Below are 52,408 nucleotides of genomic sequence, written 5' to 3' on the forward strand. Positions count from 1 at the left end.
TTGCGTTGGTACTTCTGTCTGGATTTCTTCATATACTTCCATATCGTTTGGAACTTCTTCTAGTGGTATTTCTTGTTCTGGTACCTCTGTTTGGATTTCTTCATATGCTTCCATATCAGTTGGAACCTCTTCTAATGGCATTTCTTGTTCTGGTATCTCTGTTTGGATTTCTTCATGTACTTCTATATCAGTCGGAATTTCTTCATATGCCTCTATATCAGCTGGCATTTCTTCTCCTGTTGGGATTTCCTCATCTTGTAAAGATACAAGCTCTGGTTGAACGTCTATTTCTGATTCTTCTACCTCTGTTCCTTCTTGTTGTCCTTCCATTTCTTGTTCTAATGCTTCTTTATCTAAGCTGATAAGGTCTTGTTGCACTGGCGCCTCTTCCTCACCTGGTAACGTTTGTTCTTTTCCTTCCTCTCCTTGCTGTGGTAAATTCCCGTCTTTATCACGATCCTGTAAGGAAATAAGGTTTCCTTTCTTTTGATTCTCTTCTTTTTCATGTTCCATTTGATTATTTGGTAAATCATTCGGTATATTCGCTTGCACTAATGGGTTGGCTTTTGTCTTTTCGTCGTCTGTCCCTGCATTTTCTAACTGGCCGCCTGCCGCCGCTAATTCAGCCGCGCTGTTAAAATGTGCTCCCATTTTGTCTCCAATATAAGACATTGTATTTCCAGCGTACTCTTTTCCTTTATCTACAAAGTTTTCAGTCATAAGAGATATATTTGTGACTGTCTCATACACGCCACGTGCTCGACTAAAGGCCGCAACAATATTTCCTCTAAACAGGTAGCAAAGAACAAAAACAAGAATTTGGAAAATCATTGTAGATACATACCCTGCAACGCCCGCTTCTGGTAATACGTATAGTAGTTCTGCTATCGTAAAGATGATGACAAGCATAACAGACATAAAGATTTTTAATGCCAATGGTCGAATCCATTGTGAAGCCCAGCTTTCAATTACTCTGCGGTGTCCTGGCAATAAAGCCACCGCCATGACGATTGGTGAGATAATACTCATGACAAGGAACCATAATTGAAATGCTACAATCAGTAAACAAAACGCGATTACTGGAACACCTGCGAATGTATTCACGACATAATACATGATTGTAAATACAAGGCGCTCTCCTACAGAAGAGATAACCATCATTTGGTTTCCATTCTTCACTTCATCTTGAACTTTATTTTCTCTATCTTTTCCAGGTGCCTGTGCTAACAGTTCATCCACCCTTTTAGCACCCAACTTTTCTTTTGAATCTTCCCCGTACTGTAAAAATAAATATGGTCGTTCAACTAACAAATCCCAAATTTGCTTTTTCACTGAAAAGATTGCGTCTGCTTTAGAACGTCCTGGATCACCCGCAACTGTTCCCGTTGCTTTCGCTAATACTGTTACACTAATTTCAGAACTAATCGTATTCGCACTCTTTAAAATTGTACTTGCGTTCCCGATGTAAGTAACAATAAAAGCAATGACTAATACTGTTTTTACTAACTCACTTAAACCTTTTGAGGGCTGGCGTTTAATAAAGAAGATATACCCTGCATAACAAGCCGATAATACACAAGCAATGCCAATAATTGCTGGGAATAGTCCAGAAGATAAAAATCCGCCTTTTCCAATACCAGCAATATTTTGCATAGCCGCTCCTAATTTATCCGCTACCGCATCTACAATATCTAGGTTCAACGCTTGATCTACTAAAAAGATGGTCAATTGACCAAGAATCACATTTAACTGAAAGGCCATATTCGCAAACCATTGACAAGTTGTATACAACATCCTTTGTAAGTCTTTACCTACACTATCATCACCAAATAAGTACCCACCAACTTTTTCAAATACGTTTTTTTCATCTTCTTTTGGTTGATACGTATCAATCTCATAATATTTACCTTTGTAAATTCCATCTGTGTACCCACTAAATAGATTTTCAGAGATTCGCGCCCCTTTTTGTTCCTGTTTTTCTTCCTTTTTTGTATCTTCCGCTAGGGCCACATGGGACCCTAACGGTAGTAAGAAGAATACAAGAATCATACAAATAGAGAAAAGTTTTTTCATTCCTTTTGCCCCCATTTATGAATATGAACTGGCTTTATACTCCCCACAATAGACTCTAAATTATTATGTCTATCCCAGTTCCATTCGTAATTTTTCCATTTCTCGTCCTTTTTATCTTTTACCATTTTCAACTTCATTCCCATTTGAGCATTTTCTACAGGATCAAAGTATTTCACACGATAGTAATATTCATTTTCGTTTTCCTTTAAATCATATCGATATAAGTCGTATCGTTCCTTCATACCTTGACTTTTATTTGGATTTCTAACTTCATTATTCATAAAATCATATTTTTCATATTGAAGTTCATTTAATTTTTTTGAATCCATTTCAATATAAGCCTTTACATAATCCATAGCGGCCTTATCTGCTTCTTTCATATCTCGTTCTTTTTGAATCTCTTGTTGATTTGCATTGCTTTTCGTTTCATTCGAGCAACCCGCAACACCCGTTACCATTAACATTCCTGCTACACATAATCCAGATAACATACGTAATTTTTTCATTGTTCCATCCTCCATATACAGATAATTTAGAATACTCTTATCTGTATTGTAATACGAATTACGCCAATTGTTGTGCGCGTTCTTCGTCTGTTTTCGTAGAGGAATCAAATGCAGTCTTTAATTCTTGGAAAACAGGATCAATTTCTACAACCGCTGTGCGGCCGAAAATATCCTGGAACAACGCTTCGCCGCGTCTAAGTTGGCGTAGCATTAAGATATTTTCTTCTGTGACCGGTAAGTTATAGTAACGCAACATTTCTTCCGCTTCCTTATCGTATTTCAGTGCAAAACAGAACTTCATACCTACATTTGCAACCTCTTTGTTTTCAGATTGATAATCGGATGCGTTTTGTGTTCCTAAATACAATCCGATATTGTGATAACGTCCTTCTCGAATGATTTTGTCAGAAGACGCCGCACCCTCTTTATTTTTCAAAATACTTGATGCCTCATCTTGTAGGTATACTTTGAAAATACTACGGTCGGAATGCATTAAGGATTTACCAAATGCCGCTAATGCAATTAAGATACTACGAGATAATTTGTCTGTAACACTTTCATTCTTTTCCTCTGATTTCGGAATGCGTAAATGTTGAATTTGTAATACTTGTAATGGGCGTTCTAGGCTTAATACGCGGTAATCTTGACCTGGTCTACCAAACAATAAATCTCCTAGCTGGATGCCTTCTAAGGTTGCTAAACGATTTGTAAGAGCGTTTAACCGTTCTAATTCAGTTGGCAATAAGTTAGGTTCTTTCTTCATTTCCACTAGCTCTTTACGAACCAAAGTTAAACATGCATCTTCTTTTTCCGCCACTCGTTCAATAGCTTTATATAAATAGTCATATCTGATATCCTCTAAACCTACATCCGATAGGAACGTCAAAATTTCAAGTGCTAAACTCTTCGCATCTTCTATCGTTGCACTGATTCGAAATGGGTCTAAACAGCCCGCATCTTCTTTATTCTTCCCAAGCGTCCATACTTGCAAGGTATCCTCATTGAACCCTGGTAATAATTCGGGCCACCTTGTTCTGTCGCCCTTAGGATCAATGATAAATGCTCTTCCGCCACTCATAACAATCCAGAAAGCGAGTAAGTTCATCAAGAAGGATTTTCCTTTCCCTGTTTGCCCCGCAAACATAACCGATAAACTCTCAAATGCTGTCACAATGTTATCTAATGCTTTCGCGGCTAGTTCGGGACGAACAAAAACAGGACGATTTAATTTCTTTGTCTTTCCAATGTAAAACCCTTGATTGTCGCCAATTTGTGTTGTGGCCCCGAACATTCCCATTGCAAGTACACCTGGCTCCACAAACAATTTGAAGTCGGTATTATAACGTTTAGAACCTGGTAAGAACTCATAGAAGTATGCTAACTGTTCTCCAAATGGATTGACCAATTCAATTTTCATTTTGCGATATTCTGTAATGAGCGTATTTACACGTGATTTTAATGTTTTTTCATCTTCGGCATACACGCAAAACAGTACACTTAATTCATATCCAGGTGCTCCCGTTGTTTCAAATCGATCTTTTACAATTTTGACGCCTCTTGCTTTACGATCAATTGTTAAATCTGTTGTGCGACCACCTACCATCGCTTGTTGGCGTTGATCGTTTAATTCCAGTTCACTGTTCGAAAGTTTTTGGGTAACCATCTGGTTTTCTAAATGATACGCTCGAATACTCATTTCAACAGGAAACTTTAATGAATGAGATTGAATGCGATAAATCCACTCTCCACCAGGAAAAGCCGATATTTCGGGCATATCTTTCACCGCAAGAAAAGCAACATGAGAGGTTTCCATTTCCCCTTCTTCATTTTGTCTTTCGAGTATCAGAGAGCGCCCTGGGCTTTCATCAATCACCGTATCCGTTAAGTGCACCATTTCTTGTAAATCTGGCCGACGTACTTTTACCGCCTTTCCTTCTTCATTTTTCAAGGTAACTGTAGAACCTACTTTCCAGTTTTGATCCCGATTCAGTTCTTTCATGCCACGTTTGAAGTTATGATGGAATAAAAAGCGCGTTGTTGACGGTTTCGCACGTCTTGTATTATGAAAGGCCCCTCTAACCTGGCTAAATAACACGTCTTCTACTTCTAAATAATTTTCAATTTCCTCTTCTAAAATATCCGTCACATTCATACCCGATATGTTTTGGGCTGTCTCTGCAAATCCTTCTCTAACCTTCTTCATAAACTTCCATGTTTCTACGACAGGATTACGAATTTGTCTTTCTTTCTGTTCCATATTCAGTTGTACTAAAACGAAAAAGCGATATTCCATGTTCTCTTTCGCAATGGCCGCATTTCGTAAGTATTCTTTTACCTTTTTAAAAAGAAAGCGTCCTGTTGGGGCCATTGGCCCTTTTAAAGTGGAAATATGTTCATCCAGAATTTCATCTGAATTTGTTGTACGAGGAATCACAAGCAAGTGGATATCATATTCTTGATGGGTAAATAGAGCGAGTTGATTGCGATAATATACTTTTTTTGTACTTTCGTCTTGATGATCGTATTCAAATCCGTCTACTTCATACACTGCGGATACTTTTCCGTCTGTACTAAACGCTAAATTCTTTTCAACGTGCTTTAATGGTGGTCTGTTCATCTTTTTCAACATATTCAACTTCCTCCTTTTGGGGTAAAAATGTTACATCATAAGCGTGTATGTCGTTCTCTTCTTCACTGAATGAATGTACGATTGGTAAATCTTTGACGTCATGTTGTACACATACATGACCATAAAACACATGTTTTTTAAGTTTGGGTACATTCACCAAGCGACTACTTTGATGCTTCCGTAAACGAAATGTGATCCAGGACCGAACAAAAGAGAAAAGTGATTTTCCATCCGTTTTATATTTATCTGCTCCCCATACGAGGAAAAGAGGAATCACACCATAATACATGAGCCAAACTTGATCGATCATATCCCCAAATATCCATTTAAAGGGAGGAAGGAAGCGGAAGGCTACAAGCCCCGCTTCTACCGCCGCAAAATAACCAAGTGCCCTCCATGTAACCGCACGCGGAAGACGATACCCCATAATTTCGTACTGTCTTCGCATATAGTTCATATAGCTTCCGAAACAATAGACAATGATAGATTTTGATTCTTTTTCTTTCATGTAGCCCTCTTCCTTTCCATCCCTTACTTAGACGCCAAACAATCCGCCTAACCACGTTCCGATTGTTTTTAATGCATCTGGTTTGTTAATGAAGAATACAACAATCCCGCCGCCAACAATTAACGTAATCGCTTTTCCCCATGCGCGCTTTGCCGCTACGATCAAGATAACAATGATAAACGCACAATATAACGCGTATGTTCCTTGTGTCTTCATCATTTCGAAAAATCCTTCTAACCCGATTCCTAACACAAAATGATTTATATTGAACATATACATGCCCCTCTCCTATTTTGTTTTTAAGTCTGTTACGATCCATTGCTTTCCATCTTGTTTTACAAACAACGTATAACTTGTTTTCATTTTCGATTCAGAATGTGGATCAATCATAGACACCTCTGTTTGTACCTCATATGTGCCTTTTGTTTTTCCTGGATAAATCTTCGAGGAAAGTACATTTTCAAATTTCATGGCTCCTTCTAACCCTTTAATATCTGTATTGGCCAAAACATACGCGAGCTCTTTTTGTGTTGCGGTCGTATAGGATTTAAAAAAGGTTGGCAAAAATTCTCGAATGTCTTCTTTTACAGTGATTTCATGAATTTCCTCTCGTTCTTTTCCTTCTTTTTCTTCTGGTACTTCTGCTTTTTCATTCACCTTGACAATTTGAGGGAATCCACTAATCACAAAAGCCTTTCCATCTGATTGAACAGGAACTGACACTTGCTGGGTCACCTCCTTATCCTCTGGTCCGCTATTATCTGCTTTCATGCGACTTAATTTGTATTTCACTTTAAAAATTACGTTTGCTTCTTTATCTGTGACCTCATCTACCTTTAATACAGTTGCATATAGAAAATTTGAATCCCATTGCATACTTACGAAATCTAAACCAACTTGTGGATCAAATGTTTTCGGTATATAAGGCTGTAAGCGCTCTGAACGCTTCTTCTTTCCCTCATCCCCTCTTTGCCACGTAAAGTATTCCTTTGCAAATCCGCGCGCAAATTCAATCGCTTCTGGACGCGAGGCAAGGTTTTGTTTTTGTGTGACTTCCTTTGGAGTGGTACTGGCCTTTGCTTGTGTATCTCCCTTTCCTTTTACTACGGTTGTGACGGATACAATTAGCATCCAACAAAACAGGAGCCAAAAGGCCCATTTTCCAATTAAGCGGCCTTTATAAGAAGGAATTCTTGTGGCTTTCCTTGCCTTCCCTTGTTTACTTTCAAATGTTTTTGCAAACCACTGTTTCACCTTTTGAAACATATTTATCCCCCCTTCAATTTCGGTACTGGCGTAAAGATCGTTCGTAGCAATCACAAGCAAATGACGCCATGCCAACCGCTGTTGATTCATCTTGTATTTCATTTCTTGCATAATTGATAAAATTGTTGAGTTTCGTTTGACTGCCTGTGATATATGGAAATCTAGCATGAACCACATACCGTTTGTCTTCATCCCTCCCCACTTCAAAGGACGTTCCATCTGTAGCCCGAAACCCCCTTACAAACTCCAAACCTTCCAATATATCCATTGTCATCCCCCCTTATGATCGACCATCTTCCATATTCCCACTACCACCAGGAAGAGAAGTAACACGCCTTCCCATCCTTGCGTATAGTAAATTTCCACCACTTTACTTTTTACCACTTCCCAGGCTTCTCTCGATCCTGGTACTCTTTCAAATAACCAATCTGAAAAAACAATTAACAGAAAAATACTGGCGCTTATCGATAAAATAAACCGAAACACATTCTTAGAACCTCACTTTCTCTGTTGGATTTTGAATATTCCGATAAATATTCCCGAATGGGTCTTGTAATATATCTTGGAACAGTGTGATATACACTGGAATTTCTGGACTACTTATCCCTTTTAAGTAGCGAATCAATTCTTTTTCCCTACTTTCACTACCTGCGACAAATACTAGGCGCCATATCGGTATTTCATATCCCATACCAGCATGTATCCGATAGTCTGCCTTTTTTCCTTCTTGCGTCATGAAGTCGTTATAACGGATAATCTTTTTTTCTAATACTTCTTTTGATCCGTAAGAACGTTCCATTTCCATGAATACACCGATGTTTTTATCGATTGCTTCTTTTAATCCAATTACCGCAACCCCATCTGGGCGTATAACGCGATTTTTTCCTTTTGCATATTGAAACGTTGCCCGCGGTTCATTAATCCATTCCTTTAGTTCCAACTTTCCTTCTCGTTTAGATATTAATGTCATGGCACATTCAATTTTCGCTAACATTAAACTGTGATACACAAAGGATGCTGAACGTTTGGACCAACTATTTTTCCAATGCACTTCCCCTCGAAACCCACGAACCATCTCGACTCCTTCTGGTGTTAACGTATAAATTCGTTGTGGTTTCGCAAATTTTCGTTTCTGATTTCGTGGTGAGGTAACAGGTAAATACTCGTAACGGATATAGCCCGCTTGCTCTAGCTTATATAAACGATTTGTTACAGATTTTTTTGTATAATCTGCATACACCTTTTGATGAATGTACTCAATATCCAAGTAGATGTGTGTATGCAAACTCATGAGTAGTTGTTCATCTGAAATTTGAAATAAAATGTTTCCCATGCCCCTTACTCCTTTTCCCACATGTCGAAAATGCTCACTTCTTCTTGTGGTGTATCCTCTTTTATTTCTACGTTTTCTGTTTCAATTGATACTGTTTGTTCTTTTTCGATTGTTATAACAGGCTCTTTTACTGGCTTATCTTCTTTCTTTACTTCTATTGTTGTCGTAGCTTGTTTTCGGAATGGGATAATTTGCGCTTGATGTGTGAGTTCGACTTGCTGTGTTTCCGAAACAGGTTCTTTCATTTCTTCATTGGAAGACAATTTTTCTTCTAATTCATCTAGCCCCGATGTCACAACAGGTTCTTCTTTGGTTAAATTGACTTTTTCGGCTTGTTGATACTTGCCTTTTCCATATAGAAACTCATCAATTTCCTTGTCGATTTCTAATCCTGCTTTCCCATTTTGTTGCTCTAAAGAATGAATCTTTGCTCTGGTCCATTCATTTGATGCATGAATTTCTTTTTCGTTTTTATAATTCGCCGCTTTTCCATTTGGTAGATATCGGTCTAATGGTGGAACTCGTATGGTACACCATACATTTTTTGCTTCACCTCTGATATAATCTTGTGTTTGAATCGCTACAACTAAGTTAGGAAGGTTTTGCAAATACTCTGTACGGAATTGCTTTTGCATAATGCCTTCTAACGTTTTTGCGGAATTATGACCTTGCCTACATACAAAGTAATTTCCGCCCGCCTCTGTTAACATGTCTGTAAGCTCTCTGTCTAACTGTCCCGAAACTTGCTGTGTAATAACCCACAATCCAAATCCATGCTTCCGATCCTTCGCAATAATTTTCGGAAGAACGGGTACTGGCACGTCATGAGCTTCATCTATAACTCCTAAATGTAGTTTTGAGCCATGCGGCCGCTGTTGGGCGATACGGTGATATTGATTACAAATGTAACCGACTGTAAGTAATGTATCTTCTTTTCCCATGCCTGCTAAATCATAAAAGATAAGGTGCCCTTCATCCATCCACTTCCGAATTTCTAAGGAAAAGCCTGTTTGCCCATACATACGCTTTAAATACAGCGTATTACGGAAGATATCTAATCGATTTAAAATCGCTTGTGTGCTGTCTTCTAATGCGCTTCCTACTTCATATTTCCAAAAGTGAGAGTAATATTTTTGTTCTGGTCCTTGTAAATTGGCGATTACATTTGCTCGAAACAGTTCATCACTAATGAAGAGTGGGATACTTAAAATGGTATGAATTTGACTCTTATCACAAAGCAACGTCCCAATAATTGCCCTTAGTAATCGTTCTGTTTGTTGTGCTTGCCCTTGAATCATTAACTTAATCATTTCCATAATGGATTCAACCACTGTTTGGATATCTTCATTTGGAAAACGATGAAACAAATTCAAAGCTGGCGGATGATCTGTGTTTCGAAAACGGATAAAGTGAACCTTACTCCAATCCACTTCTTTCCCATCCTTTTCCGCTTTCAATAGTCGATTCATTGCTACATATGCCAAATCTTCTGTCGGATCAAATAGAGACAATCCGCCCGCTTCATTCGGATTTTCTAGCCACTTATCAATAACACTTTGCATTAACCTCATGGCAATGGTACTTTTACCAGACCCAACTTTCCCTGTAATGTAGCCATGATTTTTGAAAAAGTCTTCTCGAATTTTTACTAATCGATCCTTGATATAGGGATGCATCACATGACCAATTGAAATGCCTTCGGCCAATAAATCATCTGGTATCATGTTTTCCCCTTTATCTAGATACAAGATGTTTCGCTCTGTCTTGCTGTTTTTATCACCCGTTACATTCGGAAGATGGAACAAGTTTAATAGCTCTGATCCCGTCCAAATCATTTTTCCGTATACGGGATGTGGTACAGCTGGCATACTGCGTCTAAACCTTCTGTATCTAAGCTCATTCACATCGGCCATAATACTTGCCACCATATGTCCTAAGTTCTTAATAACAGGTACACCAGGATAGTGGTCACTTGCAAATGAAATAGATACTTGAAACGCCACTTCATTTTTTGCAAACCGTTTATTTAATGCGCGAATTTCTTCTTTTTCAAAGGCATCTAGCCCATGTTTTTTCTTCTTTCGAATGGCCTTTTCTGCTTTTCGAATCCCTTTTGTCAGCTGATACCCGTTATCTGGTGTAAAAGCAATATCAATCCATGTCTTTTCTTCCATTGCGCTTCCTAACATCGGTAATACATCACGTGTATAGCGTGCTAGTGATAATGTGGCATCTAGCCGCTTTCTCTTTAATACCATCCGTCCTCCTACCGCTTTTCTTGTTGGAAATGGCATTTCTTCCTTTGGGACGGTATAAATTTCACTGTGGGTATAGGCGCTTTGTATGGCTTGCACAACCTGTTTGATCTTATCCTCTGGACCACCTACATAAAAGCGAACACGCTCATTTTCTCCCTCTGGACGATACATCGTCATGCGGTACCAATCACGACCTTTTAACAGACGTTCTAAAGGCTTTCGACCCGAACCATGTACATGCCGAATCATTTGCCCTAGCTTATCTGGTGTAACTTCATCATCTATGTGAGGAATGAATAATGCATATCGATACCGCTTCTTTTCTAGGTATAAATAGATGCCATGTAAGACAATTCGTATGACAATTCCTAACAGGATCAATAAGGCAATCCCACGAAACACACCGACTACAGTTGGCACCAGCTTCATTAATTCTGTAAGGATTTTTTCTTTAGAAAACCAGACAAATGCGACAGCTCCTATACCTAAAAGCATTTTCCAGTTCTTTTCTATGAAGTTTTCAATTTCTTTGTCGAGCTTGCTGTGCGCCACTTCTTCACTTCCTTTCTATCCTTGAAATGGCCTTATGCAAGGGCGAATCGTTTTTCATGATGCTTTTGTGTTCGTTCTTCTGCGGCTAGTTGAATCAAAATTTGAGGTTGCATGATCCCGTTTTGAGGTTGATTAATTTGATCTAAGAGTGTTTTATAGTTGAAGAGTTCTTGCTTTACTTGTTCGATATCTAATTCACCATTTACCGTTACTTGTTCTTTCCAGAACGTTTCCCAGCATTCTTGACGATTTTGATACACTTGTTTTCCCATCTTGCTTCCTCCTTTTAAGTGGGGAGGATATTCAGTGAAAGAATGTCCCCCCATGAATATTATGATTTACGCGCTTTTTTATAAGGGGCTAGCGTGACTAAGAGGGAAGAGAAAATCATGCTCTTCCCCATTCTTCCCGTCCATTCTTTTGTACGATTATTTGTTGAAGGTGTATGTGTTGTATGTGGAACTCTACCAATATAAAAACCACGTTTACTTTGCATGTGCTTAATTGGTTTCATAAGAAACCCCCCTGTATTGTTTTATCATTCTATATCGTTAAACAGAAATATTGTATAGTTTTAAGCGATGAGTGGGTCTAATTCTAAATACACATCAAATTTTTGTAATAACTCTTCTGGTATCGCTTGAAAACTCACAAAAACTCTTACATTCAGTTCCTCTAGTTCTTCTAAAAGGTTTGTGAATCCCTCTGGATTGTTAGAATATAACCTTAATCCTTCATCTATGATAACGACATCCGATTGTTTGCATGTTTCTATTTCGGTTGTGCTTGGAAAAGAATCTTTTGATGTAAAAGTGATAATTTGAGCACCCATTTTTTCGTATTCTTTATACTCTCCATCCCCATCTAAGACAGTCGCTTGTTGATTATCCGCCATGACAAGGGTAAGAAGTTGCTTCATCAAACCTGTTTTTCCTTTTCCTGTACCACCTCGTACCAGGATATTTCTATTTTCTTCTCCAAATACAAATTGAGGATTCATTTTGTTCCCTTCATTCTCTATGAAAATGGAATTTGACTTACTCATGTCATACCATTTTGGTTTTATAAATGCTGGGGTTTGTGCACTTCTTCCAATAAATGTTCCACACATAGCAATCTCACCTTTCCATTCGTATCAGTCTTTTATAAAGCTACTAAATCTAATTCCTCTAAATCTGTTGAAAGAATCTTAATTTCTTGTTGGTGCTCTTGAAACAGAACATGTTGGATATTTTTTCGCAACTGAAACCCATCTTCCACCAATGCAAGTAAATATGATTTCGTATATTTCCTATCATTGATTTGATAATGTACATCAAATATGCACATGATCCCGCCCTCCCTTATCAGTTGAGAGTGTTTTACACTTCTTGATTCTTACGTTTTCTAAATGTGTAAACAGCTAGGATGCTACCAAGAACGACAAATGTAACACCAATCCATTTCCAATATGGATTTTCAGCTTTGCCGCCTGTTGTTGGTAAATGGCTTTCTACTTTCTTAGGTTGTTCTTTCATCGGTTGTGGTTGTTTTACAATGTGTTGTGGTTTCTCTGGTGTTGGTACAGGTTTTTCAATGACCTGTGGTGTTTGTGGCTTCTCTGGTTGTGGTTTTGGTTGTTCTGGCTGTGGTTGTTCCGGTTGCTCTGGTTGTGGCGTTTCTGGTGTTGGTGGAACTTCTTTTTTCTGATCTGCTACAACATGTTTGATAATCTCACCATCTGTTTTAATTTCAAAAGAGAATGTTTCTTCATTGATTAAATATCCCTCTGGTGCGAATGTCTCTTTATATGTGTATTTACCAGCTGGTAATATCTCAAACTTTGCAATGCCTTGTTCGTTTGTTTTTCCTTTCACGACTTCCTGGCCTTGCTCGTTATAGATCGTAAACTCTGCACCTGGTAACTTGTTGTTTCCATCGGCTACGTCTACTTTTGTAATTTCAATTGATCCTCTAATCTTCTTATTCTTTGCAACTAGCTCAATTGTTTTCCCATTTTCAGTGATACTAAACGGAATCGGCTCTTTTACTAGCACATAGCCCGCTGGTGATGTTTTTTCGATAAATTGGTACTTTCCAAATGGGATATTATCAATTTTGATCAACCCGTTTTTGTCTGTCTTATGCTCACTGATCTTCTTGCCTTTTTCATCAGCTAGAATAAAAACAGCACCTTCTAATTTCGTTTTTCCATCTTCATCTACTTTTAAGAGCTGTACATTCCCTCTGACTTGCTCGTTTTTCACTTCAAACGTAAGTGTTTGATTATGCTCTTTTACTTCAAATGGATACTTTGTTTGATTTAATAAGTAACCTTCTAATCCTTTCGTTTCCTGGAAGTAATACTTTCCAAACGGAAGAGAATTTACTTTCGCAATCCCTTCTTGATCTGTTGTTACTTTTGTGACTGCCTTTCCTTCTGGCGTAAATACTGTAAATTCAACGCCTGGGAGAATCTTGCCTGTGTCACTTATCTTTTTAATTTCAATATTTCCTTTGATTTGTACATTTTTCATTTCAACAACAGCAATTTCACCTGTTTTCACTTCAAAAGGCTTTGGTGTAGCATCTAGTACATATCCAACAGGCGCTTTTACTTCTTTTACAATGTATGTGCCAAGTTCTAAGTTACCCATTTCAGCGATACCGTTTTTGTCAGCTGTAATCGTTCCCATAATTTGTTGACTGCTGTTTGCGATTTCAAAAACTGCACCTGGTAGTGGCTTTTTGTTTTCATCCACTTTCATTATTTTTAAGGCGCCATTTGCTTTCCAGAATACTTGTAAGTCTGTGCTTACTTGTTCTGTACTGCGCTCTAATAATACAGTTGCATCTTGAATCGTACTTGTTCCTTTATATACAACTGCATGAACATTTGTTAGATTTGAAACGACTTTTAGAGATAGTTCACTACTCTTAGAGGATTTTGGTACTTGGATACGGAACTTTTCTCCTAGTTGAAACGTTTCTTTCCCTTCACCTTGTTCATTAACAACACGTGTTCCTTGTGGTGCATTGTTCATTTGTACTTGGAATGTACCTTTTTTTGCATTTGTTTGGACGGTGTATGTTGTTGTTTCAAAATATTCACCGTTTAATTGTGCTTTTTGTTTATCCGTTGGAATGACATTCATCCAGACATCTTGTGTATCCTGGCTTTGATTTGCCGCATGAATGATGTTCTTTGCCGCTTTTTCAACAGCTGCATTTTTGAACTGTAATTCATCAACTGAAATCTGGCCAAGTGCATTCCAAAGAGCTAATTGTGTTGCGTAGTAGGCTTCTTTCCAATTGGAAACCCCTAAATTTTCTGGTGTTTTCTGTGGGTACCCATTCATTAAGACGCGATAAGATATGTCATCTGTTTTGCCCGCTTCGGGTAAATCCTCTCCATTTGGGGATTTTAAACCGTATACTAGACAATACGCGATTTGACCACTAGCATTTTTTAGAAGCTCTGTGCGAACATCTTTCCCATATTGCGGACTATAGGCCCAATCCAACTGATACCTTTCTCGATTGATTACCTCCGCACTGGCTTGATTCATTGGAATCAAGAAGCTCATAACGAATAAAAGTACACTCGTAAAGAGTAGTAGTGTTTGATACGATCGTTTCAAAACCATTTTTTGCAGCTCCTTTAGGATTATTCAGTTTTCAAAGGACGGAATATTTAGAATTTTAACCTTATAAATATAAAAATTTATACTTTAGTAATAATTATTTCGTCTTTTAGCCGAATTTCATTTACAATACATTTAGTAGGAATGTGAACAAAATACATGTAATCAATAACATAAGGTTAATTCAATCTGTGATGGGTATTGCACGATAATATGTTGGTCTGAAAAGTTTCTCGATCGGAACTTCAAGAAAATCAGCCATTTTTTTGGCTTTGTTAGCCTTGAGACTCCTTCGCCCAATTTCAACATCATATAATGTGCCGATTGGAATTTTAGCGCCTTTAGAAACTTCCTTAATACTTAAACCTTTGGATTCCCTGTATTCTCGTACAATGGTTTTATTTTCTGACCCTAGCATTTTTTCACCCTCCCTTCCCTTAATTACATTGTATTCGGCTTAAAGCCGAAAGTCAACACTTTAGTATAAAAAATAACACTAGAGTATAAAAAGGAGGATTATACCTAATGGATAACAATATATTCGGGAAAAATATACGAAAGTTAAGAGCAATGAAAGGCCTTAGTCGAAAAGATTTTGCCCAAGCCATAAATACACCATATAGTACCGTAACAAGCTGGGAAAATGGAGATAAAGTTCCTAAGATTGAACGTTTACCGACCATCGCGAGGTTTTTTAATGTTAGTGAATCAAGACTTTTACACCATCAAATGAGTGATAATGAAATTTTAGAGAAAGATGGTAGTGAAACCGATCCAATCGAACGCATGGCTCAAATTTTGATTGAAAAATATAGAAATGTTCCAGAAGAACACAAACCTAGAATCGAAAAAGAAATTCTTAGGATGGCGCAACTTCTGGAAATTGAAATTGAAATGCAATCGCAACATGAGGAGTAGAGCGCATTATAATAACAAATTAGAGTACATATATTTATCTATACTTTTTAATTAATTACGAGTAATCATTATCCACATGGTTCGTACTATCATATAAATCAATTAATTTTCCCATAATTTCTAAATCTCCATTACATGCCTGAACAATTTGAACAATAAGCGATTCGCAATTAGCTTTTTTTTGAATACTTTCCATATTACCACTCCTTTTTTTGAGGTTAATTGATATTCTTGTTCGCTGAAATCCAGTTCAAACATTTAAAAAACTGTTTATAAAGTAACAAAAGACACCGTATAAACGGTGTCTTTTGTTACTCTTTGTTTTTCTACAGTCAGCCCATTCCTCCAGGATCGACCATATATTGCACATTATTAGGATTTTGGACCTTATTTTTTTCTGAAATACTTAATCCACTTAATAAAATTAATGATACAGTACATAAAATGGCTAATTTTTTCATTTTACGCCTCCACATTTTAACAATTCTTTACAATCATTATACGCCTTTGTCGCATATTGGGCAAAAAAGTGATCACCATTTTCAATGAATAACTTTTTTGATTCGGCTATTATACCTAGGTCCATTTTTGCTTGACCTAAATAACAATACTGGATCGGCGTCAGCTTCTTATTTTTATTTTTTAATTTCATTAAAATTTCTATTGCTTTTAAATACTCTTTCTTTAAAACAAAATACAACGCTAATTCTGCTGGATGAAGCTGTTCTAAGTTAATTGTATCTATTTCAATATTGTGTATAAGTTTTAAAAAGTTCATGTTATTTATAGCTATTCTATACTTAAAATCACATTTATTTTCTAATTCTTCAAGTGCTTTTAAAGTATACTCATATGACTTTTGATAATCCGAAAATAAAAAACTCTCTCCTAGCCTCAAATTGTTCATCGCACTCATAACGGGGAAATATCGTATATTTTCATACATCATTAATTTACTATTTTGTTCTCTAAATTCATTAACTTTTAATCTTCTTAATAAAGCATAACTCCAAATGTCAGTAATCCAGTAATTATATAGTGGTTTTAAATCTTGATTTTTAATCTTAGAAATATTGGTAACAACACGATCTTTATATGTATCAAACATTCCAAAATCTCCGATATCACCACTAGATAGTAAGTATAAAATATCACAAAATATCTCCATATCTAAATTTTCTTTTTTAGGAACTGTTTTTCGAATATCTTCTAAACACAAAAGATGTTCCTTCGGATTTCCACCCCTAGGACGTTCATAGAACAGTTTAAAAAGTGGAGAATATTTTTTTACATTACAATCTGTATGATTGCTAGATAAATCAACTAAATATTTTAAAATCGAGGAATAACCGTTAAGGTATGCGATAACAAATAATCTTTTCATATTAATTTTTACATTTCTTTCATATTGAGAAAAAATGTTTATACAACATTCTTCATGGATGTCTCTTCTATCTGGGAAAATAACTTTCGCCATTTTAAACACACTAAACATTGAAACTTCTTTATTATATTTAAACAGATCAGTTAGAGTAGACTTAGAAACTTTTGCTTCAACAGCAAAACAATCATATGTCTTATGTGCATTATTAATTTCTTCTTGTAATTTCCTATTCCAGTAGTTCATACATTCACACCTCTTGAAAGAAAATTCAGACATATTCATTTTATTATATCAAACGATTGTTCTAAATCGAGGGCATTATTACAGAAATAGGTAAATACACATGTTTCTCAATATTTTTCAGACAAATAGGGACCTTCAAACAACTGTTTTCTATATAAAATAAACACATTATTAACACTTTAGTGTAATTTTTACTTTCAAAAGATTGATATTCTGCAAGAAGAACGCTAAAATAAGTTTATCAAAACAAAAAAAAACCTACCTCACAAATTTTTAATTGGTTGTTCCGGTCGGCAAACTAGACACCAATTAAAAATCCCAGAAAGTAGGGTTTTTAACGCATAGAATTTATTCACTTATGTACGTTTATTTTAGCACAAAGTGAATCTCTTGTGAAGAAAATCCTCTGCTTTTCCTTAACAAATGTGTGGTGGAAAAAATAGGAGGGTTTTTTGTGCTACTAAATAATTTTTTACTAAGTACAGCAAAACGAGAATTAAGCCCACAACTGGTTCATGTTCCTCAGGGCGCTATCAATAAAACCGTACAAAAAGTAATTAAAGCTATTGATCTGATTCTTTTAGATACAGAAGGTAAAACCACTAAAGATTTCTTCATACAAACACCACGCCGCTATAAGGCATTAGAAGTTGTTTTATCTTACCTAGTACAAGAAGGCTACTCTCAAATGAGACAAAATCAAATCAGTGAAAAATCGGGTATTTCTGTGCCAATCATCAACTTTATACTGAATTGGTTAGAGGACCTTGAAGTATGCCATCAAGTCAAAACAAGGCGTCATGGTAAGATTGCACCATCTATTTACATATTAAGCCTCAATACCAATTATTTAAAAATCATTGAATATTTTAAGCAAAAATGGGCGTTTTCCATTAATATTTTTTCTACATTTACAAAGTTTCTATCTAAAAAACTAAGTAAAAAACAGGAGAAACCTATAGATCAAACTGAAAAACCAACTGTGCCTACATGCCAGGGCATAGATATATTGGATGCTGTTGCTTCTACAAATGAAGAAGTAGAAGAAAAACAGCCAATGAATGCCCCTAATGCGGGTGAAAAACTAGAACTACGATTCCGCGAAATGGATGAGTTTATGAGTGAAGATCAAAAGAAACTTTATATGTATATCATAAGTAAAGATACAAATATCACTGAAAAGGATGCTTATACAATCGCATTACGTATGCCGCCATGCGTAGATTGGGAAGCAAGAAAGACTTTTGAGGACTGCGTACAGTTGTTTGAAGTAAACAAATCGCAAGTAAGTACACCTGCACATTTCATAACAACATATACAAAACAGTTAACTGCAAACAGAAAGCGTAGAGAGCAACAAGCAAAAGAACGCACAACAAATATGGCATTTGGAAAACCAATGAAGAGTCTCATACCATCAATAGATTTATTCAAAAAAATGATTGATCCAAACGCCTAAATCTCATTTTCCACAAAAAAATAATTGTTTTATAGCCTTGTTCAAAAAATTCACCCCTAACAAGGCTTTTTGTCATGCCATTCTTTATTTTAATAGATTAAACATATTATCAATCTATTATACTTTTATGAATTAAAGGCGTTTTTCACAACAAATCTACTATTAATTTACACTCGAATTGAACCTGCTCTTAAATCAGTAATTAAATAAGAAGAATTTTCTAATCCCTTGTGAGAGTAAGGCTCATTGAACAAAAATAAATCCTAATGTATTTAATCATTTTAATTTTTTTTAAAACAAGATTTATTAATAAAAAGTATCCTATATTGGGAGTTTCTTTTTTTATAAACTTCTACATATCATCCCTAATTTGATCTATATTCAAAAATAAAAACCTCATTTTCTCTTAATATACAAATCTATAATATTTTAGTTACTCAACATATTTCCGAACAAACACACTATTTATGAGTAGCTTTATTCGTTTATTTTCCTACATATCATGATGATCGTTTACCTATTATCATTTCTAATTCTGTCTAAATATACAGTAAAAACACTGATGTCTATGTTATGTCAAAGTGATGCAAATGTGATTCTTATGTGGTGTATACATTGTGAAAATCGGCATCGCTTCGGCATAAGCATAAAGTAGGTGTTATGTACATGAACCCTAGTATTTTTCTACATACATAAAGTAAAAGAAAAACGAAGCTCTCCTGTTAAGGGTATCTTGATTCAGCTATGAATCAGATTCCATTGACAGGCAGATTTTCATAAAACTACGTAGGCGGGGCGGCGGCCATTCCCATTCCTCGCATATCGTCCTCCCTCAACATTGGCCCATCATTCGCCTTCCACTTATCACAATACATCCACATATCCTCCTACTTCACAACATCACGACCTGTCTAGCGAGGCCCATATGTCTCCGCGTAGCCCCGCAACGTCTTGGCTCCTGCATTCAACACAAGCCAAAAAAAATATCACGACCTAGAATCCCCTATTGCTTGTTTATATGGTTCTCGTATACAATTGCGGTACACAATTTTTAGGACAAAGGGGTAAATAAAAATGACTTGGGACCTTTCTGTTGATATTTTCCTTTCTGATCTGTTAAAACATGGCCGAAAATCCTCCACAGTGAAACAATACCGCTACGATCTCACACTTTTTACATCATGGATTCAGAAACACGTCAAATCGCCTCCAGAATCGTTTTTTCAACCTTTTGATACAAATATATTGGATAGATACTTAACAACCCTTAAAAAGGAACGTGGCGCTTCGATTTCTAATATTAAACGTGTACGAGGCATTCTGATCAATTTTTTACAATTTCATGGCGCGGCCCAGGACTTAAAAAGTGATGTCTCTCCTCCTGGACTGACTTCTAAACACTTTGCATCGGACAAAGAAATTAAAAAGCTATTCCGCGTCATGCGTAGTTATAACGGATTAACGGACTACCAGACATCAGGAAGAAAGTTTATTTTAGAACGTAACCTTTTATTGATTCATTTCATGTTAGATTACGGACTATCCATCCAGGACATACTCACGCTTTCTATGCATGATGTACACTTTGGGACGAATACGATTACCCCAGGAGGGCTACACGCCCATAAACGATCTATTACCCTTTCAAAAGAGCATGTAAAACTTGCCTTATCTTATTACAACACGATTCCTAATCTTGTTAGACCGCGCCAACAAACGGGTGATCCCTTCTTTGTGGCATTTGATTTCGCCCCGCAAACATTCCGCTGGGACTATGAAAACGATCAACCCGCCGCTTTAACTCGAATCGCTGTACAACGCATGTTACAGAAAGAAGCGAAACGCGCTGAAATCCATATAACGCCTACTATGTTACGGAATCGTTTTATATTAAATGCGCTACAGAATGGCATGAAACCCATTGAAATCAAAGCATTTTTGGGATTGAAAAGCGTTGAGGCCCTGCATAGATACGTTCAATTTTGTAGTAAAATGAAACTTTAAACAGTGGGGGGCTCCATTCCCGCTGTTTATTAATTAATTGAAACAATCTTTCACATGTATCATTTCTGTCTGATTTAAATTTTCTTATTTTTCAAAAAATGTTATATTCTTATTTGTTAAGGAGGTGATTAAAATAATCCTTATTCTTACAGCAAAAACCAAATTACTGCCAACAAATGAACAAGCATTGTTGTTACAAGATACTTTACATGCAAACCGAAAAGCATTAAATCATGCATCAAAAATGGCATATAATAGCGCTTTGCCACCTCACTTTAAACCCTTACAAAAGTTAGTGTACGCAGAACTACGAGAACAGTTTGGTTTGAAATCCCAAATGGCTTGTAATGTATGTAGAATTGTTGCGGGGGGCTACGCCGCTTTAAAAAAGCAAGGTAAGAGTACATTGATAGAATATAAACGACCTAATCAGCAATATTCATATGGACATGATTACTCATTTTCAAAAAATGGGTTAGTAAGTGTTGGTACATTGCAAGGTCGCATTAAAATTCCATTTATTACAAAAGGCCTAGAACACTACTTTGATGGCTCTTGGAAATTCGGATCGGCTAAACTTGTATACAAAAAAGGAAAATTCTTTTTGCATTTTGCAGTAAAAAAAACATTCCACTCTGTTTCCACGATAAAAAATATCGTAGGTGTTGATTTTGGTATGCGTTTTTTAGCTACCGCTATTGACAGTAACGATAAACACTTGTTTAAAAGTGGGAAACTAATAAAAGAAACAACAGCAAGGTACGTTCGTTTACGGAAAGGATTGCAAGCCTGCGGCACAAAATCTGCAAAACGAAAACTCCAAAAAGTAAGTGGAAAAGAAAACCGTTTCATGACAAATGCAAATCATGTATTGTCTAAGGCACTTATCCAGTTTGCAGGAGAACATTCGTTGATTGCAATTGAGGATTTAACAGGTATAAACCTAACAACATCTGTCTGGAAACGCAACAGATACTATCGTCTATCATGGTCTTTTTACCAACTACGACAAATGCTTGAGTATAAAGGGGTTATGAACAATATAAAAGTCATTGCATTTAACCCTGCATATACAAGTCAAAAGTGTCCAAAGTGTGGAAATATAAACAAAAATAATCGTAATAAGAAAGCACATATATTTTGTTGCACAATATGTCAATACCAATCCAATGACGATAGGATTGGAGCAATAAACCTAAGACAAATGGGAATAGAGTACCATCATAAAATGACATGAGAAGCATGACTTCTTGTGTTGGGCAGTTGTCAGCCTGCCTATAGTAACCTACGTTTGAGGTTAGAGGTCACCTAGACCGTTTGCATAACGTGTAGTAGAGTTACAAACTATTCCACAGCCTCATAAGATGGCAAGTTGGAGGGTTGCTGATAGCGTCACTACCGTCGAAAATCAATAAAAGTCAATACAAATGAATACAAGTGAAGATGAATCAACATGAAAAATACTTGTATTTTAATGATTTTTATGGATTTTTGCCGATATTTTTGTATTGACTTGTGTTAAATTGTATTAATTTATGTGTAATTGTATTGACTTATTAAACGTGTTTAGCATATAATGGAATTAAGTTAATCGATAAAATAATCTTTAGGAGGTTTTTATATATGGTAATTCTTAAAGCTGGTGGAGATGCGGGAAACAGTGGATTAAAGTTAAATGTATTAGGTCTTGATCCTTTATTCATACCAAGTATTTATGCGCATCATATTGGAGAAGCAACAAACATTTTAAGTGAGGAAGATATTTCTGTAGAGGAATTAGAAAATAACATTGATGTGACCATTTCATCACCTACCTTAAAAGCAAATAATATGCGTTATATCATTGGTCAAAAAGTGATTGATGAAAATATTAAGGGCATTGAAATGGAAAAGAAATCCGACAAATCGAAAGATGATCTTGTGCTCCTTGTTACATTAGCTGGTTTAGCAATTAGCGCTATGAAAAAACATCCAAATAAAAATAAAGTTGATGTGACTTATGATCTTTCTGTTGCACTACCTGTCGCAACAATTACGCCTCAAACAGCACAAGAATTTGTAGAGCGTTATATGAATCATCATACGGTAAAATTCCACCATCCAAGCGGACGTGAAGTAGTAGTTAATATTCAAATTGAATTTTGCAAGTGTTTACCAGAAGGCGCGGCGGGTTCATGGGGAATCGTTTATGATGAAAAAGGTAAAACCATCAAAAGAAAAGTAGAAGCTACAGAAGGCAAAACTACAGAAATAGACTTTGTTGACAAAACAATATTATCTTTCGATATTGGCGCTGGTACGACAGAAGAAGTTGTTTCTCATGGTGTTAGTTTTAAACATAAAATGAGTCGTGGTTTACCATATGGAGTGAAAGAAACTTTACTTGATATTATCAAGGTTTGGAACTTAAACAATAAACAAAAGACAATAGACAGTATTGCTGAATTTAACGCTATTTATCTAGATTCTGAACATCCTCGTCATATTCGTTTAAAAGAGGCATCACGCGGCGCATTACTAGGTTTAGCCACTCGAATCGCAACTGATATTATTAATAAAATTGATGATATGAAAGACGATCCGTATGTATTCATTTACGGTGGCGGTGCGGCAATTGTAAAAGAGAGCCTACAGCAAATTTTAGAACAAAAAGGACGTTTAACAAATGTTATTTTCTTAAAAGACCCACTTTTCGTAAATGCACGCGGATTGCTTGTGTACACATGCTCACCAAGATTTGAAGAATTAAAAGAAAAAGCGCTTGCTCCTGTCGGTGAAAAATAATGGCTCGTAAAATATACAAAGCTGGTGATAGAGCAAATGTCTATATCAAAAAAGACATTTCACCAGAAATGATCGATTTTATTAACAAACAAAGTGATCTTACAATGTTCTTTTTGTATGCGGCGCAACAACTTCATAAACAAGTTGGTAATAAAGATGTAGCGGAAATTTTACCACGTAAATATACATTTGAATTGGATAACGAAACACAGCCTTTACCAATCAGACATGATGAAGTTTCAAAAACTGTTCATACACCTGTTTCGGATCAAACGCATATCGAAACAAGTCAAGAGATAACGAATCCTGGGGAATCCAATGATGAAGAAGAAAATACATCATGGAATAAACTGAATAATTTAGAAGATGATCCATATGCATAACGCAATCAAAAAGAGTTGTTCTTTATAAGAGCAACTCTTTTTTTATTAGGATTATCTTTGTATTGATTTGAAAACCATGAAGATTATTAAAGAAAATACTTACAAAGACTTGATTAAACAAAGATTACACTTCAAAATTGGAATTGAACGACCTTTGAGCGAGGGAGGATAAATATATGAATGATACAACATCACAAGAACGCGCTTACTGGACACATGAAGTATCTGAAAAACTACAAATATCTGATAGCACTTTAAAGCGCTGGGCGAATGAACTAGAAGTGAGCGGGTATGAATTCGCAAAAGGGGCAAATGACAGTCGTGCATTTACCGCTCATGATATACAAGCATTAGAAAAGTATAGGTATTTGACCAAAAAACAAAAAGTAAAAAAAGAAGAGGCTGCAACAGCTGTTGTAGAGGAGTTCAAAGAAAAAACGAGCGATTGGGCGCCCCCCGCTCATCGAGAAAACGAACTAACTTTGACTAGCTCACAAGTCGCTCAAACGTTAGAAACTTTCATGAGACAACTTCAAGAGCAAGAGAAAACAAATCAACAAATTCTCCAAGAGTTACAGTCCGCTAACGAGTTAAATAAAACTCTATTATTGCAATATGAACAATTAAAACGAGATTTTGATGAAATGCGTGAATCACAAAAACTTATAGCGTCCACCCAAGAGCAAAAACAAGGATTCTGGTCTAGGCTCTTTTCAAAAAATAAGGACGTATGATGAAAACGGTTAAATAGACTAAACTAATAAGAGGATATTACGTTCAATATATGAGCGTATATCCTCTTTTCTTATACATATTAGATTAGTTATACAGATAAGGATACTGATTTTATTATACATTGTCACAAAATGCTATAAATAAAAGAGAGCACTTATTATATATAACAAGTGCTCTCTTTATTGACTCTATGTAAATATTACCTTCAATTATGAGCACTTACATAAAATACACGAATTACATAAGAAAAAAATGAAGCGTTTTTTTCTTATGCTATTTAATAATATCACCTTAAAAAAGAGTATTATTATCATTTTGATTTTACTATTAAGCTCCAGCTACCGCCTCTTCTGTAATTTTCTTTTGCTGAACAAAATTATTATAAAGTTCTACCATATTTATATTTTCTTCAAGGATAGATTCAACTTTTGAATATTCATATATTGCTGTCCACCATTTTTCTAAGAGCGGAGGGTTGTATGCTCCTCCTAAAACGGTATCGATATTAACCAAAAGATCTCGGACCTTCTTCTCGATTTCTTGTTCAGAATCCTGATTATATTCAAGGATAGATTTTATATTCGCTCTTATATAACCACTTAATGCATCCATCTGATTATTAGATTCATTTTCTCGTTTATGCATCTCACATCTAATAACATATCCTACATGTTCATATAAAAATCCCCCTCCATCCCAATTATTACCATCTAGTTTGAGAAGAGCTACTTCTAAATCATTATATTTATAATCTACATAGGATCTTACTAGATCATCTGAATTGGTTGTTTTTTTCATATTAAGCATCCAAAAACCCGCTATAGATATACCTGTCCACTTTAGACCATCAAAATGATCACTTAATTTCAATGAATTATACAAAGAGTCTTTTCTGTATAATTTCAAAAAGAAAGCAAGATTACCACCGATTAAAAAATTATCCAAATTACTCAACTGTTTTTCATCTCTTAATACTCTAACAGTGTAAATACTATAGAAAAGTGAGAATAAATAATCCTTATTCAAATTAACGTTAGACCCAATAATATTTGTGGTATCTAAAAATGCTTGAATTACTGACTTAACTTCTCTAAGGTTACTATTATCATTTGGAGACCATACTTTCTCAAAATCTATTATTAGATTTTCAATTACAGGTGCTACCAATTCTTTAATAGCTTTGCTTGCAAAGACTTGATTTTCAAATGTGCTATCAAAAATACTTTTAATTGAGTCTCCATCAACACTTTTATTATAAGTAATACAATCTAATTTACCTCTAAAAACTTTATCTACAAAACCATACCCTAAGATATCAATATTACATATAACAATAACCTTAACTTTATAATTCTCTATTAGTTCATTAATCAATCCTGTTGCAACATTGTACTTTTGCAAATTATCATTAATAGCTGTTATATTCTTATGATTATCATATTTTTCGAATGCCTGCTCTATTTTTTTAAATTCTTTGTCTATTTCTTCAAACTCACTAATTTGTCTATAACCATCACTGCGTAACATAAAACTGTTTTTCTTATATGATTTCTGTAATCTTTCATCTGTATTTATACCTAAAGAAGTAATCCTTTCAAAATCATCAAATATAAAAACCGATCCTTTAGGTATGCTATTTAAACTATAAGAGCCTTTTAACATGCTGAAAATTGGTTTACCGATTGCTGGAATATATTGCACCCAGTTAAACAAAGAATTATCATTTACTTCAATTTGATTTTTTATTTCATCTAACATAAACTTTCTTGAATCCAGACCAAAGCAAGAAATACGGTATATAGGTTTATTAGAAAACCTATAATATTTATCAAAAAACTCGTTAACTATATGAGTTTTTCCACTTCCCCATTCACCTGTCACTAAGTACCCTTTTGCATTAGATTTATCAGTAATATATTTATACAGACTATCTTCAAAATTATTTAATTCCAATTTTTTAGGACTATTGAAGTAATTTCTAATAAGCAAATAAACTTTAATCCCTATGAAAAAAATAATACACAGTATTAAGCATAATAATGCGTATTTTCTAAGAAAGAAATAAGTTTGTTTAGCCTGAGCAAGTTCAAAATCTAATAAATGAAAGTTTTTAGAAAAGAGTAAAAGTTCTTTTATTAAATTTTTAATTATTGTAATGTCAAATAATAACACAAACATTAACAAAATTACTGAAAGTTTTTTTAAGATTTCTTTTGTTTTATTACAATGACGATTCAAGCATATAACCCTCCTAAAATAGCTAATATATTTTTAATTTAATAAAATTATATTATATTCATACACCGTTTAAAAACAAATTCCTATAATAATACATAACAAGACCATAGAACAGCAAAAAACAACTTACCATTTTAACACTAAAAAATTACACTCAGTGAAATACCGCAAACAAACTTCTCCTAAAAAACAAAACATTTATACTTAAAAGCCTTTAAAATCTTTCTAAAAGATATACTTCTCGACATTTTAATCAGTTATGTTGGGTGAAAATGCCTGTAAATCTAACAGAGGCAGTGTTTTAATACTATTTTTATAAATTAGATCTTGATAACTTACACATCATGCGTCTTTATTTTTGTTCTAACAACACAAATTATTTTTCTTCAAAACTAAATGCTAATTTGCTGTTTTGCAATTCAACTCTTTTTTTATATTTTCTTGCATGTAAATGTCAATTTTTTTCTGGAAACCGCCTTGCAAAGATTTGTTGTATGATGCGTAAGTCAAATCTTTGCATTATATGTATACCAGATTACTAGATAAAAATTAAAAGAATCGTTCGTTTGATTGTTTCATAAAAATTCTACTTTCTCCCCATATTTAAAAAAATATTAAACTCTATAGAATAGATTCTAAAAAATCTGTCCAAACTTGTAACCAAATTATACAAGTTTAGGAGAGATGAAAAGTGTTTTTCAAAGATAATAAAACCATATTAAAAAAATGGCTGGATCGTCATGGAATAGAACAACAAAAAATCGCACGTACTGCGGGTATTTCTTTACCAACAATGACAAAGGCTTGTCGTGACAAAACGTATATTCCAACACCTCTTGTAATGAAAAAACTTTTGAAAGTTATTAGAAAAATAGACCCCTACGCACAACCACATGATTTTTGGAAAATGTGAATAGGCACAAGAACCATTGCCCTTGTGCCTTTGCTTTATCCGTACTGTTTTTGTAAATCGGTCCAGGATCGGCCATACATGCGAGAATGCCTTTTTGTTAGAAAACTATTATCATAGTTTTTTTTAACCGGTGGCGCCATTTTACAAATGAACGATGGTTGCATTTCTCCCCCAGCTCTTACACTGATAATTGCGTGATGTGCTGGTATTTTAAATGCTTGTTCTAGTGAAATTGTATCCTCAAATCGATACTTAGATAATTCAAATGTCTTTGTATGATCGTTCATAAATAGGAACTGTTGTACGCCGCCACCTTGTAAATTCTCTTGTAATGACGGTTTCAATTTGTTCCAATGATGAAATGCATAGATGCTTCCTAGTCTCTCTTTTCTGCCCTCTGTACCCACTCTACCCATCAATTTAGTTAATCCTTCACTTTCATATTGTTCGGGTTCATTAAAAATGATAAACGCCCCATTTTCTTGCTCTTTTTTAGTCATTAATAACCTGGTCATGAAGGTTTTTAGTGTGATCCAGTGAACGAGGGTTTTTACTGCATGTTCTCCTAATCCCCTAGCATTTGGAACTCTTAAAATAATAACTTTTCCTTCTTGCATCCATTTACCAAAATCAAGTTCTTTTAATGGGTCTTGTGCAAAAATATCATACAATCTTTCATTCCCAAAAAAGCGGTTTAATCTGGTTATGATGGGATCACACTTATTCCCTAATTGCTCATTATCTCCCCACTGTATCAGCTCATTTGCAAGCCGCAAATTCCCTTCATTCACTAATTCTTGAATACGATTCACCCGAAAGTCCTCATCTTCTATAATACGTTTAATATTAAATAAACTTCCTTTACTTGCTTTGGCCGCATCCGTTAAATATTTTTCACTTCGACTTAATCCTTCAATTTGCATGAAATCAATCATTTCATCCGCAAATCTTGAAGCACCGTTCCGCCCTAGCTTTGTAATTACTTCTGTTAAATCTAGAGGTGGGATATAATCACTGTCGTTTAAATCCAGATCAATAATGTTTTCTGGTGGTAATGCATCACGAATCCCGTCTGCCATACCCCGCCCACCTTCTTCTACAATTGCATCTGGTATGATAAAACTAATCTTATGTTTTGTATTTCCCTCAATAACAAAATTCTTAATTGCTGTATCTTTACCAGCCCCCTGTCCTCCTATAAAGACGTAACCTCTATAAAAATTATCTGGATTATCTATTGGCATATAGATTGGTATTTTTTGATCTTTCAATTCCGAATGTCCCAAAAATATTCCTTTCTCATCCCGCATAATCGCTGGTATCTCAATTTCAACTTTCTTTTTTACACTCAATGCATCTGCATATTTTCGTTGCAACTCTTTTACAGGCATTTGCAAAGCTAATTTGCTCATTTCATCGGTACTCATCAAATTTACATTCGGATCAAACTTTGTCTTGCTTGATAGTTCGAATGTATTTAATTCCTGTAATATTTCTGTTTGGCGTTTTCTCATTCTTATTTTTACGCCATGTAGTTCATTCGTTTCTGATAAATCCATCATAGAAAGTGCTAAGGTTTCCCCCATTGTCTCCCTGGTTAACCGATCATGGGAATGTGAGGCCACCCGTATACGCGTTTTAAAAACAGGCTGATTTCCTTTGTCATAACTCACTCGATTTGTTCCAACTTCATCAGCGGTTGTATGTGCCTTTTTAATGATGTGCTCTTTGCTAAATTTTTTATCTGATTTAAAAAAAGCGTTCGAGAACGCCTGGAATGTATCAGTTAACAAATCATTTATTTCATTAACAACAGCCGCAACACCAATTTTAGCCCCTGTTACAAGTCGTTTGCCGCTCATATTAACCCGTTGGGGTGGTTTCCCCTTCTTTAACTTTTCAATGGCCCAGGAAGCGTTTTTCACCCATTTCTGACGGTTTTCCGCTTCATTACAGATACTCAATCGGCAAATGTCTCCATCATAACTTAGTTCATCAATAACACTTAAAATATTACCAATAGGCGTTTTTGTATCGTTGCTATTTGTATTTAAGGAAAAGATATCATGTTTCAAATATCGCATTTCTTGTACGATTGTATTTTCATTAGAAATTTGCAAATCTGATATTTCCGCTTCTTTAATTGTCACACTCATTTTGTTCTCTAGTTTTCTTTTGAGCTTTAATGCTTGATATTCGCTAGTTGCTACATAAAATTCAATTTTCTTCTGGCCCTTTTCCTGTTTGAAAACAACATCAAACCAGAAATAGTCCTTTTCACGATAATGAAATGCAATCCCTTTTCTTTCTATACGACTTCCCATACTTTCGTACATTTCATACATCTTATGGATCGCCCGCCATAAACGCTTTGTATTATTAGATACATCCGCATGAGGAATAATCCGATATACAACCATTTTATTTTTTTCTACTTGTAAAAATTGTTTTAAAGAATATATCTCTTTTCTTTTAAACCAAGATTTTTTTATTTTCTTAGGTTCATATAATACTGGCAAATATTCATTTTGTGCCAAAACAGGAAGGTTTGTATTTTCTTTATCGCATATAATAAAGCCTTCTCCCTGTATCATTTTTAGGCCCCTCCTAATATACATATTGCTAAGATAAGTCCGCCTGCAAAATAGGCAAGCGGCTTCATCATTCCGCCTTTGTTTGTCATTGAACCTATCATGATAAATCCAGCTGTCACCAATGCACCATATCCCATAATATCGGGCAAATTTAGAATAAACCAATGACCTAATTCGCTTACTATATCAACCATAAATTCACCAACTGGCTTGAAAATCCATTCCATTTCCTTACCTACAATAGCATCACTAAAATTATTTAATTGATCTAAAAAAGAACCCTCTTTTGCCTTTTCTCCAATATACCCAGCTGTATTAGCCGCAATCATTTTTCCACCTTCTAAAATGAATTTCACAAGGACCCCTCCTTTTAAATTCCCTTTAAAAAGTCTCTTATGTCAACCGCATGTCTAGCCAAGATATACCCACAACATGCACCAATTAAAATTTCTATTGCCTTTGTACGGTGACCCAATGCCCAGGCCGCGCCCGAAAAGATAATAACTAAAACTACGCCCGCATCAAACCCGTTCATAATGGCACTATGAACATTGCCAAACGTCGCGTTAACTCCCGCGGCAAATGTTACCTTTGGAAGTATTAATATTAATGAACTCCCTGTAGCGGTAAAAACCTTTTTAAGTACGTTCTTACTATTTGTTTCTTTATGTGCTTTCTTTTTATAACTTTGGTCCATAAAAGAGCGAAAAGAAATCGTTTCTGTCTTAGTCATGATGCAACACCCCTCGTATAATTTTAAAAGAACTACACATACTACTTATAAATGAAAAGTAGGAGGTCTAACGATATGCATGTTGCAATTGCTGTCGCTGTAGGCGCGATTATTGGATCACTTGTTAATGTTTTTGTTGGGTAAAAATACAGGCAGTGAGCTTTTTGAAGGCTCCTGTCTTTTTGTTTGCGCCTTGATTTGTTCAATACGTGCCGCGGCACTTAATTTCTTCTTTCCTGTTACACCCTGTTCGTCTTGTCGAATTGGTAAAGGTACTTGTTTTCTATCCTCTTCGCATGTTATTTTTTTATGTTTATCGGGTATATCGTTCCAGATTAATTTCTTTACATAACCCGAAAAATTTTTACGCTTTACATGCTGTAACATGATCCGATCCTTTTCATTCTTCTTATTAAATGCTACAGGTTTACTAAACTTTGATCTTTCCATTCTGTTCACCCTCCCCGATGTGACCGATAATATCGGTATTACTAAAACGTATTCCTTTCTGTTTGTACGTTATTCACCTTTTTATACAAAAAAATTCTCTACTTTTTTATTTAATCGATATGAGCGGTAATATCACTTTTCCCATAAAAAAATGACCCTTTTAGGCCACATTTTTAATCATTAGCTATCAGCGTGCTTTACGCTATTAGCTATATGCCGACAGTATGAAACTTGTGCAAGTACAACACGAAAAAGAAGCGTCTTCTCGAAATTTCCGAAATATAAGAATTTTAAAATCATATCAAAGTATAAAATGTTATAATTATACTGTTCCTTTTGCATCCATGAGAAGGATTTTAAAACCGTAAGACACTTAGAGAGGGGAAACAACTATGTCACTTTTACAGCAACATTTTGAAGAAAGAAGAGAATATATTTTCAATCGTCTTAAACAACCTGAATACATAGAAAGAAGCATAGAAAAAGTTCGACAAGCTCAAAAAGAGATCAAAAATACAGTGCGAACGATTAAAGATTTGTTACTCTTAGACAAAACAACTGATCCTTGTTTACCAGAGGTTGCTCAATTTTCTCTTCAACACATTATTAATTCCGAGTCGTTTGAGAATGTCAAAAACCTTGTTCCATCCTCTATAAAAAAGTTAAGTGAAGAAGAGCGCGCAAAAGTATTAGATGAAACATTAAGCGTAGCAAACCAAGTCATGAATTTAGAGCGTACTGTTTTTATCATGATGTTTAATGCAAAAGAGAAAATCCTTATGGATTCTTATAAGAAAAAACGTAGATCACAAACAGAACTTCATTATGATGTTGCTGATAAAGAAGGATTTGACAAAGCTTTTTATGAAGAGCGTATTGATTCATTACGAAATGACATTCGTGTAATATCTTTTAAAAAGTTATGTGAGAATGAACCCGCACCAGAGGACTTAGAACTATTCAAACAACGTTATGAAACAATTATTTTACCAAAGGTACAAGAGATTATTTCCCTAATTGAACCAAGTTTAATAGATGTAGACGTATTTTTAAATCCAGTCATCGAGTATGGTGTAGGAGACATCACTTTAGACGCAATGATTCAAAAACTACACAAAAATCTTTCTTTATTTCATGAATTATCAAAGGTTGAATATTGTCCAACAGTTAAACTAACAGTAAAAGAATATGTATTCTTAGAAGCTATGAACCGTTCCAAAAAAGGAGAGGAGTTGCAACCATCTAAATGATGCATACACAAGAAAAATTTTATGAAAAATTAATAGAAGAGAAGAAAGAAGTAACGATTTTTCTAATAAATGGTGTCAGAGTACCTGGAAAAATTATCGCTGTTGATAAATTTTCGGTACTAGTTTTAAGCAATGGCAAGCAACAGTTCCTTTATAAACAAGCAATTTCGACTGTTTCTTTATAAAGTAAAAAACCTTTAAAAATATTACAATAATAACTTTTTTATCCTTTTATGGGATATACACTTCGAAAATTCCCATACATAATGTACCCTTTTATATAAGAGTTAGTTTTTTTCCTTTAGGACAAGGCTGGTTTCAGCCTTGTTTTTTGTTTGCAATTTTTTCGAGATTCTATGTATAAAGGAGTTTAAAGGAAAAGGTGGATATGAGATTACTACATGACATGATCGAAGATCAAAAAAAGAATTGAGCTATCTAGTAAAAAAATATGGATTTAGCCATAAAAAAGTGATTGATTTTAGTCAAAAATTAGACCTTTTAATTTATGAAGCAATGGGAAAATATCGATTAGATCAACAAATGAGGATAAAAAAAGAATCCTTAATTCAATAAGGATTCATAACAGGAAGATAAGAGACAGATATAGAAATAAAAAGAATTAATTATATTATAATTCAAAAATATGAAAAGCTATATTGAGAAAAAACATTAGATGGGTTTCTTTGCCCATTCCCTCGAAAAGGGGGAATAGCAAAAAAAGTATCAAAACATATACAGTTTAATTGACATGTTTCAAATAAATATAAGTTGTATTTTTGAAATAAATTTAGTTAATTCCCCCTTTTCGGGGATTTGGGCAAAAACAACCTATCTCCATACTTTCCCCTACTGATCTTAATTGATTGGTAGGGGAATTTCTTGTTTATGCAAAGAATTTACTATACCCATGTTCATGTGCCCAATGTTTAAAATTGTCTTTCCAAATTAACTTAGCACAATCCTCCGAACAACCTCTATCAAAATTATCAACTTTAAAATTACGGTCATATGCTGAATAGTAACCTTCATCAGTCTTACTAGATACCTTCTCACCACACCAATTACACTTAAAAGACCAATTTCTTTTATCACTATTAAACTTTTTATATGTATACCTAGCCTTAGGAATTAAATATTTACCCGTTTCATCTTCTTCTAATGAAATAGATACACACCTCATATAATCTAATAACTGCATATGTTTATTGTAGTCATCTATATTAGGCATATCTTCACGCATATAAAACTCTTTAATTTCCTCAAACAATGCTTTTACATCTTCTTTTGAATAAACAGTGCCTCTTTCATCAGCTAAACAAGAATATTCTCTAGATTCCCCATTATCTTCTTGTACTTCTACTGGAATAACACGATAAAACTTAGGAAATACCCTTCTTATATCAATAGTCATTTATTTCATCCCCCTTAGTTTTAATAAATTTCCCCTTCTATAATGATAGCATTACATACAAAAAGGAACATGGATTATCTCCACATTCCCTTTTCAAATTGCTATATGTTCAATAATTGTTTGATAACTTCAAACAATCCAGTAGACCCAAATACAGCAGAAATAAAAACCTCAAAATTAGCATGAAAAGATATTTCTGTTTTCTCTGAGTCCTTCTTATACGAAAACTTTATCATCTACAAAACTCCGTGTCGTATTTTGTATTCGATATAAATTAAAAAATTCCTTTATAATTCGACAATATTTCTTTGTACACTTATTAGAAAGTGCTGTCGACCACGTTATCAAACGATATCTACCCTAGATAGTAATTACTCACGTACCTATATTATCTCAAATTTCGCCTAATCAAACAAGTGTTTCCATGTAATTTTTTTCTAGAATCTTATTTTGATTCCTGATCTTTATTCTCTTACTCTACCTTTCCCCTCATCACTTAACCACCTTAACTATTATTCGTTTTTCTTTATAACATGATTCTATGATATACTCATAATAAGTAAGGGAATCACTCCCCTTCTATGTACTTATTTTAATTTATCTATTCACTTTTGGCGTTTAACTCTATGGGGTTAAGCGTCCTTTTTCGTTTTTCCCCTATATGGGTTTCTTTGCCCATCCCCCCGAAAAGGGGTAATAGCAAAAAAAGTATCAAAAAATACTTTAAAATAAAGGTTTTTACTTCTTTTAAAAATGAATATGTCAAAACATATACAGTTTAATTGACATGTTTCAAATAAATATAAGTTGTATTTTTGAAATAAATTTAGCTAATGCCCCCTTTCGGGGATTTGGGCAAAAACAACCTAGATTGAATTTTCTGATTAATTGTTTTAAAATAAAAACGAGTTGTAGTAACAAGCTGTCATTAAACCCCTTACTCGAAAAAGGTTGGCAAATATCCAATCTTTTTTTATGTAAATAGGCTCTCTTGCTTTTTGCATGAGAGCCTATTTACATTCGGGAACTGCCTTTCATTATTATAAAGAAATAATCCATATAAAACCAATAGGTTTTTTGATATTAAAACGCTACATTTTCTATATTCTATGTTAAAATTAGTGATTGAGGGTACAATTTTTCAAGAGAAAAAGGCAAACAATATAAATACTTTCTGAAAGTGTTCAATTCAAGTTCAACAAAAAGCATTTGTTATTCTATAACAAATGCTTTTTGACAAATTACATTCTTTTTTATAACATAAAAAAGGAATTGAGTGTACCAGACTCAATTCCTTCGGTGAAGTCATTTGCCAACGATTACCTGGTGAAAGAATCCTTCTTTTATGATTGGATTCTTTTACTTTGTTTTGAGCATAAAACGTAATATTGTATATGCCATTTTTCTTGCTGAACATCCTCGTTTGATCGCTAATTGTTGTAAGAGCTTATGTTGAAAAGGTGTTAATTCAAATTCGATAAAATGCTGAAAAGCATGAGACTGCTGAACAGGTACATCCTCCATATAAATATAGTCTAACCCTTCTGTTACTAACTCTAATGCGATTTGATCTAAGCTTTCATTATAAAGTGCTAATTCTTCCAACCTTTCATATAAATGTGGTTCTAAAGAAATCAATAATTTTTTATTTTCTTTTCGAAACTTCTGCTTTTGACCTTTCCAATACTGTTGCTCTTGCATAACTGCATGTAACATCTTAATTCCCCCTATTTATAATTTGAATTTATATTTCTTCCTTAAAAATCAAATCCCTACTTCTTGTTTTTTACAGTATCAACAGCGGCTAAGCAAACGGCTATCCCAAGACGCTTTTCGCTATATATTTTCTTGTTTACCGTTAGGTACCAGCACCCATTTTCTTTTACGCTCAATATGTCTTCATATTGCCGCCCTAACTTTTCAAGAATAAAAGTGGAATCCTCAACAGGATTGAAATATTCAATCGGCATTCTAATAAATGGTGTACGATTCTTACCCCAATATGTACCGCATTTTTCTAGCCCCCAAAACTCTTTTGCAATGACATAATCTAGCCTTTCGGTTGCAACAGATAAATCATGATACGGTATCCACCAATTAGAATCACTCATGGCCACAAACTCTTTTGCAATACTGTTGTATAGGATTTGACAAATACTAATACCCTCAAAATTATCTTGTGTGACAACAAAATCAGACTGTCTTAATTTGTGCCCGTTTTTATCTGTTGTACCAATTTCAAATTCTTCATTTTTCAACAATTGAACTGTTTTCATCACATTAAATTCCCCCTTTATTTCTTACATGAACATGCTAAAATATTTTTGAAGGCATCTTATTTCTTGTGCCCTTCACCAATACGATCACTCATCACACTTCCCCTTTCTGTTGCTTTATAGCAATGGAAAGGGCTAATTTTTTGGGAAAGCGGCTTTTGCTTTCTTGCATAGCATTTTGAAGTAATTTCAACTTTGTTTCTTTGCAAAGAACTCTCCATACAGATACACCGATTTTCATTTTCTTGCCTCCCTTTTATAATTCTTCTCCACACTCATGACAAACCGTTATAGATTCATCTGTTCCCTTGATTTCAATTGTTTGATTATCTCCATGCGTACAAGAACTCTCTTTGTCTTCTATCTGTTTTTTCATGTAAATAACAACTTCTTCAATGCAGTAATAACATAGTCTTCCTAACGCAAATCCTTCCGCGGCGATCTCTCCACATGCTCTACATTTGTAATCTTCCATGTGATTGCTCCTTTCTTTTCTAAAGGACTAATTCACTAAGCTGACAGCAATCAACGCACTAATTAAAACCAAACCAATAAATTGCATGGTATTCTTTATTGATTGAATCAATGTGTTATCTCCTTTCTAGAGGGATTGTTTTGAAAATAGGCGTTCTTCCATATGGCTTCCCTCTAAAATCCATATAGGATACCCGAAAATAAGTAGGTGAAAAGCATCATAAAAATGGAGGTTGCAAGGAAACCATAAAACCAAATCTGATCGGAAACATTCTCTTCAATATCAAAATAACGATTTAACTTTTTGTAATTTTCTGAAATAAAAGAGTAAAATTTTTTGGAGGATTTAAATTTGTGGTGAGGTTGTGTTAAAATTAACTCACCACTTTTGATTTTTAAAAAGGGTTTTGTCAACACAATTCATCCTTTCTTGAATCAAAGTTTATAGGTTTTGAAAAAGTCCTTACTAAGTTGGCAGACCTGGGAAGGGCTTTTTCTTATATACTTTTACTTTTTCAATTCTTTTAGCGTTACATCCCTAAAGAACTGTGAATAGGGTTTTTCGCTATCTTCAATACGTTTCCAGGCTTCTTCTGGTAAAGTGATGGAAACTTTTTTAGTAATTCCAAGAGATGGGCGACCAGCGCCTTCTCTTTTACCTCCATGTTTTTGCATTTTAGCTCCTTTCTTGATTTAAGTTACTTTTATTTTAATGTTTTAAGTTACTTAAATCAAGTGTTTTTATTTATTTTTGTTCGTTTTTTTTCGACAAATAAAAAAGTCCTATCAAAATAGGACCTTATTATATTTACTTGTTCATTTCTTGAATGCTTATTCTTATCTACTTATATATTCGTCTACTATTGCTTGTAATTTTTGTCTCCATTTTTCCCTATCTTTAGTTTCATTTGATCTATCTTTCAATTTTGAAACTTTGTTCATAAAGGAGAATTTATCCACTGGAATTTTCTTTCTAAATATGATGTTTTCGTAGTCCTCAGCGGATTCAACAATTCTCAATTCAATTGTTTCTTCTGTTCCTTTGACCGAATGATTTGTTAAATAAAAATCTAATGCTGCGTAATCCTCAATATTCTTTTTAATCTCTTCCTCAATAACAGTGTGGTACTTGCTATTTTGAATTGCTTCTTTTATTTCATTAAAATGAGGACTATATTTATGAAGAAATCCACGATATAAATTTATAGATTTTTGCATATATAAAAAGCCATATGGTAAATTAAATTTATTTATCGCATTGTAATAGTAACCTTCCGATTTCATAAAGTGTTTTAGCATCATATCAAATTTTTTGTAAGAAAAACCAATACCAGATATTTTTCTTATTTCATTAAATAATACATCTGGATAATCTTTTATCAATGTTAATAATTCATTAGATTTTTCTTTATTTTTACGTTTAGTCTCCCCACCAAATGACTCTGGATTACTTAATTCACAAGCTAGATATCTTTCTTCATTATAAACTGCTAAACCTCTAATACTTTTACCAAAATGCCTAGCATGTAGCCCCTGCCCTTCTGTTGTATCTTTGTAGAGTTTATATATTTGAATTGGATTATTACATGAAGGACATACTGCATAGTATCTCCCTTCTTTACCACTCATATCATAATAAGGTGATTTCTTATGAGTTTGATTTTCATAATTGTATACAGTCAATTTAAATATTTCATTACTATCTGTTTTCAATTTAAATATATTCATTTGCGTGCCTTCCTTTATAATGATTTCTACCTAAATATCATCAATTTTTACATCTAGTAATTCTTTAACTTGTACTTAATAAATAGTAAATTACATGCCGCTAAAATGATTCTTCAGCTTCTCTTAATCTTTTTCCTCTTTCATCTGTATAGGTAACTTCTTTAATTTCCAAAAACTCTTCTTCATTAAAAACAATCACTTCTCTTTCCACATGTAAGCCTAAGGAAAAAGCATAATCTTTTTCTATTATTTCTTTCATAGGACATAAATTCTCATAAAACAAGATACTTTTAATTGGAACTTCTACTGCAACTTGAACCTCTTTACAATAGCGATTAGGATCAATAGTAAACGAAGATAACATATTAGTTTTTATTTTGGATGAGTCTTTATAAAAATAATCTAGCTCATTTCGATTTAAACCTCGATATAGTAATACATTGTTTGTTTTACACTCTGTTTTAAGTTTTTCTTGTGTTACATTATTTAGCCGAGCAATTTCCGTTTTCATTTCTTGTTCAATCATTGTATAACCTGGTTTATTTTTGATTTTGTTAATAATATGTTCTCGATAACCAAATGTCACGTTAAACGGAACCTCAAAAATAGAGCATACCATTTCAGTTAGCAAAAATTTTGCTTCCTGTTCATCATTACTGCCACCAACCCATGAAGATATATTTTCGAACAGCCCCTTTAATTCTGGCCAATCGCCAAAGAGTAAGTAATCCAAATGTTTATTTTTAACATGTAGTCTTTGTGCTAAATCCAATTTGATTTCACTCTCCTTTTATACAAAATAAGATAACTATTAAAGTTATTTTTGTTCCCTTAATTTTACCACTTAAAATTCTTTATTTTCAAAAAAAAGAGGATGCATTTTGAATACATCCTCTTTTTTATTTCACAACAATTTTCACTTTTGCCCCGTCTGGTAATTTCTCCACTTTGTTACCTATATACGAGCCAGCGCCGCGATTATCAGCTGGTTTTATATATTTAATATCCGCACCTTTTCCGCCTTCACGACACATAGCCATTGGGTATTCATCCCGATCATATCCTTTTTTCGTTGGAAAATTTGCTAAAGACTGTTTTCTTCTTTCAGCGGCACCATCTCGATCAATTGTACAAATATCTGTCTTACCATTTGCAATCGCATCTTTAATATGTGCCGCGGTTTCTGGATACTTATTTGATGGAAACCCTATAACTTGTGCAATATCTTGTGATCCACTCGCTTGTTTTGCATGATTTGAATTTTGAATTGCTGAACATCCCGAAAATAATAATCCCATTACTAAAAAACTACTTACAGCCCCTTTAAAATTCATTATGCTCCCCCTTATGAAAACCTTAATTGAATTCGCTAAATACATAATCATAAAATGCATCTGCAACATTTTCCACCAAATCATAAGAAACATACTTCTCCAACGCTTTCATTAACATAGGCTTTTCATCTTTAAAATCAATCGTATAATCCATTAAGAAACTCCAATTCCAGGATGGAATTGCAATCAAACAACTATGCTTCATTGCATGTTCACAAAAATAAACGCTGGGTGCTTCATAATTTTTTAGAACTTCAAAATTCACAAGATTCATCTATACCCCTCCTATTCTTTATTACTTAAATTAGAGTATTTCTTATATCTTTTTTGCATGTCGTTGGTAAAAGCTACACTGACTAGAATTGCTAATGCTAAGTACATAATATATTTAAAACCCGTATACTCTACAACAACTATACTTCCAATAATAAGAACTATCGTGGTAAGAATTGAGATGATAAAAATACGTTCGTACTTTTGAGATTTATTTTCCTGTTCTAATTTCCCCTCTTTCATATTCTGGTTTCCTCCTTTGGATTCTTATAAAGTAAAATCCTCCATTGTTTTACGGATTTCATCAGCTTCTACACCGATGTATTGTAGTGTTTGTCTTTGCGTCGCATGACCAAATAACTTCATCAAATAATACACATCTTTCATTTTTTTATAATACTGATAGCCAAACGTTTTCCGCATACTATGTGTTCCCCAATGATCTGAATCAATCCCACAAGCCTGTGCTCCTTTATGCAAAAACGTATGAGCCATTTGTCTTGTGATTGGCTTATCTCCTTGACGACTTGGAAATAGCCAATCAGAATCAGCTCGATTACTTGTGTACTTCGCAATCTCTTGTTGTAAAACCGTATTGAAATATACTTCTACGGTTGTATCTGTTTTTTCCATTTTAATTTTTATAACATGCTTCCCTCGAACATCTTTTACACGTAATCGTAAAATATCACTAATGCGTAAACCTGTATTAATTCCAAAATAAAATAAAAAGTAATTTCGATATGAGGAATTTTGCAAAAGCCAATCTTTCATTTCTTCAATTTTTTCTATTGAACGAATTGGTTCTTTTGCCCCAGGTTTTCGTCCCCCTTTCGTCATAAAACATGACCTCCTAATTCTATGTTGTAAGCTATAATATGTAAAACTTAGTTTAACTATAACTATAATTTGTTAAACTGACAATCTTTTTCTTTTCATTTTATAGCGAAAAAAACCAGTAATACCATAGAAAAACGCATGATATCACTGATTCTTATGAGTTTAACATTTTGTATCTTTTGTAAAACTCATTTATTGAATAAAAAATTCCCTTCACAATTTGTGAAGGGGTCAGTATACATTGAAAGGGTACTTTCATTTTAATATGTAAAAGAAAAAACTCGTATTGATAAAATTCACTTTTTTAACTTAGTGTAATTCTTTTGTAAACCTATTTAAATACACCTCATGTTAAAAAAGTACGCGAAAATCTTTTATTTTATCTCATCTTGATTTAAATACATCTTATGTTGATGTTAAACATTTTAATTTAGGAAGATATCAAGAATACGTAGATAATTTAAATACATCTTATGTTAATGTTAAACGTTAAATTCACTTTGATTGACCTCAAGGGAGGAATATTTAAATACACCTTATGTTAATTTCATTTGCGTTACGATCTAAATGTTAATACTAAACACGGTGAGTACTTTGAAACGACAGTGTATCAAATATCTAAATACATCTTATGTTAATACTAAACCCCGATGAAATAAAGATAGATACTTTAACAGATGCGAAAAAAACTGATAAGATGGATATTAAACATTATATTACCAGTAACTAGATGTATCGTGTAACGGTTTTTGTGTTACACCCTTCAGAGCATGAAAAATGCCCACGCATCAATGTTTATTTACATTCGATACTACCTTACGGAGTGTTGGCACTTGGTAAATTTCTTATGTGCTACTTCTCCATTTATGGCGTGTAAATCCACCAGATTATTTAATATGGAACCCAATCACCTACATTAATCCAGGTATCCTAACTCTTCTATATACTCTTCCATACATTTTTTTGAATGCAATTTGCTTTGTACCGCTAATTGTTTATTTATAATATTTTCGATGTCATAGATAGAAATGTTTTTCGCCGCATTATAATCAGCATGTGTTTTATATCCACACTGCTTACATTCAAAAACAGCTTGTGTACAACGATTTTCTTTACAAATATATCCGCATTGACTACATCGTTGACTCGTATATGCTGGGGCAATTTTAATAACTTCGATTCCATGAATCTCTGCTTGATTTTTGATCTTCTCCTGCAAATCAAAATAAGTCCAATCTTTAAGAATCTTATCATTTTTTGATATACCTTTTAAAAGTTCCATTTGAATACGCCCACAATTATGCTTTAGACACTGTTTCACTATATAGTTTGCATATTTATGATTAGTACTATTTCGAAACTTAGCTATTTTATTACTTAACACGTCTATTGGCTGTAATCGTTTCGTCCTACCTTTTCCAGTTCTGCTATTACTACAATATTTACTTTGTTTCAATAAATTGATACGTCTCTGTCGAATTCTTTCATTAAATATTTTAATTTCATCACTTTTAATATTGCTACGAATAAATCCTTCATTAAATGCAAAGTAAACTGTATTTATTCCACCCATATCAATTCCCATGATTAATTCTTTATCAAATTTATTTTCTTTTATAGCATTGAATTTATAAGTAATTGATAAATACCACTTATTTTTGTATTTATGAATCATACATGCGCCTTTGCTGTATGTTTGATTCATTAATCGATCTAAAATAACTTTCATGCTTTTTTGTTTTTGAGTAGATAACTTTACAAAAATCTTCCCTTTTGGGACATCGTCATTTTCCTTATGAAAATCTCGCGAAAAAAGAGATATACCAGCAATATAATCTCCATTCTTCTCTTTTATTATGTCTACTGAATTATTATGGAGATCAATTGGTATGCGATTTCGAAAAGAAGGAATTGACATCTCACCTTTTCTAATTTCATTTCTTCTACTCTTCCACGTTTTTATAATTTTTTGAAGAGTGGTAGACATGTTTCCCTTATGTATATCTGGATATTTACTTTGTAATGTATGGTATATATAACCATCAATTTTCTTCTGTGTACACCCATACAAATCTTGGACAGTAGGGTAGCTCCCTCTTTCTTTAAAGTAGTCAAAAGATAAAGCATCAAACTCCCATAATTGTTGGATGGTTCGATTACTTATCGTTCTGACCTGATATGTTAAGTTTCGTAAATGCTTTTCAAATATTGTCCAATCGACATTCATTGGACATAAAATTTGATATTTCATTATCTTAATTGTTACTCCCAAAATGTCACCTCTTCATGGCCCTGATGTCACCATCCTAACCAAATCAGCAATAATTATACTATTAGTTACATTTGTGCTAATTTGAATCAGTAACAGATTAACTCCAATCAAAGATCAAAAATTAAACCCAAAATATTATTGAATGAATATATAATCATTATTGAAGAGTAAACTGTAGGTCACAGATACATGTTAAAAAAGGAAAGCACTTTATTTAAAGTGTTTTCCTCTCCTTCTTATTATCACAATGGAGGCTTCACAATGAAAGAACATAAGAAACAGAAATCATATTATATAAGAGAGTATACGTTAAGAGATAAAAGTACTAAATCCATTAGGGTTGAACCCTGGCGCTCTTTTAAAGAGGAAATGAAGGTGCTTGGTATTACGGATAATGACATTTTTCAAATTCAACTAATTAAGCGTGTGTGAAATTGAAAATCCTTTTATATATTTTGTAAAACTAACTATTTTCCCATCTCACAATATACAATTTAAAATATTATATATATTCTGTTAAATAATATATAATTAAACAATAGTTTACTTTTATTATAAATTATTTATAATACGGAAATATTCTTGAGGAGGGATTTATCATGTTCAAAAAATCATCAAATAATGAACAAGCTAGTGTTATTACTGCTAGTGAAACTTATGATGTATTTTTATTTCCCAATATTAGTGATAATCGATTCCATTTAATAACAAAAAACTTTCACAATATGGGATGTAATCATTTTGAGTTATATGTTGATACAGAAAATAACTTATTACATATTTATGATGATATTGGCTGGGGTACAAGAGGAACAAGTGCAATCAATAGAATTAATAAAGACTTAATAGACCAAATATACACTTCTCTACACCTATCTAATTCCGAAGAAGCCAAAGTCCTTATCTATTTCCCTGAAAGCAACACGAAAGGTGTAGGCATTGTCACATACGGTTATCATGCAAAAGAAGGTGAATATGGTTTCGGACATCCTTTTGATGAAACGAGTACATATGAACCATTTATCAGCATGGCTAAGCAACGAAAATACTAAAGTAATCCTCAAGCTTTATTTGGGTCTAAACGACTATATAAGTATTAACCAAAAGGGGAGGAATTCAAATGAAATATATAAATTATAAATACGCAGATGGAAACACTGGTTATTATATTAATGAACCAGGTGTAGGTTGGAAATATGCACATGGAAATGCTGGTGGTCATCACCTTCCAGGCGGGGGCGTTCATTAACAAATAACACCTACAGATATATCTGTAGGTGTTATTTGTTAATTTATTTATGATTGTAAAATTCCTTGTATTTCTTCAATACGTAAATTCGTAAATTTTGCAATATCCTCAATTGGCATTCCATTTTTATGCATTCCACGAATCAATTGGATTTTGCCTTCTTCAATTCCCTCTTGACGCCCTTCTTTCTTTCCTTCATTACGAGCATGAGCGAACTTCGCGGCTTCATCCATCAAAGCTTTCTCCCTTGCTTCATACGCTTGTCGGAAAGAAGAATCTTGACTCATACGTTCCCATTTATTCATCGCTTTTTGTAAAATCGGGTCTTGGTTCATCGCAATATCCTCCAATGTTTGGGTTAGGTGTTCATCCTCATTCGCTGGAAGTAATAACAACCAACGAACAAATGAATCTTCCCAGGGATTTAATTGTTCATTCCGCCATTGTTGCATGAGTTTTGGAATCTCCACGATGTGAACTTCGATATCACTACTCAATATCTTCTGTTGTTGTTGATTCCATAGGATTCCTGTTGTATGAAATGCTTCATATTCTGGAAACATCACAAAGTTTAATAAATTAATCGTAATTGTTTTATGAAGAGAACTATATGGCATTCCTTTTTGAAGTTGGGATGTGTATAGCCTTCCCCAGTAATATAAACTTCTCTTAATCATATCATGATTATTATTTAGCTGTATTTCCACATTTACCTTTGTTCCCGTATCTAATGTTGCGGAAATATCTAAAATTGATAATTTATCCTCTTCATGTTCTCGATGCAAGTGTGGGTCTTCTAATTGCAAGGAAACAATTGGGGATTCTAAAGAACCTTGTAACATAGCATTTAAAAAGGCAATTAAAATATCTTCATTTCCACTTGTGCCAAATAATTGTTTAAAAGCAAAATCAATGCGTAAATTCACTAATTGTTGGTTGGACATGGGTTTTCCTCTCCCCATCTCATAAGATGTTTTTCTTTCATTGTACATAAAAGAGCGATATGCATGCAAACAAGCTCTTACGTAAATATACATAAGGGCCTGTTTATAGCGTTTGCTTCATAGAACGAACAATTATTGATTGTAAAAAAACTTGAATTTATTATACAAAATAACACAATTAATTCAACAAATCCTTTCGGCTATTAGCCTAATTTATCAAAATATAGAATTTTTTGTAAAATTAAACCCAAAAACTATACCAATTAATGTATGATGAATATAAGGGATACAAGACTAGCTATGAAATACATCATATCTCGACTTTTTATATTATAAAAAAATATGAATGGGAGAATGATAGTATGTTGAAAAAGAAACTAGGTAAATTAGGTGCAAGTGCTATAGCGTTAGGAGTTATACTTCCTTCAACAGCTGTGTTTGCAGAAGAATCAACTCCAGTTCCGACTGTAAATTATGAACAAAATAATGTAGCTAGTGAAACACAAAATCAGGAATTGAGTGTTGAAGTGTATGATAAAAACGATAATTTAGTTAAAGTTTATACAAAAGAAGAAATTGAAGCGTTTAATGCGCAATTCTCTGTTAATCCTACATCAGCGTTCCAATATATTGATAATGTAGGTCCGTTAGCTTTAAATACAACATCTTTTAGTAAAGCACAATTTAGTAGTTCACTATGGATTAGAGGTGGAGCAACATTTAAAAAACCTCAAAGTGTTGCGGTAGAATCCCCTGGTACTACAAATGGATTAGGGATTTATGTATATCATGATGGATCTCAAGAAGGTAGATATAAAGTAAATGGTTCGTTTACTGGAGGATTAAATATACCAATTGGGCACCTTACAAAAGATTATACGTATTATAGTCTAAAACTCGCAAATATGAGTGAATATGGTGGTACAATTACTTTAAGTGGTGGAACAGTTTTCCATCAATAAAACAATAAGTTGATAATTCTATTCACATGAAAAATGAGGAGATTTTAATATTAATTTCTTCAAAATTATATATTAATAAAAGAAAAACACTCAATTGAGTGTTTTTCTTTTATTAATATGAGTATGATTCTCTGTCTAGTATTAAATTGTTTTTTCTCAATAGCTTATTATAATTACTGGGAAAGGAAAAGAATAAAATCTATCCCAAAATTTGATATAATAAAAAGAATATTCTATATAAAAATATAATTACCGTAACATGAATGATGAATATTACAAAGTTAGGAATAATTAAGGAGGTAATTAAATGGGAAAGGGAAAATTGTTATGTATTTCTGTATTATCACTTGTTTTACTGTGTTCCTGTCAGGGGAATACAGAAGAACCCAAGAGTGAAGGTTCAAAAGTTATGGATGTAGTTAATAAAACTGTAGATAAAAAATCTTTTGTTAGTGCTGCTATATGGGACGAAAATACAAGAAGGTTAGATATAGAAATTGCTGATACTGAAGATTCATCTAAAGTAAAAAAAGAAATTAATAATCAACTGAATAATCAAGGGATTAAGCCGTACACAATCAATATAAAGGAACGGGATATGATGGTTGTGGAGAAAGAAAAAAGATGGAATAAGGTTACCGGCTCTATTTTGGAAAATATATTTACCAAAAATGAGTATAAGGGTTCAGAGATCCATCAAATGAATATTGAAACAGAACAGCCGTATGTTTTAACTATAAATGCAAAAATTAGTAGCGCTGATTCAGGTGCCAAAGAATTTGGGAAGAAATTAGAAAAAGAAATTACTGATCTGTTTAAAACAGAAGAAGTAAGCAAATGGATTGGAGGCGACTCTTACATTATCGAAATTTATAGTAACGATAAACAAAAAATTAATTTATAAGATAAGCAATGAATCCCCTCTATTAAAAAAAGAAAAGATTTATGAATTTTACCAAAAGATATAAAATGTTAAACCTATAAAACCCAATGATTTCAGTATGTATGCATGAGATCACTGGGTTTTTATTTGGATATTATAAAAAGAGATAAACTTAGTTTTATTTTTTAAATATTATTTGATTTAAAAAACGCCCTTCACACGCTTGAGGAAGGAGTCTTCTGTCAGAAAACGATAAAATAACAAAAAGCCTTGCTGTAGAAACAAGACTTTTCCCCTTTTATTTTTGTTCGATTGCATACCGACTATCTTCGGAAACACATAAACTTGCTGTATTCACTTTTATACTACATTTTCCTAATCGCCTCTTTACTTCCGATTGTAATTTTTCATTTGCTTCCTCTAAAGAACTTGCTGGAATAATTGTAGATTGTGAGCCTGTTACCTTGCCACTATACATCACTGAAAAGTTCAATTCATATTGATGTATCAAGATTTCTCCACTCCTTTTTTCATGGATTTCCTCACAGATCATTCTTATTTGTCGCTTGCTCCTGTAGTTTTTGAAGATGGGTACGCATTTGCGGTACATACCAGCTTTTTCTTAATCGGATGATCGCAATTCCCACAATTAAAATCAAAAAGGCTTGTAGGGGTCACCATATCATTTCGGGAAAATTGTACGCTAAGGACTACAAACCCTTATTATTACAGTGTTTTTTAAAGATGAGTGCATGTTCAGAAAGATAAAAATCTAAGTTTAATTGAACATTGATTTATTTACACACTTTATGAACACAGTTATAGCTAGAAAACGTTGATATTATTGAGTTTTATCATCTGTCCATAAACATAAGATTTTCTGGACAGATGTCTCTTAACGTACAGAAAACGCTTGAAATGTGTCCAAATTGTGTCTAAACGTACAATTTTCCCGAAATGGTATGGTGAGGCCTTGTAGGAAAATATCTTGTGTTTCCCATAACGTGCACAAAAACAGAAGACTTCCCGAACAAAAATAATACATGGCCAATAATAGGTTTATATTTGCGATTATCATTTGTTTCTTTACAACCGCGGCTATTCCTGCCAAAACAAGCGTACAAACTCCTATACTTAGCACAATATATGCAATAACCTTAAAAAAAATCATCCCTACACCCCTTTTTCTCTAAAAACTCATTTAAACCACTTAAAAGACCAAATAAAAGACGTAATCCTTTTCAATACCAAATGTATTGATAAACTCTTTAAAATCAATTACAAACGAATCTGAAACGTCATTTTTTCTGAAACGGAAACTTTTTGTGTTGAAAATCATATATGCATTGTTTTCCAACACATCCAATTGAAACGCCTGTAAAAAAGGTTGCACCAGCGATTTTCAATCCCCATTGCCACATGTTTTCCTGTAAAAAATGATGTGAAACATAAAGGCATACCCCTGTACAAATAATGATCCAGATTCCATATTCATCATATTTTCTTTGTTCTAACTTTTGTTCATGAAACGGATATACTTGGATAAACAAAAAGGCTATCAGCAAAACTGACAGCCCAATTCCCAATACGATCATTCTTTATCGCCCCATTTCCACTCGATTAAACCTCTTTATAGCGCTTCTGTAACAATTGCTGTACACGTGCCGCATACATTTTAAAATAAGGAATGTTTTGCGCGGCAACCTTTCCAAAGTCCATTTGCATTAATGTTTCCTCTAACAGTTTGAACTCAAATTCTAGGAATTTATCATGTTGTTTCTGAATGGAATGCGGGATATTATGCAAAGCATCTACAATGTCTCGTACATACGTTACACTGTATTCGTCTTCCTCTGCATAGGAAAAGACATTTCGAATTAATACAAACGTTTCTTGCAATATTTCATATCCAATGTGATGCAATACATTTTGATGTATCAACTCCCCCTCATTCCTTTCTCTATGGTCCTTCAATTCCTGTATTGATTTGAAACTCGTAATTTTCTACAAACCATTTGTCACCTTCTAATAATAAATTTAATTTCATTGTGTGTTTTTCTTGTTGTTCTGTTCCATCTATCGTTACAAGATAATCATATTTAACCGTTACATCCGCTTTATTATCAGCGGTTTTGATATAGTACATATCTGTTATCTTTGCTTTCGTTTGAATATGCATAGAGCCATCATCTTCTATATGTTTATGTTCATCCTCTGGCGCGTTTAATAATTTGTTTCGTGCTTCTCCTGTTATCATTTCTTTGATTTTCTCAAACCCTGGCTTTTCTTTTTGTTTATTATCATTCTGTATTAACAGCTCTACAAACTGTTTCGCCACTTCTTGCCCTTTATCTTGGGTATTTTCTGTTAAAACTGTCACGCGCTTTTCCAATGCTCGATTCTCTGTTTTTAGCTCTTTTACTTGTTCCGTCCATTTCTTTTCCGTTTGCTCGACTTTGTGCTGTAAAGTGCGATTTTGATTCCATAACCATAAACTGATACCCACCAGTACAAGTATGACTAAACCAACGATTCCCTGTTTCATCCCTAATCCTCCCTTTCTTTCCGCTTATTTCGGCAAATACGGCGCTGGGTCGACTTGACCAAACATCAAAGATGTTTTGATCTCAAAGTGAAGATGTGGCCCCGTTACCTGCCCTGTTCTTCCGCAAACTCCTACCTGTTGACCAACTCCAATATTTTGCCCTTCCTGTACAGTAATAGACGACATATGACCGTATAAACTCCAATATCCATTCCCATGATTAATGACAACTACGTTTCCATAGCCGCCAAAACCCGAACCAGAAGCGCCAAATTTCGCCCACTCTACAACGCCACCTTTCGACGCGGCAATTGCGGTGACACCGTCCTGGCAAGAATAATCAATACCTTTATGAATTGTGCCCCAGCGTGGTCCAAATGGGCTTGTAATCGTTGTTTGAGCGATAGGACGAATAAACCCTTGTGAGCTTGCTGATCCAGTATCTACAACGCCGCCTGGCTTTCCCGCTTCACAATTAAAAGTAAGGCCGCCCATTTGCGCCACAAATTTTGTTACTAATACAGGCCATAACCCATTTGTACCATGTGGATCATTTGCGGCTCCTGGTGGTGCGTATTTTGCTCCAATTGCTTCTATTGTTGTAATCCCCATACCGATATAGTTTTTATATAAGTTTCGCGCCATAGCGTTGATTCCTTCATCCAAAGTGGCAAACTTCATAAACCCTTTCATTTGTGAACTGCTAGGGTCCATGAGGCCCCCAGGATTGTTATAGTTCTTTACTGCATTAGAAGTACCGTTACCCGTTTCCAATCTTGCAATGGCCGCTAGTAAAACGGGATCGATTTGGTTTTGTGTTCCTGCATTTAAAAAGGCTTGTGCTTTCCCTGTAAAAACGCCGCCCAGGTGGGGTTGTAGTTCTTCTGGTGCCACTGTTTTTCCACCTGGCCGACAAACCGTCATTCCATTACTTGGGATGGTTGCTGGCGCTTCCTCTTCTTTTTTGCCAATGCCTTGCCCCAAAATGATAAATAAAAGAAATCCAATACAGACGAACAATCCTATAGTGAAAGTAGAACTCCCAAAAAGAAATGTCAGTAACCAGGATTTCTTTTTCTTCTTCTTTTTTTGTTCTTGCGTAATATCTTCTTGTATCGCTTTATCTACGACTTCTTTTATTTCTGGTTTCATCTCATCCCTCCCCCCTTACGAAACGAATCATAATTGATTTGAATGCTTTTTAACGATTACCCCATATGCAAGAGCTAAAAGAATGGGTATAATCGCAAAAGTATGAAATAGAAACGTTAATACAGTAGATTGCTGGTTTTGTATAAAGTCTAATAATCCAAAATGACCGATTCCTACAAACCAAATGAAAAAGGCTAGTTTGGCCCTATCATCAATACGACAATGTGTCTCCCGATGGATGATTTGAAGAGTAAGAAGAATGAGCGTATACCAAATAAGTAACCCTAAGCCAATCCATCCTAACAAGTCTGTAGGCCATTCTCTCTGTATGAAAAGAACGATTATATTCATCCACCCCAAACACCCGATACAAAGAAAAATACTGATACTCACCATTTTCATGCAAGTTAATCCCAAATGTTTCATATCTATATCGCTCCTTTTTTCATAAAAAGATAGTAAAGTCCTATAAAACTAGGACTCTACTCATCTTTTTTTGGTGGCTCCAAATCATCTAAGTTATCTAAGTTTTGTGGATCAGTAGAAGGCATCCAATTTTCACTTCCAGCGGCTACAGCTCCATATTGTATATCTGGCGTATCGATCGTTACCGCTTTTTCTTGAATCGGCTCACTTTTGCTTACTTCTTTCTCATTTACTTGTGCCAAATCAGAAGTGGAAACGGATTCTGTTGGGATAAACGAGTCAGAAGAGTTCGACACTTGTACAGTTGACTCGACATCTATATTAGGTTTTTTAGCAACAATTTGCCCTGTTTCACTCACTTCTGCAGAAATAGCATCTGGAATGTCGGCATTTGATATAGGAGAACTTGTTTCTGTTGTACGTGGGACAATGACACCTTCTTCACTTACATCTGTACGAATTGTATCTGGTATTAACGGTTCATTTACATCTGTTTCAATCGGCGTGGATACTTCCTGTGTTGAGATTTCTTGTTGTGGGATATTTGTTGAAATGTCCTGTTCTGACTGGATTTCTTCTCTTGAAATATCCATCGGGATTTCTTCTGTTGGAATGTCTTGTTGTGGGATATCGGATGGGATTTCTTCAAATGTTTCATGATCTGCTGATACTTCCTCTAATGGAAGTTCTTGCGTTGGTACTTCTGTCTGGATTTCTTCATATACTTCCATATCGTTTGGAACTTCTTCTAGTGGTATTTCTTGTTCTGGTACCTCTGTTTGGATTTCTTCATATGCTTC

General features: G+C 34.2%; 59 protein-coding genes and 3 pseudogenes. 16 read left to right on the forward strand and 46 right to left on the reverse strand.

Features of this window, described 5'->3' with window-relative positions; all coding sequences use genetic code 11:
* From ACS2MN_RS28735 to ACS2MN_RS28805, 15 genes are all read right to left on the reverse strand, one after another.
* On the reverse strand, nt 1-2,073 hold a 2,073-nt coding region (locus ACS2MN_RS28735), incomplete at its 3' end, for a CD3337/EF1877 family mobilome membrane protein (protein WP_438894816.1).
* Nucleotides 2,070-2,579, reverse strand: a complete 510-nt coding sequence (locus tag ACS2MN_RS28740) for a hypothetical protein (RefSeq protein WP_086387821.1) — start codon at nt 2,577-2,579, stop codon at nt 2,070-2,072. The genes ACS2MN_RS28735 and ACS2MN_RS28740, both read right to left, overlap by 4 nt.
* A 58-nt stretch (nt 2,580-2,637) precedes the next feature.
* Nucleotides 2,638-5,208 (reverse strand): ATP-binding protein, encoded by a 2,571-nt coding sequence (locus ACS2MN_RS28745; RefSeq protein WP_098023112.1) that lies wholly within the window; start codon nt 5,206-5,208, stop codon nt 2,638-2,640.
* A complete protein-coding gene (locus ACS2MN_RS28750; protein ID WP_000659657.1) occupies nt 5,168-5,716 on the reverse strand; it encodes a TcpE family conjugal transfer membrane protein in 549 nt (182 codons plus the stop codon). Before ACS2MN_RS28750 ends, ACS2MN_RS28745 begins: the two co-directional genes overlap by 41 nt.
* Before the next feature lie 27 nt (nt 5,717-5,743).
* The gene (locus ACS2MN_RS28755; protein ID WP_000281809.1) at nt 5,744-5,995 is read right to left on the reverse strand and encodes a TcpD family membrane protein; all 252 of its coding nucleotides are present in this window, start codon (nt 5,993-5,995) and stop codon (nt 5,744-5,746) included.
* A 9-nt stretch (nt 5,996-6,004) separates the two neighbouring features.
* Nucleotides 6,005-6,982: a conjugal transfer protein gene (locus ACS2MN_RS28760; RefSeq protein ID WP_438894817.1), complete on the reverse strand. Its 978-nt coding sequence runs from the start codon at nt 6,980-6,982 to the stop codon at nt 6,005-6,007.
* Between the two features lie 13 nt (nt 6,983-6,995).
* A complete protein-coding gene (locus tag ACS2MN_RS28765) occupies nt 6,996-7,250 on the reverse strand; it encodes a hypothetical protein (protein ID WP_086387855.1) in 255 nt (84 codons plus the stop codon).
* Between the two features lie 222 nt (nt 7,251-7,472).
* A complete protein-coding gene (locus ACS2MN_RS28770) occupies nt 7,473-8,315 on the reverse strand; it encodes a replication-relaxation family protein (protein ID WP_062821398.1) in 843 nt (280 codons plus the stop codon).
* Nucleotides 8,316-8,320: 5 nt separating this feature from the next.
* Nucleotides 8,321-11,125 (reverse strand): ATP-binding protein, encoded by a 2,805-nt coding sequence (locus tag ACS2MN_RS28775; protein WP_438894818.1) that lies wholly within the window; start codon nt 11,123-11,125, stop codon nt 8,321-8,323.
* Between the two features lie 32 nt (nt 11,126-11,157).
* Nucleotides 11,158-11,397, reverse strand: a complete 240-nt coding sequence (locus ACS2MN_RS28780; protein ID WP_325097636.1) for a hypothetical protein — start codon at nt 11,395-11,397, stop codon at nt 11,158-11,160.
* 59 nt (nt 11,398-11,456) lie between these two features.
* Entirely contained in the window at nt 11,457-11,639 is a 183-nt protein-coding gene (locus tag ACS2MN_RS28785) for a hypothetical protein (protein WP_438894819.1), read from the reverse strand.
* A 60-nt stretch (nt 11,640-11,699) separates the two neighbouring features.
* Nucleotides 11,700-12,236, reverse strand: coding sequence for a type IV secretion system DNA-binding domain-containing protein (locus ACS2MN_RS28790; protein ID WP_135278102.1), 537 nt, complete (start codon nt 12,234-12,236; stop codon nt 11,700-11,702).
* Nucleotides 12,237-12,268: 32 nt separating this feature from the next.
* Complete coding sequence (locus ACS2MN_RS28795; protein ID WP_000334854.1) at nt 12,269-12,454, reverse strand: hypothetical protein; 186 nt, start codon at nt 12,452-12,454, stop codon at nt 12,269-12,271.
* Nucleotides 12,455-12,486: 32 nt separating this feature from the next.
* The gene (locus tag ACS2MN_RS28800; RefSeq protein WP_438894820.1) at nt 12,487-14,751 is read right to left on the reverse strand and encodes a SpaA isopeptide-forming pilin-related protein; all 2,265 of its coding nucleotides are present in this window, start codon (nt 14,749-14,751) and stop codon (nt 12,487-12,489) included.
* A gap of 181 nt (nt 14,752-14,932) precedes the next feature.
* Nucleotides 14,933-15,166: a helix-turn-helix domain-containing protein gene (locus ACS2MN_RS28805; RefSeq protein ID WP_438894821.1), complete on the reverse strand. Its 234-nt coding sequence runs from the start codon at nt 15,164-15,166 to the stop codon at nt 14,933-14,935.
* Between the two features lie 107 nt (nt 15,167-15,273).
* Between ACS2MN_RS28805 and ACS2MN_RS28810 the strand changes: the two genes are divergently transcribed.
* Nucleotides 15,274-15,666, forward strand: coding sequence for a helix-turn-helix domain-containing protein (locus ACS2MN_RS28810; RefSeq protein WP_098839530.1), 393 nt, complete (start codon nt 15,274-15,276; stop codon nt 15,664-15,666).
* A 55-nt stretch (nt 15,667-15,721) separates the two neighbouring features.
* Here the strand turns inward: ACS2MN_RS28810 and ACS2MN_RS28815 are convergent, their stop codons facing one another.
* From ACS2MN_RS28815 to ACS2MN_RS28825, 3 genes are all read right to left on the reverse strand, one after another.
* Nucleotides 15,722-15,862 carry a hypothetical protein gene (locus ACS2MN_RS28815; RefSeq protein ID WP_438894822.1) on the reverse strand — a complete coding sequence of 47 codons (141 nt, stop codon included), beginning with the start codon at nt 15,860-15,862 and terminating at the stop codon, nt 15,722-15,724.
* Between the two features lie 136 nt (nt 15,863-15,998).
* Nucleotides 15,999-16,127: a hypothetical protein gene (locus ACS2MN_RS28820; protein WP_255259297.1), complete on the reverse strand. Its 129-nt coding sequence runs from the start codon at nt 16,125-16,127 to the stop codon at nt 15,999-16,001.
* A complete protein-coding gene (locus tag ACS2MN_RS28825; RefSeq protein ID WP_135278108.1) occupies nt 16,124-17,293 on the reverse strand; it encodes an AimR family lysis-lysogeny pheromone receptor in 1,170 nt (389 codons plus the stop codon). The genes ACS2MN_RS28820 and ACS2MN_RS28825 overlap by 4 nt, the downstream gene beginning before the upstream one ends.
* Nucleotides 17,294-17,747: 454 nt before the next feature.
* Here ACS2MN_RS28825 and ACS2MN_RS28830 point away from each other — a divergent pair, with 454 nt between their 5' ends.
* The 6 genes from ACS2MN_RS28830 (at nt 17,748) to ACS2MN_RS28855 (ending at nt 24,657) form a co-directional block, all read left to right on the forward strand.
* Nucleotides 17,748-18,752 (forward strand): Replicase RepFR55, encoded by a 1,005-nt coding sequence (locus ACS2MN_RS28830; protein ID WP_438894823.1) that lies wholly within the window; start codon nt 17,748-17,750, stop codon nt 18,750-18,752.
* A 1,074-nt stretch (nt 18,753-19,826) separates the two neighbouring features.
* The gene (locus tag ACS2MN_RS28835; RefSeq protein ID WP_438894824.1) at nt 19,827-20,756 is read left to right on the forward strand and encodes a tyrosine-type recombinase/integrase; all 930 of its coding nucleotides are present in this window, start codon (nt 19,827-19,829) and stop codon (nt 20,754-20,756) included.
* A gap of 124 nt (nt 20,757-20,880) precedes the next feature.
* On the forward strand, nt 20,881-21,993 hold the full coding sequence (locus ACS2MN_RS28840; RefSeq protein WP_438894825.1) for an RNA-guided endonuclease TnpB family protein: 1,113 nt from the start codon (nt 20,881-20,883) through the stop codon (nt 21,991-21,993).
* A gap of 386 nt (nt 21,994-22,379) precedes the next feature.
* Nucleotides 22,380-23,540, forward strand: a complete 1,161-nt coding sequence (locus tag ACS2MN_RS28845; protein ID WP_438894826.1) for a ParM/StbA family protein — start codon at nt 22,380-22,382, stop codon at nt 23,538-23,540.
* The gene (locus tag ACS2MN_RS28850; RefSeq protein ID WP_438894827.1) at nt 23,540-23,923 is read left to right on the forward strand and encodes a hypothetical protein; all 384 of its coding nucleotides are present in this window, start codon (nt 23,540-23,542) and stop codon (nt 23,921-23,923) included. Before ACS2MN_RS28845 ends, ACS2MN_RS28850 begins: the two co-directional genes overlap by 1 nt.
* Before the next feature lie 176 nt (nt 23,924-24,099).
* Nucleotides 24,100-24,657 (forward strand): MerR family transcriptional regulator, encoded by a 558-nt coding sequence (locus ACS2MN_RS28855; protein WP_438894828.1) that lies wholly within the window; start codon nt 24,100-24,102, stop codon nt 24,655-24,657.
* A 328-nt stretch (nt 24,658-24,985) separates the two neighbouring features.
* On the opposite strand, the gene ACS2MN_RS28860 is transcribed toward ACS2MN_RS28855, so the two are convergent.
* Entirely contained in the window at nt 24,986-26,896 is a 1,911-nt protein-coding gene (locus ACS2MN_RS28860; RefSeq protein ID WP_438894829.1) for a P-loop NTPase fold protein, read from the reverse strand.
* Between the two features lie 691 nt (nt 26,897-27,587).
* Between ACS2MN_RS28860 and ACS2MN_RS28865 the strand changes: the two genes are divergently transcribed.
* On the forward strand, nt 27,588-27,809 hold the full coding sequence (locus ACS2MN_RS28865) for a helix-turn-helix domain-containing protein (RefSeq protein WP_000465160.1): 222 nt from the start codon (nt 27,588-27,590) through the stop codon (nt 27,807-27,809).
* A 35-nt stretch (nt 27,810-27,844) separates the two neighbouring features.
* On the opposite strand, the gene ACS2MN_RS28870 is transcribed toward ACS2MN_RS28865, so the two are convergent.
* The 4 genes from ACS2MN_RS28870 to ACS2MN_RS28885 all read right to left on the reverse strand — a co-directional run bounded on the left by ACS2MN_RS28870 (nt 27,845) and on the right by ACS2MN_RS28885 (nt 31,586).
* Nucleotides 27,845-30,403, reverse strand: coding sequence for an ATP-binding protein (locus ACS2MN_RS28870; RefSeq protein ID WP_438894830.1), 2,559 nt, complete (start codon nt 30,401-30,403; stop codon nt 27,845-27,847).
* Between the two features lie 2 nt (nt 30,404-30,405).
* Nucleotides 30,406-30,759, reverse strand: coding sequence for a hypothetical protein (locus tag ACS2MN_RS28875; RefSeq protein ID WP_000668764.1), 354 nt, complete (start codon nt 30,757-30,759; stop codon nt 30,406-30,408).
* Nucleotides 30,760-30,773: 14 nt separating this feature from the next.
* The gene (locus ACS2MN_RS28880) at nt 30,774-31,136 is read right to left on the reverse strand and encodes a glycosyltransferase (RefSeq protein WP_438894831.1); all 363 of its coding nucleotides are present in this window, start codon (nt 31,134-31,136) and stop codon (nt 30,774-30,776) included.
* 117 nt (nt 31,137-31,253) lie between these two features.
* Nucleotides 31,254-31,586 carry a hypothetical protein gene (locus ACS2MN_RS28885; protein WP_438894832.1) on the reverse strand — a complete coding sequence of 111 codons (333 nt, stop codon included), beginning with the start codon at nt 31,584-31,586 and terminating at the stop codon, nt 31,254-31,256.
* 392 nt (nt 31,587-31,978) lie between these two features.
* Between ACS2MN_RS28885 and ACS2MN_RS28890 the strand changes: the two genes are divergently transcribed.
* The 3 genes and pseudogenes from ACS2MN_RS28890 to ACS2MN_RS28900 all read left to right on the forward strand — a co-directional run bounded on the left by ACS2MN_RS28890 (nt 31,979) and on the right by ACS2MN_RS28900 (nt 33,412).
* Nucleotides 31,979-32,836, forward strand: a complete 858-nt coding sequence (locus ACS2MN_RS28890) for a hypothetical protein (protein ID WP_438894833.1) — start codon at nt 31,979-31,981, stop codon at nt 32,834-32,836.
* A complete protein-coding gene (gene hfq / locus ACS2MN_RS28895; protein WP_086404307.1) occupies nt 32,836-33,021 on the forward strand; it encodes an RNA chaperone Hfq in 186 nt (61 codons plus the stop codon). The genes ACS2MN_RS28890 and hfq overlap by 1 nt, the downstream gene beginning before the upstream one ends.
* A 221-nt stretch (nt 33,022-33,242) precedes the next feature.
* Nucleotides 33,243-33,412: pseudogene (locus tag ACS2MN_RS28900) on the forward strand (aspartyl-phosphate phosphatase Spo0E family protein).
* 310 nt (nt 33,413-33,722) lie between these two features.
* Here the strand turns inward: ACS2MN_RS28900 and ACS2MN_RS28905 are convergent.
* The 14 genes from ACS2MN_RS28905 to ACS2MN_RS28970 all read right to left on the reverse strand — a co-directional run bounded on the left by ACS2MN_RS28905 (nt 33,723) and on the right by ACS2MN_RS28970 (nt 43,447).
* On the reverse strand, nt 33,723-34,250 hold the full coding sequence (locus tag ACS2MN_RS28905) for a hypothetical protein (protein ID WP_000150974.1): 528 nt from the start codon (nt 34,248-34,250) through the stop codon (nt 33,723-33,725).
* 1,359 nt (nt 34,251-35,609) lie between these two features.
* On the reverse strand, nt 35,610-35,966 hold the full coding sequence (locus tag ACS2MN_RS28910) for a hypothetical protein (RefSeq protein WP_000902064.1): 357 nt from the start codon (nt 35,964-35,966) through the stop codon (nt 35,610-35,612).
* 56 nt (nt 35,967-36,022) lie between these two features.
* Nucleotides 36,023-36,526, reverse strand: coding sequence for a hypothetical protein (locus tag ACS2MN_RS28915; protein WP_438894848.1), 504 nt, complete (start codon nt 36,524-36,526; stop codon nt 36,023-36,025).
* A 94-nt stretch (nt 36,527-36,620) separates the two neighbouring features.
* Entirely contained in the window at nt 36,621-36,767 is a 147-nt protein-coding gene (locus ACS2MN_RS28920) for a hypothetical protein (RefSeq protein WP_000690449.1), read from the reverse strand.
* 15 nt (nt 36,768-36,782) lie between these two features.
* Nucleotides 36,783-37,001 carry a hypothetical protein gene (locus ACS2MN_RS28925; protein WP_438894834.1) on the reverse strand — a complete coding sequence of 73 codons (219 nt, stop codon included), beginning with the start codon at nt 36,999-37,001 and terminating at the stop codon, nt 36,783-36,785.
* 173 nt (nt 37,002-37,174) lie between these two features.
* Nucleotides 37,175-37,417, reverse strand: a complete 243-nt coding sequence (locus ACS2MN_RS28930; RefSeq protein WP_438894835.1) for a DUF3961 domain-containing protein — start codon at nt 37,415-37,417, stop codon at nt 37,175-37,177.
* A gap of 90 nt (nt 37,418-37,507) precedes the next feature.
* Nucleotides 37,508-37,675 carry a hypothetical protein gene (locus ACS2MN_RS28935; protein ID WP_023441362.1) on the reverse strand — a complete coding sequence of 56 codons (168 nt, stop codon included), beginning with the start codon at nt 37,673-37,675 and terminating at the stop codon, nt 37,508-37,510.
* 162 nt (nt 37,676-37,837) lie between these two features.
* The gene (locus tag ACS2MN_RS28940; protein ID WP_438894836.1) at nt 37,838-38,728 is read right to left on the reverse strand and encodes a hypothetical protein; all 891 of its coding nucleotides are present in this window, start codon (nt 38,726-38,728) and stop codon (nt 37,838-37,840) included.
* 100 nt (nt 38,729-38,828) lie between these two features.
* Nucleotides 38,829-39,500, reverse strand: a complete 672-nt coding sequence (locus tag ACS2MN_RS28945) for a hypothetical protein (RefSeq protein WP_438894837.1) — start codon at nt 39,498-39,500, stop codon at nt 38,829-38,831.
* 127 nt (nt 39,501-39,627) lie between these two features.
* Nucleotides 39,628-40,062, reverse strand: a complete 435-nt coding sequence (locus tag ACS2MN_RS28950) for a NucA/NucB deoxyribonuclease domain-containing protein (protein ID WP_438894838.1) — start codon at nt 40,060-40,062, stop codon at nt 39,628-39,630.
* A gap of 22 nt (nt 40,063-40,084) precedes the next feature.
* Nucleotides 40,085-40,336 (reverse strand): YueH family protein, encoded by a 252-nt coding sequence (locus ACS2MN_RS28955; RefSeq protein WP_098001567.1) that lies wholly within the window; start codon nt 40,334-40,336, stop codon nt 40,085-40,087.
* 11 nt (nt 40,337-40,347) lie between these two features.
* Complete coding sequence (locus ACS2MN_RS28960) at nt 40,348-40,578, reverse strand: hypothetical protein (protein WP_438894839.1); 231 nt, start codon at nt 40,576-40,578, stop codon at nt 40,348-40,350.
* A gap of 24 nt (nt 40,579-40,602) precedes the next feature.
* Nucleotides 40,603-41,175: a tyrosine-type recombinase/integrase gene (locus ACS2MN_RS28965; RefSeq protein WP_438894840.1), complete on the reverse strand. Its 573-nt coding sequence runs from the start codon at nt 41,173-41,175 to the stop codon at nt 40,603-40,605.
* Nucleotides 41,176-42,091: 916 nt separating this feature from the next.
* The gene (locus ACS2MN_RS28970; protein ID WP_438894841.1) at nt 42,092-43,447 is read right to left on the reverse strand and encodes an RNA-guided endonuclease TnpB family protein; all 1,356 of its coding nucleotides are present in this window, start codon (nt 43,445-43,447) and stop codon (nt 42,092-42,094) included.
* A 261-nt stretch (nt 43,448-43,708) separates the two neighbouring features.
* On the opposite strand from ACS2MN_RS28970, the gene ACS2MN_RS28975 reads away from it, so the two are divergent.
* From ACS2MN_RS28975 to ACS2MN_RS28985, 3 genes are all read left to right on the forward strand, one after another.
* Nucleotides 43,709-43,879 carry a hypothetical protein gene (locus ACS2MN_RS28975; protein WP_168388058.1) on the forward strand — a complete coding sequence of 57 codons (171 nt, stop codon included), beginning with the start codon at nt 43,709-43,711 and terminating at the stop codon, nt 43,877-43,879.
* A 167-nt stretch (nt 43,880-44,046) separates the two neighbouring features.
* The gene (locus ACS2MN_RS28980; RefSeq protein ID WP_438894842.1) at nt 44,047-44,499 is read left to right on the forward strand and encodes a hypothetical protein; all 453 of its coding nucleotides are present in this window, start codon (nt 44,047-44,049) and stop codon (nt 44,497-44,499) included.
* 68 nt (nt 44,500-44,567) lie between these two features.
* Nucleotides 44,568-44,696 (forward strand): hypothetical protein, encoded by a 129-nt coding sequence (locus ACS2MN_RS28985; protein ID WP_256972365.1) that lies wholly within the window; start codon nt 44,568-44,570, stop codon nt 44,694-44,696.
* Between the two features lie 47 nt (nt 44,697-44,743).
* Here ACS2MN_RS28985 and ACS2MN_RS28990 read toward each other — a convergent pair whose 3' ends face one another.
* Entirely contained in the window at nt 44,744-45,640 is an 897-nt protein-coding gene (locus ACS2MN_RS28990) for an Rpn family recombination-promoting nuclease/putative transposase (protein WP_438894843.1), read from the reverse strand.
* 362 nt (nt 45,641-46,002) lie between these two features.
* Between ACS2MN_RS28990 and ACS2MN_RS28995 the strand changes: the two genes are divergently transcribed.
* Both ACS2MN_RS28995 and ACS2MN_RS29000 read left to right on the forward strand, forming a co-directional pair.
* The gene (locus ACS2MN_RS28995) at nt 46,003-46,602 is read left to right on the forward strand and encodes a hypothetical protein (RefSeq protein WP_438894844.1); all 600 of its coding nucleotides are present in this window, start codon (nt 46,003-46,005) and stop codon (nt 46,600-46,602) included.
* Between the two features lie 307 nt (nt 46,603-46,909).
* Nucleotides 46,910-47,506, forward strand: coding sequence for a DUF4030 domain-containing protein (locus ACS2MN_RS29000; protein WP_438894845.1), 597 nt, complete (start codon nt 46,910-46,912; stop codon nt 47,504-47,506).
* 277 nt (nt 47,507-47,783) lie between these two features.
* On the opposite strand, the gene ACS2MN_RS29005 is transcribed toward ACS2MN_RS29000, so the two are convergent.
* The 8 genes and pseudogenes from ACS2MN_RS29005 to ACS2MN_RS29040 all read right to left on the reverse strand — a co-directional run.
* Nucleotides 47,784-47,996: a hypothetical protein gene (locus ACS2MN_RS29005; protein WP_087969588.1), complete on the reverse strand. Its 213-nt coding sequence runs from the start codon at nt 47,994-47,996 to the stop codon at nt 47,784-47,786.
* A 450-nt stretch (nt 47,997-48,446) separates the two neighbouring features.
* Nucleotides 48,447-48,656 (reverse strand): annotated as a pseudogene (locus tag ACS2MN_RS29010) (hypothetical protein); the annotation flags it as partial.
* A 127-nt stretch (nt 48,657-48,783) separates the two neighbouring features.
* Nucleotides 48,784-49,080 (reverse strand): hypothetical protein, encoded by a 297-nt coding sequence (locus tag ACS2MN_RS29015; RefSeq protein ID WP_086387827.1) that lies wholly within the window; start codon nt 49,078-49,080, stop codon nt 48,784-48,786.
* A 25-nt stretch (nt 49,081-49,105) separates the two neighbouring features.
* A complete protein-coding gene (locus ACS2MN_RS29020) occupies nt 49,106-49,426 on the reverse strand; it encodes a hypothetical protein (RefSeq protein WP_438894846.1) in 321 nt (106 codons plus the stop codon).
* Between the two features lie 19 nt (nt 49,427-49,445).
* A complete protein-coding gene (locus ACS2MN_RS29025; RefSeq protein WP_431188011.1) occupies nt 49,446-50,030 on the reverse strand; it encodes a hypothetical protein in 585 nt (194 codons plus the stop codon).
* A 24-nt stretch (nt 50,031-50,054) separates the two neighbouring features.
* A complete protein-coding gene (locus ACS2MN_RS29030) occupies nt 50,055-51,182 on the reverse strand; it encodes a peptidoglycan DD-metalloendopeptidase family protein (protein ID WP_438894847.1) in 1,128 nt (375 codons plus the stop codon).
* A 27-nt stretch (nt 51,183-51,209) separates the two neighbouring features.
* The gene (locus tag ACS2MN_RS29035) at nt 51,210-51,608 is read right to left on the reverse strand and encodes a hypothetical protein (protein ID WP_086387823.1); all 399 of its coding nucleotides are present in this window, start codon (nt 51,606-51,608) and stop codon (nt 51,210-51,212) included.
* Nucleotides 51,609-51,664: 56 nt separating this feature from the next.
* Nucleotides 51,665-52,408 (reverse strand): annotated as a pseudogene (locus ACS2MN_RS29040) (CPBP family intramembrane glutamate endopeptidase); the annotation flags it as partial.

The sequence above is a fragment of the Bacillus cereus group sp. BceL062 genome, assembly GCF_051780025.1.
Classification (GTDB): domain Bacteria; phylum Bacillota; class Bacilli; order Bacillales; family Bacillaceae_G; genus Bacillus_A; species Bacillus_A toyonensis.

Coding starts and splice junctions, on each gene's coding strand:
- ACS2MN_RS28740 (WP_086387821.1), bottom strand. CDS start 2,579: ATGAAAAAATTACGTATGTTATCTGGATTATGTGTAGCAGGAATGTTA.
- ACS2MN_RS28745 (WP_098023112.1), bottom strand. CDS start 5,208: ATGTTGAAAAAGATGAACAGACCACCATTAAAGCACGTTGAAAAGAAT.
- ACS2MN_RS28750 (WP_000659657.1), bottom strand. CDS start 5,716: ATGAAAGAAAAAGAATCAAAATCTATCATTGTCTATTGTTTCGGAAGC.
- ACS2MN_RS28755 (WP_000281809.1), bottom strand. CDS start 5,995: ATGTATATGTTCAATATAAATCATTTTGTGTTAGGAATCGGGTTAGAA.
- ACS2MN_RS28760 (WP_438894817.1), bottom strand. CDS start 6,982: ATGTTTCAAAAGGTGAAACAGTGGTTTGCAAAAACATTTGAAAGTAAA.
- ACS2MN_RS28765 (WP_086387855.1), bottom strand. CDS start 7,250: ATGGATATATTGGAAGGTTTGGAGTTTGTAAGGGGGTTTCGGGCTACA.
- ACS2MN_RS28770 (WP_062821398.1), bottom strand. CDS start 8,315: ATGGGAAACATTTTATTTCAAATTTCAGATGAACAACTACTCATGAGT.
- ACS2MN_RS28780 (WP_325097636.1), bottom strand. CDS start 11,397: ATGGGAAAACAAGTGTATCAAAATCGTCAAGAATGCTGGGAAACGTTC.
- ACS2MN_RS28785 (WP_438894819.1), bottom strand. CDS start 11,639: ATGAAACCAATTAAGCACATGCAAAGTAAACGTGGTTTTTATATTGGT.
- ACS2MN_RS28790 (WP_135278102.1), bottom strand. CDS start 12,236: ATGTGTGGAACATTTATTGGAAGAAGTGCACAAACCCCAGCATTTATA.
- ACS2MN_RS28795 (WP_000334854.1), bottom strand. CDS start 12,454: ATGTGCATATTTGATGTACATTATCAAATCAATGATAGGAAATATACG.
- ACS2MN_RS28800 (WP_438894820.1), bottom strand. CDS start 14,751: ATGGTTTTGAAACGATCGTATCAAACACTACTACTCTTTACGAGTGTA.
- ACS2MN_RS28805 (WP_438894821.1), bottom strand. CDS start 15,166: ATGCTAGGGTCAGAAAATAAAACCATTGTACGAGAATACAGGGAATCC.
- ACS2MN_RS28810 (WP_098839530.1), top strand. CDS start 15,274: ATGGATAACAATATATTCGGGAAAAATATACGAAAGTTAAGAGCAATG.
- ACS2MN_RS28815 (WP_438894822.1), bottom strand. CDS start 15,862: ATGGAAAGTATTCAAAAAAAAGCTAATTGCGAATCGCTTATTGTTCAA.
- ACS2MN_RS28820 (WP_255259297.1), bottom strand. CDS start 16,127: ATGAAAAAATTAGCCATTTTATGTACTGTATCATTAATTTTATTAAGT.
- ACS2MN_RS28825 (WP_135278108.1), bottom strand. CDS start 17,293: ATGAACTACTGGAATAGGAAATTACAAGAAGAAATTAATAATGCACAT.
- ACS2MN_RS28835 (WP_438894824.1), top strand. CDS start 19,827: ATGACTTGGGACCTTTCTGTTGATATTTTCCTTTCTGATCTGTTAAAA.
- ACS2MN_RS28845 (WP_438894826.1), top strand. CDS start 22,380: ATGGTAATTCTTAAAGCTGGTGGAGATGCGGGAAACAGTGGATTAAAG.
- ACS2MN_RS28850 (WP_438894827.1), top strand. CDS start 23,540: ATGGCTCGTAAAATATACAAAGCTGGTGATAGAGCAAATGTCTATATC.
- ACS2MN_RS28855 (WP_438894828.1), top strand. CDS start 24,100: ATGAATGATACAACATCACAAGAACGCGCTTACTGGACACATGAAGTA.
- ACS2MN_RS28870 (WP_438894830.1), bottom strand. CDS start 30,403: ATGATACAGGGAGAAGGCTTTATTATATGCGATAAAGAAAATACAAAC.
- ACS2MN_RS28880 (WP_438894831.1), bottom strand. CDS start 31,136: ATGACTAAGACAGAAACGATTTCTTTTCGCTCTTTTATGGACCAAAGT.
- ACS2MN_RS28885 (WP_438894832.1), bottom strand. CDS start 31,586: ATGGAAAGATCAAAGTTTAGTAAACCTGTAGCATTTAATAAGAAGAAT.
- ACS2MN_RS28890 (WP_438894833.1), top strand. CDS start 31,979: ATGTCACTTTTACAGCAACATTTTGAAGAAAGAAGAGAATATATTTTC.
- hfq (WP_086404307.1), top strand. CDS start 32,836: ATGCATACACAAGAAAAATTTTATGAAAAATTAATAGAAGAGAAGAAA.
- ACS2MN_RS28905 (WP_000150974.1), bottom strand. CDS start 34,250: ATGACTATTGATATAAGAAGGGTATTTCCTAAGTTTTATCGTGTTATT.
- ACS2MN_RS28910 (WP_000902064.1), bottom strand. CDS start 35,966: ATGTTACATGCAGTTATGCAAGAGCAACAGTATTGGAAAGGTCAAAAG.
- ACS2MN_RS28915 (WP_438894848.1), bottom strand. CDS start 36,526: ATGAAAACAGTTCAATTGTTGAAAAATGAAGAATTTGAAATTGGTACA.
- ACS2MN_RS28920 (WP_000690449.1), bottom strand. CDS start 36,767: ATGAAAATCGGTGTATCTGTATGGAGAGTTCTTTGCAAAGAAACAAAG.
- ACS2MN_RS28925 (WP_438894834.1), bottom strand. CDS start 37,001: ATGGAAGATTACAAATGTAGAGCATGTGGAGAGATCGCCGCGGAAGGA.
- ACS2MN_RS28935 (WP_023441362.1), bottom strand. CDS start 37,675: ATGCAAAAACATGGAGGTAAAAGAGAAGGCGCTGGTCGCCCATCTCTT.
- ACS2MN_RS28940 (WP_438894836.1), bottom strand. CDS start 38,728: ATGAATATATTTAAATTGAAAACAGATAGTAATGAAATATTTAAATTG.
- ACS2MN_RS28950 (WP_438894838.1), bottom strand. CDS start 40,062: ATGAATTTTAAAGGGGCTGTAAGTAGTTTTTTAGTAATGGGATTATTA.
- ACS2MN_RS28955 (WP_098001567.1), bottom strand. CDS start 40,336: ATGAATCTTGTGAATTTTGAAGTTCTAAAAAATTATGAAGCACCCAGC.
- ACS2MN_RS28960 (WP_438894839.1), bottom strand. CDS start 40,578: ATGAAAGAGGGGAAATTAGAACAGGAAAATAAATCTCAAAAGTACGAA.
- ACS2MN_RS28965 (WP_438894840.1), bottom strand. CDS start 41,175: ATGACGAAAGGGGGACGAAAACCTGGGGCAAAAGAACCAATTCGTTCA.
- ACS2MN_RS28975 (WP_168388058.1), top strand. CDS start 43,709: ATGAAAGAACATAAGAAACAGAAATCATATTATATAAGAGAGTATACG.
- ACS2MN_RS28980 (WP_438894842.1), top strand. CDS start 44,047: ATGTTCAAAAAATCATCAAATAATGAACAAGCTAGTGTTATTACTGCT.
- ACS2MN_RS28985 (WP_256972365.1), top strand. CDS start 44,568: ATGAAATATATAAATTATAAATACGCAGATGGAAACACTGGTTATTAT.
- ACS2MN_RS28990 (WP_438894843.1), bottom strand. CDS start 45,640: ATGTCCAACCAACAATTAGTGAATTTACGCATTGATTTTGCTTTTAAA.
- ACS2MN_RS28995 (WP_438894844.1), top strand. CDS start 46,003: ATGTTGAAAAAGAAACTAGGTAAATTAGGTGCAAGTGCTATAGCGTTA.
- ACS2MN_RS29000 (WP_438894845.1), top strand. CDS start 46,910: ATGGGAAAGGGAAAATTGTTATGTATTTCTGTATTATCACTTGTTTTA.
- ACS2MN_RS29015 (WP_086387827.1), bottom strand. CDS start 49,080: ATGATCGTATTGGGAATTGGGCTGTCAGTTTTGCTGATAGCCTTTTTG.
- ACS2MN_RS29025 (WP_431188011.1), bottom strand. CDS start 50,030: ATGAAACAGGGAATCGTTGGTTTAGTCATACTTGTACTGGTGGGTATC.
- ACS2MN_RS29030 (WP_438894847.1), bottom strand. CDS start 51,182: ATGAAACCAGAAATAAAAGAAGTCGTAGATAAAGCGATACAAGAAGAT.
- ACS2MN_RS29035 (WP_086387823.1), bottom strand. CDS start 51,608: ATGAAACATTTGGGATTAACTTGCATGAAAATGGTGAGTATCAGTATT.